Here is a 57326-nt window from a genome sequence, read left to right on the forward strand (position 1 = left end):
CGTGCCTCGGGTGGGCGGGGGGCGCGGGCCCCCCCCCCCCCCCCGCGCCGCCCCCCCCCCCCCCCCCCCCGGCGCCCCCCCCCCCCCCCCCCGGCTGCTCGGACAGTGCATGGCGATGGACCCGGGGGAGACGAGCCCCGGGTGCCGTTGTTCGAACCAGGCGGTCCGCTCTGCGATGAACTGCGCCAGTCCGGCCACGCGCGGGGGCCGGACGGCCGCAGTTCATCGGTGATCGCTGTCACGGCTGCGCGGGTCCCGCGCCATCACAACACGGAGGCGTTCTGCGCAAGGGGATGTTGGAGCCTCCGGCAATCGGCCCAGTAACTCATGTGTATGAGCTTGTACGCGGACAGTCGCGGCCGCTGTCACGCGGCGGTCCCTCAGAGGTGGCCGTCCAGGAACTCCCGTAGCTCGGCGATGGTCATAAGCCCCGTGCCGTGCGCGACCGCCTGTCCCTCCTCCAGCAGGACGTAGGACGGGGCTCCGGTGATTCCGTACCGCTCGGTTGCGGCCGGACAGCGAGTGATGTCGGTGCGGACGGCCGTCAGGCGGCCCGTGTACTCGTCGGCGATGCCACCCACGACGAGGTCCATCACCCGGCAGGGCTCGATTGCCTTGGGCCATGTCACGGTGAAGTATGCGAGGACCGGAACTCCGCTCATCCCGAGGATGAAATCGAACTCCGCGTCCTCACGGGGTTGGTGAACCCGCTTCGCCATGGAAGCTCCTGACCTCGCGTTCCGTCATTCCATCCCCATCATCCCCCGCGCGGTGCGGTCGGCCGGCCCGGTCGGTCGTCCGGCTTACGCCCTGGCAGGTGCGCCGTGGTGGCGGCGCGTGGCACAGGTCGCCGGGTTAGACTCGCGGCCCGGATGCGGGGAGGAGCGGACACGTGAGCGCAGCACCCATACGGTTCGGCATCGTGGGCAGTGGCTGGCGGGCCGAGTTCTTCGCCCGGCTGGCGAGGGCGCTGCCCGAACGGCTGGTGGTCGCCGGCGTGGTGACGCGCTCGGCCGAACGCGCCGCCCAGGTGGAGGCGGAGTGGGGGGTGCCCGCCTTCCGAAGCCTCGACGAACTGTGCCGTACCGGGCCGGAGTTCGTGATCCCGTCCGTGCCGTGGGATGTCACGCCCCAGGTCGTGCGGGAACTCGTCGAGCGCGACGTGCCGGTCCTCGCGGAAACGCCACCCGCCCCCGACGTACGCGGGCTGCGGGAGTTGTGGGCTGCCGTGGGGGGCGCCACGCGCGCCGACGGCGGCGCACTCGTCCAGGTCGCGGAGCAGTACACCCTGATGCCCGGCCACGCCGCTCGTCTCGCCCTCGTACGCGAAGGGGTGATCGGCGAGGTCACCTCCGTCCAGGTGTCCTCGACGCACATGTATCACGCGATGTCGCTGATCCGGCACACGCTGGGTGTCGGCCGCGGGCCCGTGACGGTGACGGCCCGGGCCTTCACCGCCCCGCTCGCCGACCCGCTGTCGCCCGGCGGCTGGTCGGACGACCTCACGCCCAAGGACGCCGTCACGACCCTCGCCTTCCTGGACTTCGGCGGGGCCCGCACGGGTCTGTACGACTTCACGGACAACCAGTGGTGGAATCCGCTGCGCGGCCGCCGGATCGTGGTACGCGGCTCGCTCGGCGAGATCGTGGACGACACGGTGGTGCGCATGGCCGATCCGCGTACGCCCGTGGAGTCCCCGCTGATGCGTCGCCGCACCGGCACCGACCTCAACCTCGAAGGGGCGGAGGTGCACCACATCTCGTTCGACGGACAGGTGGTGTGGCGCAACGACTATCTGGGCGCGAGCCTGTCCGAGGACGACCTCGCCGTGGTGGACCTGCTGTGCCGTACGGGCGCGTGGGTCCGGGACGCCGGCCCGGAACCGTATCCGCTGGCCGAGGGCTGCCAGGACCATCTGCTGGCATTGGCCGTCGACGAGTCGGCGCGTACGGGGGCGCCGGTGACCACCGCGGTGGAGGCGTGGGCGGCCCGCTGATCCCGCCGGCTGCCCGGATCCCCTTGTGCCTGCCCCGGGGCCATGACCGCCGCCGGGGTGCCCGGCCGCATCAGGCGTGTCAGTGCGAGGCGCTGACGCGTCGGGCGTAGGCGCGGGCGGCGCGGGCGCGGTCGCCGCAGCGGGTGGAGCACCAGTGGCGGCGGCCGTGGGTGCGCAGGAGGAACCGGTCGCAGGGCGCGGAGCCGCAGGCGGCGAGGATGCCGGCATCGGGACCGGTGACCAGGTCGGCGGCGTCGGCGGCGAGCGCCGCCAGCGCGTGGTTCACGGCGCGGTCGATGGGGTGCGCCTGGACGCGGCGCAGTCCCTGGGCCGCGTCCCACGCGAGCAGGGGTGCGGTGGGTGGTGCGGCCGTGAGGGCCTCGTTCACCGCGCGCAGGGAGTCCTCGGGCGGGGTGGTGCGCTCGACGCGGGCGGCGAACAGGATGCGTACGTGTCCACGAAGCGTGCGCATCCGCTGTGCGCACACCTCGTACAGCCGCACGTCCGGGGCGACCAGGTCGTGGGCGGCGAGCCAGTGCATGGCGGATCCGGGGGTGGCGAGCAGGTCGTAGCTCTGGCCGGCGGGCAGGGTCGCGACGGTGTCGGCGAAGGCCAGGGAGCGGTACTGGTCGGCACCTGGAGCTGGGGGCAGAGCGGTCTGCGCCGTGTCGGTGGCCTGGGTGTCGTCCATGCCTCTCATGGTAGCGATTGCATTTTCCCGTGATGCCCGCCTAGCCTGGTGTCACGGTAAACGCAGATGTTTTTCGTGAGAGGTGAGGAAGTCGTCATGTCCCAGCTCAATGCCGATCAGTTCCCGGTCCGCACATACGGCGGCCCGACCGCCTTGTTCGAGTACGGGGGTCTGCGGTTTTTGACCGACCCGACGTTCGACGGCCCCGGTGACTACGGCCGGCCCGGCCGTCCGGTCCTGACCAAGACCGCCCCCTCCACCGGTACCCCCGCCGATCTCGGCCCCATCGACGTGGTCCTGCTCTCCCACGACGAGCACCCCGACAATCTCGACAACTCCGGCCGGGCCCTGCTCGCCGACGTTCCCCTCACGCTGACCACTCCCGGCGGCGGCGGGCGCCTCGGGCAGAAGGCCAAGGGCCTGGCGGACTGGGAGACGGTCGAGTTGCAGCGCCTGGGCGGCGGCACTGTCACCGTCACCGGTGTTCCCGCGATCCACGGCCCCGGCCCGCGCGAGGAGGTTGAGCCCTTCACCGGCCAGGTCGTCGGCTTCGTCCTGGCCGGAGAGGGCCTGCCGACGGTCTACGTCAGCGGCGACAACGCCTCCCTCGACGCCGTCAGGGAGATCGCCGGGCGCTTCGCCCCGGTGGACACCGCCATCCTGTTTGCCGGCGCACCTCGTTTTCCCATGCTTTTCGACGGCGACCTGATCGTCCTGGACAGCGCGCAGGCCGCCGAGGCCGCCCGGATCCTCGACGCCCGCCGTGTCATCCCGGTCCACCACGACAGCTGGGCCCACTTCACCGAGGGCCGCGAGGACTTGGACGCCGCCTTCACCGCCGCGGGCCTGGCCGACCGCCTGGACCTGGACTGGACGCGGCGCGCCTCCGCCTGAGCCGCGCCCAGAACCGGGACGTCATGCCGGGGTGGGGGGCTCGAAACACACCGGAGCCCCATCCCGGCAGCGACCGCCCGCGCCGTCCCGGCCTATGCCGGCCTGCTTCGTACGCGGCCTTCCGTGGCCTGGTCCCCGCGGTTCGTGTCTCAATCAGCGTCCAACGCACGCCACTTGTCTGCATGCATCACCGGCGTCACCACGATCGAATGGAAGCGTCCTGGTGAGCGGAAGGTGATCGAGAGCTCACCTGGTTCGGCACCGTCCCGCACCGCGGCGATCTCGGAGAGGCCGATGCGCCAGCCCTTGGCACCGGCCTCGATGTCCGCGTTCGATGTGAAGTGAAGGCGGTCGTCGTAGACCTCCGCGACGCCGGCAATCGCCTGGCGGGCTCCGGATGCCTCAACCGCCGTCGCGTCAGCCATCAGGGACTGCCCGGAGTTCACGGCATCCAAGATCCGCTCGATCTGAGCGTTCGCCTTGCGACCGCTCCACCAAGTACGAAGTCCCACCCGGTTCCCCGATTCCCTAGCCCACTGGATCCGCCAAGTGTGCACGGACGGAACGATCAGCGACTATGCGGGTCCGCTGGCCATACTGCCGCCGCCGAGGGCGCTGGACGGCAATCCGTACCACTGATGATCCCGCAAAGGTGGGAGGGGTCTGTGCGGCCCCTTCCGCCCCCAGGCAGCAGCCGACCGTCGCCCACGACGCAGCGGGCAAGGCGCAGTTGTCCGGCCCCTGACTCAATGCCACGAAACTTAAGTTGATCAAGGAATCATGGCGGCTCGTCACCGGATGGTCTCGTGCGTCGTTGAAGTCTGTTTTTTGCGGACGGCTGCGGTTGTCGCATGGTTCAGGGGGCGGTTGGAACAGGTGGGCCGGTTGCGCGGCCGGACCAGGTGTCGCTGGGGGTCTTGGTCGCTGCGGTACCGCTGTTCAAGGTCGACGAGGCCGCTGCGGTGTGTGGGGTGGCTGAGCAACGCCGTGGCGGAAGGCTTCCTCACCATTGCCCCGAGCACGACGCCCTGACCCGCCACGTCCGGTCCTTCGCGACCATGCTCACCGACCGCCAGCGCGAGCGTTTTCCAGAGTGGCTCGACGAAGTTCGGCAGGACGACCTGCCCAGCCTCCACATCCTCGCAGCTGGAATCGACCGTGACCTCGACGCCGTCATCGCCGGCCTGACCCTTCCCTGCAGCTCGGGCGCAGTGGAGGGCCACGTCAATCCCATGAAAATGATCAAACGGCGGATGTACGGACGCGCTGGCTGCAAGCTCCTGCGCGAGCGGGTGCTGCTTGCCTCCTGACCGCATTGTCGGTGGCCAGTGCGACGATCCCCAGACGACCGCGCAAGGAGAGATATGGGCACCTGGGACATCGGCCCTTTCGACAATGACACCGCCGCCGACTTCGCCGGCGACCTGGATGAGGCATCCATGGAAGAACGCGAGTCCATGATCCGCAGAGTCCTCAAACGCGCCGCCGACCCTGCGGACCACCTGATCACCCCCGACGCCGAGCGAGCAGTTGCCGCGGCAGCCCTGGTGGTCGCACAGCACCCTGGCGGCGAGCCCGCGTGCTCGAACTACGGCCCGTCGGAGCCGCTGCCGGAGTTGCCCGCAGACCTTCGAACGCTGGCCGTCGGCGCTCTGGACCGAGTGGTCGATGAGCGGTCTGAAATCGCCGAGCTGTGGGACGAGGCCACGAACGGGCCGAGATGGCGCCAAGACATCACCCGCCTGCGCGACGTCCTCGACCCTCCGATTCCGCCACAAGAGGAAGCCCTCTTCGGGATCTGACCGGTGACCCACAGTTGTGGAGCACAGAAGTTGAGCCAGAACCCGAAATCGTTTGTCGATGGCTTTGGGCGGCAGCCGGTGACCACTGCGCCTCGCCGTGTCGATGAGTTTTCACGGCGCTGGAGCACTCCCCAGCCGTCATGTCGGCCCAGGCTGCGCCCGCGAGGTTCAGGCGACGGACGGCCGCCTTGGATCGGTCGGGACAATCGCGTGCTCGTCGAAGAGCTGTTCAAGGGCTTCGTGGCCGTGCTCGCGGCGGTATGCCATCTCGGCCGCGGTGACCGGCAGAGTCCAGAGGATGCGGGCATGGCCGTCCGGCAGCGGGCAGTGCTCCAGGCCAGGGCCGTAGAGGTAGGGAAGGCTGATCAGCAGGTGGTCGCAGTGGGACCCGGGCAGCCACGGCTCCCCGATCGGCAGGCTGTGCCGGAGATCGAGGCGGTGATCGGCGTGGTAGTAGGCGGTCATGGCCAGGAGATCGGCGAAGCGTTCATCGCGGACCGGCGCGGAGAGGACGAACTCGAGGCCGTGACCGTCCGTCTCGACCGTGGACCAGCAGCCGGCGGTGACATAGGCCCAGCTGTCGGCGCGAGGTCCCGGGCTGACGGTGAGGATCCTCAGGTCTGGAACTGCTTCCCTTCGCCCAGGCCCCAGGTCGTCATCGCCGGCCGTGATCGCATGGCCGGTGAAGAAGCGGCGAACGTGGGTCTCGAGGCCTGCTGTCGCCCGCTGCCTGCGCTCGCTCTCGAACATGATGGCGAGGATCTCACGGCCGGTCCGGGTGCCCTGTGTTGGGCCCGCCCTGGCGCAGGCGGGGCGGACGCGGATGGTTCAGCCGGCCTCGACCGCTTCCTCGTGCCGTGCTCGGGTGCTCGTGAGCCGGTCGACGATTGCCGCGCAGAGCCGGGGGTCGGGAAGGGGTCGGGAAGCCTTGGTCCAGCCGACATCGTCAGCGGCAAGGCCGACGTGTTCGCCGCCGCCGAACGCATCCGCTCCTGGCGGTCCATACCCGGCCGACGGATCACACCGCAGGGGTGTTGTCCGTGTCGTTAGACAGACCATGACCTTGAATGACACCACCACGACAGAACTCCACGATGCCGTGTCCGCCCTTCTCCAGGACTTCCGCGCGGGCAGCTGGCTGCCCACACCCGCGGAGCGCGGCCTTGCCGAAGGCCTCGCCCGCGCCCGCTGGAGCATGCAGACGGTGCGGGCTCAACTGCGGGACCAGCCCGAATCCGTGACCAGCGACCCCCTCGGCCAGGTCGTCACCACGACGGTCCGCGCTCTGGCGTCCCCTGGGACCAACGCAGCAGCACTGCTCACTCTCCGCGTGCTGGTCGATGCCCTTACTCCTCCCCAGGCAGGGGAAGGGTGATCATGCCCGGCGGGCACCCGGCCGGCCAAGGGAGCACACGCTGCCCGGCCCGGGCCGGATCGCGGCGTGGAGGCTGTCCTGGCTGAACACGCCGGCCTCAGGGAGCACGCTCACACGTGTGGGAACGGCCGGGTGGGCAGCCCAAGAGGGCTGCCCACCCGGCCGTTGCGATCGTTACCAGGGCACTTCCCCGTTTTCGTCCTGGAAGGTGCCCGTCGGGCCGTCCGGGTCGAGAGTCGCCAGCCGCACGACGACCTTGGCGCTCTCCTCCGGTGTCCTTCCGACTCCGAATGCCGCGGTGAGGTCGGTCGCGGTGGTGCCGGGCTCGACCGCGTTGAACTTGATGCCCGGCTGGGACTTGGCGTACTGGACCGTGAGCATGGTGGCCGCGGCCTTGGACGCGGAGTAGAGCGTCAACGGCAAGTTGAACTCCGGCCGTTCCGGATTGGTCACCGCCCAGAAGGACCCGGCACTGCTGGAAACGGTGACCACGGTCGGGTGAGGGGACTTGCGCAGCAACGGAAGGGCCGCTTCGGTGACGCGTACGATTCCCACCGCGTTGGTGTCGAACGCCCGGAGCGCCGTGGGGCCGTCGGTGACTCCGTGCCCCAGGACGCCCGCGTTGTTCACCAGGACGTCCAGCCGCCCCTCGGCCGAGTCGATCGTCGCCAGCGCGCTGCCCACCGACGCGTCGTCGGTCACATCGAGCTGTACGAAGCGTGCGCCAAGTGCCGCAGCGGCCTTCTCGCCTCGTTCGACGTCACGAGCGCCGATGTAGACAGTGTGACCCAACGCCAGAAGCTGCCGTGCGGTCTCGAAGCCGATGCCCTTGTTGGCCCCGGTGATCAGTGTGACGGTCATGCGTATCCTCACGAGTGATGTGGCCCGAGGGGCCGATCGATGGTGTCCGGACGGGTCTTCGACGGTGCTGATTCCTGAGGTCAGCCGGCCAGCTGCCGGCGAAGTTCGCCGGCGTCGTGCAGGGCCGTCATGTGCACGAACCGTCCGTTGCGGACCTGGTAGATGGCGTACTCGACGATCTCGAACGAGGCGCCGGTGGGAGTCACGCCGAGCCATTCCTTCACCGGGGTACCGGTGTTGACCAGACGTGCGGCCAGACGGTCACCGTCGAAGAGCAGTTCCTCGAGCTCCCAGTGGAGGTCCGGAACCGCGTCCACGTCGTGCTTCTGCACCGTGATGAGGTCGTCCCGGGTGGCCGGCTCACCGTTCAGGGTGGTCCGGTCGTCGATGAACTCGTCCATTCCGTCGAACTTGTGCGCGTTGAGCGCCTCGATGTAGCGCAGGTAGAACGCGCGCAGATCACTGTCGGACATGAGGTGATCCTCCTGTGGGCAGCCCCGGTTCGGAGCCGTGACCGGATGTCGATGGGACGCGACGCCCTCCACGGCCGCGCCATGCCGCCCATCGCTGAAGCGGATGTCCGCCGATCAAGGGCGCTGGCGGCCGATGCGCACCGGCCAGGCAGACTCCGGCGCTGCCCTCGCTCGCGAGAGCGGTCCTTCCTTCCAGCAGTGCCACGTGAGCAGCCCCTCGATATCTGTAGCGATCGCTGCGGAAGTCGAACGTTAGCACTTCCGCAGCGATCGCTACAGAAGAGGTAGGCTGGCGCGGTGGAGACGAAGAAGAGCGGCCCTGTCGGCCGACCGCGAGGATTCGACGCTGACGAAGCCCTCGAACGGGCCATGCTGGTCTTCTGGAGGCACGGCTACGAAGGGGCCAGCACGGCCGGCTTGACGAATGCGATGGGCATCTCCACCACCAGCATGTACGCGGCCTTCGGCAGCAAGGAGAAGCTCTTCCGCAAGGCCCTGGAGCGCTACACCGAAGGGCCGAGCGCCTACCTGGCCCGGGCCATGGAGGAGCCGACCGCCCTCGGCGTCGCCACCGCGATCCTGGCCGGCACCATTCGGACCACCACCCGCCCGGCCCATCCCCATGGGTGCCTGGGTGTCCAGGGCGCCCTGACCACCAGCGACTCCGGCCAGGAAGTCCGCGACCTCCTCGTCGCCTGGCGTGACAACGGCTACTCCTGCGTCCGCGAGCGGTTCCAGCGCGCGGTCGACGACGGCGACCTGCCTCCGCAGACCGATCCGCGGCTACTGGCCCGCTACCTCACCACCTTCGCCTACGGCCTCGCCGTACAGGCCGCGAGCGGTGTCGGCCGCGACGAACTCCAGGAGATGGCCGACGTCGTCCTGCGCAATTGGCCGCTCTCCTGAGACCCGCCCGGCGTGCGTCTTGAGGGCGATCCTGAAGAGCGCCCGCCACTGACCGGCCTGCCCCGGCGGCAGTCACCGCGGTGTCCCGTCCACCGCACGTCCAGGGACACGTCAGCAGTGTTCCCGCCGCCGTTTGAGCACCTATCAGACTACTTGCGCGTACAAATAGTCCAATGTTCCACTTGATTGCCGCAGCAGGCATCAGGGTGCGGCGTAGATGTGCGGGGCGGTTTGCCCCTGCGCGGTCGTTCCCTTTACTGTCCCTGACTTCGCCCGTACGCCGCTGCAAGTGCCCGCTCCGCCTCCTCTGGCGTGTCCGCCGCGAAGTACGCCCGCCATCCGTCCCAATTCGGGATGGTGCCGTCCATGCCCCAGTTCATATGCGGGATCACGTGGACATGTACCCACGGCCCACGGGCTGGAAGTACGCCTTCACCAGCGACGGAGCGAATAGCCGCCGTCACTTTCTCTATCATCACTTTGGCTTGTTCCGGCGCTGGGAGAAGTTTTTCGGGTGCGATCACGTCCACCTGCCACTGCGCGGCGGGGTCGCCGAGCGGGTTCGGATTGTACCAATTCTCTGGATCGAACTCATAGTACTGAACCCATGATGTCTGCTGGTGTCGTTCCGAATTTCTCAGATCTTCGACTTCGGCCACTGCTGCGACAAGTCGCTTGCCGAGTTCACGCTTCTGTTCGGCGCTGAGGTGATTTTTCATGACGTGTACGCGAACGAAAACCATGTCAGCCCGCTTCCCCTGATTGGAATTCGGTCTCTTTTTCACCCTACGACCCTCCCTCTGCGCCCACCACGCGAGACGCGGCCGGTGGCGGCCGCCACCGCCCCGGCCACCCTGCCGAGCAGGAGTGACTGCCCGCGTCGGCCAGTTGCCGAGTGCGCTGTCCGAGATCTCACCGGCGTGGGACCCCCTGCCCTGCCGCGGCCCGTCCCCGGGGCACAGCGAACGGCACCGTGGTTGAGGCGACGTCGGGGCTGTCGTGGATCTCGTGGCGCAGGCCGGAGTCTGCCGGGCCGGTAAATGGGATGCGGTGGGCCTCCACGAATTGTCGTGACCAGCCGGAGAATAAAATTCCTTCTACGGACGTATCCGTGTGGACGTCATCAACTTCCCGTGCGGGGAGGGCGTAGATGCGTGCCGCCGTCTTCCCGTGTGGAGTTGCCGTGGAAAGTCGGCAGCGTAGGATTATTGGAGAGCTTGTCCGTTGAACGGCGGCTGACAACTCGCCTGCGGGAGGATCCATGACTGTGACGACCATGACTTCCGACGGCACGATCGAGGCCGTGCCGCACGAAGTCGTCCGATTCACCATCCAGATCGACGACACGTACGAGAATTTCCGTAAACGCTACGAAGAGGCCGTCCCGGTGTACCAGAGCGACCGCTTCGCGGAGCTGGTCAAGGAGGGCGTGGATTGGCAGTCCGTCCTGGAGGCGACGGCGGAGAATGCGCCGCACGACTTCATCATTTACTGGAGCAGTGACTGGACCCCACTGATGCGACTCGCCGGTGACCGGGGCCGTTGCGTCGAGTACCTGATGGGAAATCACACGATCGCGCAGAAGATGTACCGCTACAACCCGGCCGTGATGCTGTACGCGCCGTTGCGCACGGCGATCTTCGAGGACGCGGACGGTGTCACCTGGTTCACCGTCGAGCAGCCGAGCACCTCGTTCGGCAGCTTCAACACACCGCAGATCACGAAGGGCGGCCTCACATTGGACCGTGCCCTTGCCGCGCTCCTCGACCATATGGGGGTCCCGGTGCCCTCTGCACTACGGCACTCCTGAGGCCGATCCGCCGAGTAGGGGTGGGCAGCCCGTCATTCCCGGCGCAAGCCGTCCGAGCCGTACTCCCCAAAGACCGCTCGGAGTTCTTGGCGACGTGGAACGACGCCACGGACCACGGCGCCATCAGCCTCACGGCTTCCCCGGACGCCGCAGGCCTAGAACTGGCGCCAGGGCCTCGGTCGCACTCGTCCCGTGGGCGCCATCGCCGGCGGCTTCCTGACCAAGTCCACCACCAGGACGGCATCGACGTGAGCACCGCGGGCCCGCCCGCGGTGCTCCTCGCGATCCTGCTCGGGTTCATGGGGTGCGCGTGTCTTCACGAGCAGCGCGGCGCCGGGACACAGGACGGACGACCCGTTCGTGCGGCACGGCAACCCGTCCGGCCTCTGCCCGACGTGAAAGCCGCCGACGGGCCCCGACGCCGGTTGTGCACAGTGATTGGTCAGCCCTTGCCGGCTCGTACGGGTTCGGCGGCGACGGGAGCCGTTCGATCGCCCGCGCTGCGCGAGGGCAGGGAGTCACCTTCGATGTCCACGTTGGGCACGGCCCGGTCCAGCCACTTGGGCAGGGCCCAGGCGTGGCGGCCGAGCAGGCTCAGTACCGCGGGGACGATGGTGAGGCGGACAACGAAGGCGTCGATGAGGACGCCGACGGTCAGCGCGAAGCCGATCGTCTTGACGGTCGGGTCGTGGTTGAAGATGAAGCCGCCGAACACGGCCGCCATGATGAGGGCCGCCGCCGTGACGACCCGGCCGCTGCGCTCCACGCCGTGCTCGACGGCGGCCCGCGCGTCCCGGTGGTGGTGGAAGTGCTCCCGCATCCGGCTGACCAGGAACACCTCGTAGTCCATCGCGAGGCCGAACAGGACGCCGATCAGCAGGACCGGCACGAAGCACGCGATCGGGGCCGCCGCCGCGACCTGGAACAGTCCGGTGAGGTGGCCGTCCTGGAAGACCCATACGACCGCACCGATGCCGGCTGCGATGGACAGCAGGAAGCCGAGAACGGCCTTGAGGGGCACCAGGATCGAGCGGAAGGCCAGCATCAGCAGGAGCAGCGCGAGCACCACGATGATCGTGACGAACAGCGGCAGCGCCGAGGACAGCTTCGCGGACACATCGATTCCGGCGGCGGTCGCACCGGCGACGTAGGCCGTGCCGCCCGCGTCGGTCACCGGGTTCACCGCGTGGTCGCGCAGCCGGTGCACCAGATCCGTGGTCCTCTGGTCGTCGGGGCCGGTCTTCGGTACGACACCGAGCACGGTGATCGCGCCGTCCTCGGTGGCCCTGGGCGGGGCGACGGTCGCGATGTCCGGATCCTTGCCGACGGTGTCGGCGATCTGCTCGACGACCGTCTCGCGCTGCGCGGCGGGTATGCGGGTGCCGTCGACGACGACCACGAGGGTCGCGTTGAAGCCGGGACCGAAGCCCTTGGTGAGGAGTTCGTAGCTCTTGTGCTGGGTGCTCGCGGTGGGCTGGGTCTCGTTGCTCGGCAGTCCGAGGCGCAGTCCGGTGGCGGGCAGGGCGAGGGCGAGCAGGCCGAGGACGCTCACGATCAGCACCGGGACGGGGAAGCGTGTCATGAGGCGGCCCCAGGCCAGACCCCAGGCCCCGGGCTTGCGTTCGCGGCCGGGTGTCCGAGCTTGCGGGGAACCCGCCCCTGGCCGTGCGCTCCTGGGGCGCAGGCGTTCGCCGAGGAAGCCCAGCAGGGCCGGTACGAGGGTGAGGGCCACCAGGACCGCGAGGAGTACGGTTCCGGCGGCGGCCAGGCCCATCACGGTGAGGAAGGGGATGCCGGTGGTGGCGAGCGCGGCGAGCGCGATGATGACCGTCACGCCCGCGAAGGTCACGGCGCTGCCCGCCGTCGCGGTGGCGCGGGCGATGGAGTCGGGCACGTCGTGCTCGGGATCGGCGAGCTGTTCGCGGTGGCGGGAGACGATGAACAGGGCGTAGTCGATGCCGACCGCCAGGCCGATCATCAGCGCGAGGACGGTCGCGGTGTTCGTCATCTCGATGAAGCGGGACAGGAACTGGACGGTCATCACGCCTACCCCGACGCCGACGAGGGCCGTCACCAGGGGCAGCCCGGCCGCCACGAGTGAGCCGAGCGCGAGCGCGAGCACCACGAAGGCCACGACCACGCCGAGGACCTCGGCGGGGCCGCCGACCTCGGCCGGCGGGGTGGACACGGTGCCGCCCAGCTCGACCTCGAGGCCGGCCCTCTTCGCCGGGTTCAAGGCCTCGTCGAGCCGGTCCTTGGCGGACTGGGGCACGGTGTTGGCCGGTTTGCCGAACAGCGCGTCGGCGTAGCCGATGGTGCCGTCCCTCGACACGGCGCCGGTCTTCGCGGGGTCGGAGACGTTGATGACGCCCGGCACCGCGGCGACCTCCTTGAGGGTCGCGGCGATGGCGCGTTGCTCGTTCTCGCCGGAGAGTTTCGCGCCCGCGGGTGCGGCGAACACGACCCGGGCCGTGCCGCCCGCGGCTTGCGGGAACTTTTCCTTCAGTAGGTCCTGGGCCTGCTGGGACTCGACGCCCGGCACCGAGAACTCCGTCGTCGCCTTTCCGCCGAGGGCGGTGCCCAGTCCGGCGGTCACCGCGAGGATCAGTACCCACATCGTGAGCACCCGGGACCGGTGGAGTGCCGCCCAACGTCCCAGCGCGTACAAGCGTTTCGCCACGGCAGATCTCTTTCGTCTCAAGGGTCGTCGGCTGTCGGTCCGGTAGGATTTTTACAGCGTAGTGCATGTTTACTGCGTGAGGTAAAAATGCAGGCCCGCCGCTATGCTGAAGGGCATGGACAGGGTGACGACGGGGGACGGTCTGCGCGAACGGGGCAAAGCCAAGCGGCGGGCCGCGATCACCCGCGCGGCTTTCGAGCTCTTCGCCGCGCAGGGCTACGACGCCACGACGATCGCGGAGATCGCCGCGGCGGCCGAGGTGTCCCCACGCACGGTGACGCTGTACTTCCGCTCCAAACAGGACATCGCCTTCGCGTCCTTCGACGCCACGGTGCTGCACCTGACGGAGGTGCTGCGCGGCCGCGCCGCCGAGGAGAGCGTCATGCACGCCCTGGAAGGCTGGTTGCGCAAGGAGTCAGCCTGCTACGACGAGTCCGACGAGCTCGAACAGCGTATGTTCGAGGCCAACCCGGAACTGCGGGCGGTGCGCACCGCGCGGATGGCGGCGGCCATCGAGGAGGGCGCCCGCATCATCGCCGAGGACACCGGCCAGGCCCCGGACGGGATCGCCCCCCGCCTTGCCGCCGCCGCGGCCGCGGCTGTGGTCACCGAGATCTTCCAGCACCCCGAGGGAAGCGACCGCGACCAGGCCATCAGCGCGGCTATGACCTTCCTCAGCGCCGGCATCGAGGCCATGGCCGCGAGCGAGTGGCGCTGACTCCTGCGTTCCGCAGGAGTGCCCCCGGAGTGGATCAAGCACATGCCGCCGCCGCGTCGTCTGCGCGGTCCGGCCCTCACGCCACGGACCCCCGGAGCGCTCGACCCCCGGGTCGGGCACCGGGGTCGGGGAGAGCAGGCCTAGGCGTACGGGTGTCCGGGGTCGGCGAAGCGGTCCTCGGCTGCGCCTGTCTCGACGATGTGGCCGGGGTTCATGACCGCGATGTGGTCGGCCGCGTGCAGCATCACCGCGCAGTCGCTGTTACCGGTTGATCCAGGTTTTGGCGAGTTCTGCGGTCCAGGCGGCCGCGGCGTCCGGAGTGGGCGGGGGCGTGCCGGTGATGACGAGCTCTGAGACGCCCGCAGCGGCGAGGGCGGGCAGGTGTTCCGGTGTGCCGTCGCTCAACGCGACGGCGATGGTCAGGTCGTGGAGAGCCCGGCCCTGGCGGGTGCATTCGTCGGCGAGGACGCCCACATGCGAGAGGACGTCGGCTGCCGGGACGTTGAAGCCGTACCAGCCGTCGCCGTGCCCGACCGCGCGGCGCAGGGCGGTGTCGCTGTTGCCGCCGACGATCACGGGGAGCCGGCCGTCGCGCAGCGGTTTCGGGTTGACGCGGATCGCGTCGAAGCGGATGAACTCTCCTGTGAAGGAGGCCGGGTCCTCGGTCCACAAGGCGCGCATCGCGGCGAGGTACTCCTCGGTGCGCTGCCCGCGTCTGGTGAAAGGGACACCGAGCGCCGCGAATTCCTCCGCGGACCAGCCGGCCCCGACCCCGAGGCTGAACCGCCCGGCTGAGAGCACGTCGAGAGTGGCGGCCTGTTTGGCGACCACGACGGGGTTGTGCTCGGGCAGCAGGAGCATGCCGGTGGCGAGCTCGATGCGGCTGGTGACGGCTGCCGCGAAGGTCAGGGCGAGCAGCGGGTCCAGCCAGTCCGCGTCCGGGGGGACGGCGATCCGGCCGTCCGCGGAGTAGGGGTAGCGGGAGGCGGGGCTGTCCACCAGTACCACGTGCTCACCGCACCAGAGCCTGGCGAAGCCGTGCGCCTCGGCGGCGGTGGCCACCGCCCTGACGACCTCCGGACGGGCACCGTCACCGATGCCGAGCGCGTGCAGACCCACTCGCATCCGTCACCTCCTCGGCGTCACCCTAGGTGGGAAGCGCGGGCGGGTCCGGGCGGCGTGGCCACGCCGCGTGTGGAGCCGGCGCCACGTGCCACCCGGACGGACGAGGGCGCGGCTCGTGTCCGGGCTGTGTCCTGTCCCAGGACGTCGAGCCGAGGCCCGACGGCCGCCAACCCCGGCCGGAACCGCCGTCCCGGACCTCTTCGGTCACGCATCGACCGAGGCAGGGCGGACGCCCAGGTCAGGGGGCCGTGCTGGTGGGCAGCAGTCCCCGGGCGGTGGCGAGGCCCCAGGCTGCCAGGGTGAATGCGTCATGGATGCCCCCTTGGGCGAGTGTGGAGCGCATGTCGTCGGGGGTGAGGGCCCGGAAGGCGTCGATTCCCTCCTCGCGTGCGTCGGGACCGGGAGTGGAGGAGAACGAGGACGAGGCCAGGCGGGCGAGATACAGCTGGTCGCGGCCGCTGTGCAGGCCCGTGTCGGTGGCGATCTCGCCGAGATGGACCATCTCGGTGACCTTTCCGCCGAGTTCCTCGAGCAGTTCACGGCGTGCGGTGGTGGCGGCCTCCTCGTCCGGGGCGCCGAATCCGCGGGGGATCTCCCAGTGCCAGTCGCGGTCGGCGTGCCGGAAGTGGTGGAGCAGGACGATCCTGCCGTCGTCCAGGACCGGTAGGACCGCGGCGCCCCCTTGCGCGCCCACGGGGACGAAGCGGATGTAGGTGTTGAGGCGCCCGGAGCGGAAGCGCACGGCGTCACGGACCATGCAGACGTAGGGGTCGCGGTACACGACGCCGATGTCGGCGCATTCCTCGGGGAAGCCGAACGCTACGGCCAGTTCGCCGACTTCCCGTGTCACGCGGTCCTGGTCGGCCCGGTCCAGGAGGATTTCGTAGGCGGCGTCCGGGGGGTTCGTGAAGAGCTCCGGCCGCTGCTCCCGCAAGGCGGTGTAGGCGCTCAGCCGTGCCTGCCTGCGCTCCCTTACCCGGTCGTTCTCGGATTCGGCCTGCGTCATGTGTCTCCTCGTCTCGTGCGGTTCTGCCGTGTCGGTTCCGGGCCGCGTCCGCGGCGTGGTGCCGCGGGGACGTCACAGGTACAGGGCCAGCGGCGTGTGCTGGATGCGGCCGGCCAGGTTCGGGTAGTCGTCCACGACGCGGAGGTAGTGCTCGTGGAGGGCTTGGACGACGTCGAAGGGTGCGGTGTCGCCATCGCCCAGGACCTGTCTGCTCCCTTTGAGGAGAGCGCGTACGGTCTCGACCATCGCGATGTCCAGGACGTACCACAGGGGCAGGCAGACGGCTCCGGCACCGCTGATGATCAGGGAGCGCATGAACCCCAGGACGTCGCCGCCGTCGGAGCGCATGCCCTGTCCCGCCACGCAGGCACCCAGGACGGTCAGTTTGTTGCGCGGCAAGGTCACGCGCAGGGCGAGGTCGAACTGGGTCAGCACGTCCTGGCTGCCGAGGTGGAGCATGGGACCGGATGCCTCCGGGCCCTCCAGGTAGGTGCCGTGGCCGGCGTACACGAAGAATTCCGGCTCCTTGGCGACGAGGGCGCTGAGGCCGTCCCAGTCGGCGGCGTGGGCCGGCATGGTGTGCTCCAGGCCCTGCGGAGGTGTTCCGGCCACGATGACGTGGTCGCGGTGCCAGCCCGTGCCGATCAGTTCACGGCCCGAGGCGTCGGCGTCGGTGGACAGCAGGGCCGCCAGGTCGTCGTCGTGTTCCATGAGCTGGCGCTTGAGCAGGTGACGCCCCTGGGTGACGAAGGCGGCCACGCTGACGGAGTGGGAGAGCGGGACCCGTGCTGCCAGCGGCCGTGTGTCGCCGGGGCCCACGGCGACGTGGAGCGGGATGGCGAAGACGTGGTCCGTGGGGATCAGGGTGAGATGGGTGATGGCGCCACCGTCGTGGACGCGGTCCCATACGGGTGCGACGAGCAGATCCCACACGCGGCGGCAGGTCGCCTCGGAGGGCCACGGTGAGGCCGGGTCGGACACGTCGGCCCAGACCTGCTCGGCCAGGCGGGTCACGTCCTCGTAGGCGATGCCCGGCACGGTCGTCAGCCGTCCGTCCCGGCAGACGGTGATGCCGAGCGAGTCGGGGACCGGTCCGGCACCGGCGGCCACGCCGTCGGGCGCGGCGTAGCGGAAGTAGCGCACCACGCAGGAGCCCGGATGGTTGAGGGTGTACTGGACGAGGCGGTGCGCGATGTCCTCGTCGTGCGGAACGGACGTCAACGGGGCGTCCAGGAACCGCTCTTCGTATTCCCGCTCGCGTTCTGCGAGCACCTCGCGCAGGGCCTGTGCCAGCTCGGGCGGAGCGGACCGGAGCGCGGGGCGCACCCCGGGAGCGGTGCCGGTGGCCTCGGGCAGGGGGGACCCGGCGATGTGGTGGGCGGGCGGCTTGAGGGCGGAGGGGTGCGAGGAGGCGAGCAGGTCCAGCAGTTCACGGCCGGCGGACTCCTCGACCAGGGAGAGGATCCTTTCCTGGTCCGCCTGCCCGTCGTGCCCGCGCGACACGGCGTCGGCGATGGCATGCAGGAACGCCGGCCGCATGTGGCGCGCGTACGTCCGCTTGTAGGCGGGCAGGGCGATGGCCGACCGCACCGAACGCGCCAGTCCCAGCCGGCGGTTGAGGACGTCCTGCGGACGGCTCGCGGGCGGGAGTGCTTCGGCGGTGCGCTGGTATCCGCGCACGGTGTAGGCGTAGAAGTCGACGTCCAGGCCGGCGTGATGCCCGTCCGCGGAGTCGTCCCGCTCGATCTCGTCCAGGAGCTGCCGCAGCTGCGCCAGCCCCGGGGCGCCGCCGGCGCGGAGCGCGAGATTCTGCCGGGCGATGGCCCTTCCGCGGCGCCACGGGAGGGTCAGCAGCTCCTCGAAGTGCTGCTGGGCGTTGTCCGGGTCGCACAGCGCCTGATTGGTGCGTGACTGCGCGATCCGGTAGGCGTCCGCGAGCCCTTGGGAGATCGCCAGGGAGCGCGACGTGGTCGCCAGTGATTGTGCGGGCCGGCCGGCTTCCCGGAGCGCCATGGCGAGGTTGTGGAGCGCGTTGGAGTATCCGCGCAGGAACTCGCGGTGGCGGCGGGGAGTGTCGGGCGTCGGGGGAGTGACGAGGCCGACGCCGTGGAGGCGGGCCAGTTCCTCGATCTGTCCGAGGACCGATTCGAGTTCCGTGACGAACCCGGCCGTGGCGGATCGCTTCCCCACGTCCCGGATCGGCTGCCCCTGCTCCTCGAACCGTGCGCGTTCGCGATTGCTGGTCAGATCCGGCACGGCCCACCACAGTCCGGCCTGCTGCGCGATGTCCACGGCGGTCCCGAAGGAGATACGGGCGGAGGTGAAGCTGCCCAGCCGGTACCGGATCCGGCCCTGCCCGTCGAACCACCGGGCGACCGCGTACTGGGCGAAGTGGTCGTCCGCCGGCAGTTCGCGGCGGAGGTGGAGGTCGTGGAGCAGCAGGGCGTCGGATCGTGAGGCCTTGATGAGCTGCAGGCCGGTGAACAGCCTGTAGGCCACGTCCGCGCGGACGATCTCGCACCAGTGGGCGCCCACCCGGCGGGCGACGGCTGTGATGTCGTCCGGCCGGCCCTGGCCGGACTCCACGGCCAGCCGCAGGAGGCGCACCGCGTCGTCCTGCCGCATGGGAACGTCGAAGTCCACGTCGAAACGGAGGATGAGGTCCTCGACATCCAGTTCGCCGATCAGACCGAGGATGGCCGTGACGGAGTCTTCCGGCTGTGGGCTCGTCGACTGGGGCATGGCCTGTTCGGCTCCCGCTTCTGTGAGGACGGGTGGGGGTCGGCAGTCGGGGTCGAGGACGCACCGGGGGAGTCAGCGGCGGCGGGCCGCCCGGTGGGCCGCCGCGGTGACGGCGAGCCCGACGGCCACGCATGCGGACGTGGTCACCGCGGGGGGCAGCGGGGCGTCACCGCTGTGCAGGCGCCACACCGTCAGCGCCAGCCAGCATGTCGAGGATCCGAGAAGGCCCGCAGCCGCCGAGTCGATCCAGTGGTAGGGGAGACGGACCGCGGAGACCGCGGCTTGCCTGAGCACGGCCAGCGGAAGGAACAGCGCCACAGCCGTGAGGACGAGGATGGTCGGCAACCGGGCGACCTTCGGGAGCGGAAGGTCGTAGTGGAGGGTCTGTACGACGGTCAGCGCGGTGAGCAGGGACCCCAGTACCGAGGTCTGCACCAGGCTCAGCCGGTTCCGGTACTCGTTCAGTGCCCGGTCGGTGACCGCGGTGGCCGCGGCCCGCGCCGCCTCGGCTCGTTCGCGGGCGGCCGACAGATACTCCAGATCGTTGTGGACCTGGGCGATGAGGGCTTCGGCCGCGGCCAGGTCGCGCTCGGGCCAGGACAGGCCGGCACCGACGCGGCGTAACCGGGGCGCGTACAGGCCCATGTTCGAGATCGCGATACTGACCGTGCGGGACAGGTCGCGATGCTGGGTGATCGTCCAGAGCATTCCGTGCGGCCCGAGTTGGGTCCGGTCCAGCATGGCGGCCGCGGCCAGGACGTCCTGCAGACTGACCGGTTCGCCGGCGGCGGTGGGCTGCAGAGCACGCAGCAGGGCCACGCTCTCCCGGTCGCTGTGGGCCCGGCGTGCGTGCAGGGGTTCCTTGGAGGCGAACGCGTGGTAACGGCGAGCCTCGTAGCCGGCCTTGGCGGCGTGCGTCAGATAGTGCGTCAGAGGCCGCAGACCGCTCTCGCCGTCGGCCGCCCAGGCCCACTCGTCCAGTGCGGCCTCGGCGCGGAGCGGGGCCAGGACGCAGAAGTCGCTCACCACCGCTCCCGGGTCGCCCAGGCCTTCACCGCCGGTCCGCCAGACCGAGAACCCGTGCTCCGTGACGTCGTGCCCGCGCCACCAGGTCTCGTCACCCCCGCCGGGCGACGGCACGTGGTGCCGGACCGATTCGGCCATGGACCGCTGTGACCGGGGCGTCCCTCCCCGGTACAGCGCCGTGAACACGCGGTACTCGCCCAGGATCGTGGCCGGTGGGAGGCCGGTGACGCCTGCGGCGGTCAGGGCGGCCGACCACTGGTCCAGCAACGTGGTCCACTGCTCAAGACCGGCATCGAGGTCGTTGGGCGCGAGCAGGGCGACCAGACCCAGTACGTCGTGCTCCGCGAACGCATAGGCGGCGTGGATGCCGGGGCCGTCCTCCCGCGTCGCCGCGGCCAGGACGGTGAACTCGGCGGCGGGGACGGCGGAACCCGAGAAGGGCCGGGCGGACAACGGCAGTCCACCGAACGCCGCCGTCATACCGAGCATGCCGCACGCGTCCCACAGGCGTGCGAGGTACTCGCGCGCGGACGTGTCTCCCGGCTCCGGTACCGCCGGCACGAAGCATGTGATGATCAGCGACGGTTTGACGAACCGGTGCACCAGGCGCCACCCGCTTCCACACGTAGGCGAAGACGCTCAGCCGGTCGGGGGCGTCGTGCCGCTTGCGTTGCGCTGTTCGGCCGAGCAGTCCAGATCGAGGGTGAGTCTGCCGACCAGGACGTTGCGCTGCTCGCGCCGGTCCGGGGGAATGAGGGTCTTCCGGGTACCGGGCAGGGACTGGGCACGCAAGGAGGACTCCAGCGCCTGCAGTCTCGTGAGCGTCTCGTCGACCGCACTGGCGGAGTCCGCGGCAACCGCCGCTTCCAGGTCCCCGAGCACCCTTCCCACGTCGAGCCAGGCCTCGGCCGACAAGAGCCAGTCGTCGAGCGACCGCAGCCGGTTGACGACCCGCCGCCGCACGTCAGCATCCATTGGTGGCCCCCGTTGCTGGCTCCCCGCCATCCGCTTCCGGAAAGCAGGCCTCAAGGATATCGCCCGACGCTCGTGCGCGGCCGGAATTCCCCAGAGACTCAGTGTCAGCGAACGGCGGAGCTCGAGGGGTGGACCCTGCTGGAGGCGGTCGGCGTCGTACGAGGCGGGGACGGGCTGTGCTGTTGGAACGAACCCTCAGTACCAGTGGTTGGCCTGCCAGAAGGACCAGGCGTCGCAAGGACTGCCGTAGGCGTGGTTCATGTAGTTCAGGCCCCATTTGATCTGGGTGCGCGGGTTGGTCTGCCAGTCGGCGCCCGCGGTGGACATTTTGGAGCCGGGCAGGGCTTGGACGAGCCCGTACGCGCCGGACGAGGAGTTCGTCGCGGTGTAGTTCCATCCGCTCTCGCGCGTGACGATGTTGGAGAAGCACTGGAACTGGGAGGGGTCGCCTATGATCTCACGCGCCATCGCCTGGACTTCGGCGGTGGATGAGGACGCCTTCAGTACCAGGGCGGCGGCTCTCCGCTTCTCTTCGGCCTGCTTCTCGGCCTCCTTGCGGGCGGTGGCGTCCTTGGCGGCCTGCCTACGGGCGGACTCCTCGGCTGTCTTGCGCGTGGTCGCGTCGGCGGCGTCCGTCTGCGCCTGCACCTGCTGTGTGAGCGAGGCCTGCTGAACCTGCTGGCCGGCGGGTATGTCCGCGAGAACGGTCGTCGCGTCGGCGGCGGCGACCGGCTGCAGGTCCGGCTGCTCGCTACCAGAGGCGACACCGACGACAGCGCCCACGGTGGTGACAGCGGTGGCCGAAGCCACCGCGAATCCCCGGGCCGAGATCCGGCTCACACGGTTTCCTTCCAGCGACGCCCGCTCGGTGACCTCACGGACGTGGACACGCCCCTTCGATCCGGCTTCATCGTGCACCGGTGCGGGCTCCCCTCGGAGGCGGGAGCCCGCTGATGCAGCGCGGGCGGCCCACGGCGCACTGTTCGATTCTGCTGTCAGCACATGTGTCGGGTACGGGTGAGCCATGGGCAGGGCCTTACAGAGCGACAGCCTGCCCTAGCCGGATACGACTGCGCAATGCAAAGTCACCTTTCTCCGTGGGGCAGTTGTGTCGCCAACGGATCACTGCTCGGGGGCCCATTCCACGGGAGGGGGCGTGCGGCTGTAGTGAGCTCCTCTGGTGCCGTAGCGGGCGAGGTGGAAGGTCTCGCCGTCGATCCGGATCTCGGCCGGCGGAGGGTTGGGAACGGAGATCCTCGTGTGGGCGTAGCGGTGGCCTTCCAAGAAGAGGGGCTCCCGGTGGCGGTTGCAGTGGTCGGCCCAGTTCTGGGCCTGCTCACGGGACCAGGGGTTCTGCAGGGTCCGCGGGGCTGCTGCCGGATCGTGGGCGTAGCCGTTGAGGCTGCGCACCAGAGCTTCGCTGTACACACCCTTGACCCGAAAGTTCTCCAGGTCGTCCGCGCGAACGATCATGTGGACGTACCGGCGGCTGTTGCCTCGGTGCCGGCCCACCGCAGGCCGGCGACCGTGGCCGGAGTCCCAGCGGACGGGCGGGAGCCACAGCAGGGTGCCCGCGCGGAAGTGCTTCGTGCCGTGCTGGATGTCGAGGCCGCTCTCGCCGTGCGCGGTCTCTCGCGGCACATTGGCCACCAGGCACCAGCCCAGCAGCCCGTCCGGGGTGTGTTCTTCGGCAGATGCGGTCTCCGTCACGCCGAGAATTCTGCGGCGAGGGACGCGGCGCTCGCCAGTTCTTATCAGGTCGCCGGGCCCGGCAGATGCGGTCTCTGTCACGCCGAGAATCAGGGCGGCTTCGATCGCTGCCGGATCAGGGTGGACCGGGAGTCGCCATGGTGGCGGCGGAGTCACGGGCGCCCTTGATCCACGATCCGGTCGGCATGATCCCTCCTGTCAGGGATGACGACGGTGCCTGGAACCGCCGACTTGGTGGCGAAGCGTCATGAGCGTGCGGCAGAGCGTCATCGCTGTCAAGACGCTATCCAACATTTCGTGCTTTCAATTCGCGGTTGACAGCGATCTTTTGACGGTTCGCCAAAAAGTTTGGGGCGACTCCGTCCGAACATCTGGACACCACTGGGGACCGCGGTTAGCGTTCCAGCCGACCGACGCAATGTTGCGTCGATGTAACGCCAGTGCGCCCTTGCTACCCACCCCGCATGCCGGGGCCATATGCGACGCGTCCCTACCGCCGACGAGAAACCGAGCTCCCGCCCGCCGTGAGCAGCGGCTTTCCGTCGTGACAGATGTCCCGCACTCCGCAGCACCCCGCCCGCCGTGGCGGGGGTTCCCGGCCGCGGCATGTCGCCGCAGCCGTAACAGCAGCAGAAGGGAAGCTCCATGAAGATTCGTTCTTGCCTCGTTGCAGCCTCGTTGGTGGCCTCAGGAGGCCTGTTCGCGATCGCGGCGCCCGCGCAGGCGGCGCTCACGACCACCTGTGTGGGAGAGGGCGGAGCCGTCACCGTCAACGGGACCCTCGTGGTGCCGGCCGGTGCGTCGTGCACGCTGACCGGAACGAAGGTCAAGGGCGCGGTGACGATCGAGGCCGGCGCCGACCTCGTCGCGAAGGACGTCACCTTCAACAGCACCGTCGCCGTCGGGAACAACGCCTACCTGGACATCACCGACAGCACCGTCAAGGGCGCGGTGACCGAGCAGGGAGCATTCGGCGTGCACGTGCAGAACACCGCTGCCGGCGGCGGGATCTCGGCCGTCGGCGGCTTCCTGTACAGCGTCGACGCGACGGTCAAGGGAGACGTCAGAGCCTCCTCGGGCGAGTTGTACATCTCGGGCACCACGGTCTCCGGCGCCGTCTCCGGCGACGCGAACCTCTACACCGACGTCTACGACAGCACGGTCGACAAGACGCTCACCGTGAGCGCCAACACGCTCGGCGGCGTCCTGTGCGCCAGCGAAGTCGAGGGCGACACGGCTTACCGGAACAACTCCGACACCCTCCAGCTCGGCGGTGACGGCCCGCTCAGTTCCTGCGCCCAGGCCACCTACCTCGGCGGCGACCTCGCGGTCACCGGTAACAACGCGAACGCGGTCCTGGACAACACCATCGTCCGCGGCAAGCTCACCGCCAGCGACAACAGCCCCGCCCTCCAGGTGGGCGAGCTGGCCCGCGTGCGCGGCGGCATCGCCGCGACCACCACCGCGCCCTCGGCGTCGCTCGCCCGGGCCGCCAAGGCGGCCCCGCAGGACCGCGGCGCCGACCTCGCCGCGAAGGTGGCGGAGCGTACCGCGCAGGCGGAGGCCGAAGCGGCCGCGGCCGGCACCGGGCTGTGATCCCAGCCCGTCCACGGGCGGGAAGCGCATCCCACCGTCAGCACCACACACCTCACACCCCACTCTTCTTCGCCCCATCCACCAAGGAGTGACCGTGGGCCACCTGGACAAATCCTTCGACCGCAGGGACTTCCTGCGGGCCACCGCCGGCACCACCGTGGCGGTCGCCGCCGCCTCGATCGTCGGCGCCGCGACGGCACCGTCCGCCGCCGCCGCGACCAGCATCCTGTCCATCCCGAAGGACCGCATCTCCCTGCAGCTCTACAGCGTGCGCGACAAGGTCACCTCGCTCGGGTTCCGGGTGGTCCTGGAAGAGATGGCACGCATCGGCTACAAGGAGATCGAGTTCGCGGGGTACACCCAGAACACCTCGATCCTCGGCAGACAGATCACGCTCCAGGAGATCCGGCAGCTGCTCGACGACAACGGCCTGAAGGCGATCGGCAGCCACGTCGGCATCGGGGACTTCCGCTCCAACCTCCAGGGCCAGCTCGACGCGGCGGAGATCCTGGGCATGCCGCACGTCGGCACCGCCAACGCACCGTCGAACACCAACACGGTCGCCGGCTACCTCGCCGCCGCGGACGAGTTCAACGCCTGGGGACAGGCGGCCGCCGCCCGCGGTCTGAAGCTCTACCAGCACAACCACTCCGGCGAGTTCGCCTTCGCCACCGACCAGCCGTCGGTCCGGCTGTACGACGTCTTCCTGCGCAACACCGACCCGCGCTACGTCTACTTGGAGATGGACGTGTACTGGGCCTACGTGGGCCAGCACCGCTGGCCGGGCTTCGACCCCGCGGCCTACGTGCGCAACCAGCCCTACCGGTACCCGCTGTTCCACATGAAGGACGGCGCCGCCAGTACGGGCGCGGACGGCTACTCCATCGTCGAGTTCGGCGCCGGCGTCCTGCCGTACCAGCAGTTCATCCGGGACATCGGAGCCCGCGGCAGCCACGTCGGCATCTGGGAGCAGGACACCGCGCCCAACACCCAGCCCAACCCGCCGGGTTCGTTCGGCGCCGCGCAGCGCAGCTTCACGGCCCTGAAGGGGCTGCTGGCCTGATCGCAGGCACTCCACCGGGCACAGCCCGCCGTTTGCGTTCCGCTGCCACGGCGCAACCGGCGGGCCGGCCCGGCTGCGCACCTCCTGACCGGCACAGACCAAGGAGACGCATCACTGTGTACCGTACCCTGAGAGGCCTCATGGCCGGGGTGCTCCTGGCATCGCTGCCCATGCTGGGCAGCCTCGCCTTAGCACCGGCTGCGCAGGCGCACCCGGACGACGCTCACACGGAGCAGGCGAGCACGGCCGCCGACCCCGCCGTGGACTGGGCGAACTACGAGAAGGTCACGCTCAGCAAGGACACCGGCGAGCCGATCGACCTCGCGGTGCTGCCCGATCTGCGCGTCCTGCACACCGCCCGCAACGGCGATCTGCGGATGACCGACCCCGGCACCGGAATCACCAAGGTCGTGAACCACCTCGACGTCTACCAGAACTCGGAAATGGGTCTGCAGACCGTCACCCTCGACCCGGACTTCGCCACCAACCACTGGGTCTACCTCTACTACTCGCCGCCGCTGAGCACTCCCGCCGGCGCGGCCCCCGAGCGGCTGCCCGCCGGGCAGACCGACGCGTACTGGAAGCAGTGGGAGGGCTACGACGCCCTCACCCGCTTCAAGTGGACGGGGGACAAGCTCGACCTGTCCACCGCCCAGGAGATCATTCGCGTCAACACCAACCGCGGCCAGTGCTGCCATGTCGCCGGCGACGTCGACTTCGACGCGCAGGGCAACCTCTACCTGTCCACCGGCGGCAACACCCCCGCGTCCGGCCCCAACGTCAACGGGTACACGCCGATCAACGACGCGGCCACCTACAACCCCGGCCTCGACGAGCGCCGCGGCTCGGGCAACACCAACGACCTGCGCGGCAAGATCCTGCGCATCCACGTCCAGGACGACGGGACGTACACCATCCCGCCCGGCAACCTGTTCCCCGTGGGCACGGACAAGACCCGTCCCGAGATCTACGTGATGGGCCTGCGCAACCCCTACCGGATGGCGGTGGACAAGGCCACGGGCGCGGTGACGTGGGGCGACTACGGCCCCGACGCCGGAAACGCCGACGCCAACCGCGGACCGATGGGCTACGTCGAGTGGAACACCACCAGCACGGCCATGAACAGCGGCTGGCCGTTCTGCACCGGTGACAACACCCGTCCCTACCGGGACTTCGACTTCGCCACCCTCACCCCCGGCCCCGCCTTCGACTGCGCGGCGCCGGTCAACGACTCCCGCTGGAACACCGGCCTCACCGAACTGCCCCCGTCAAGGGCGGCCACCTTGTGGTACGGCGACCGCGACACCGACCAGCCCTGGCCGGAACTGACCGCCTTCCGCGGTCCGGGCGGCCCCGGCGGCCAGGCCCCGATGGGCGGCCCGGTCTACCACTACGACGCGTCCAACCCCGCCCCGGGCAAGTTCCCCGCCTACTGGGACGGCAAGGCCTTCCTCGGGGAGTTCTCCCAGGACTACGTCGCCGCTCTGACCCTGGCCGGCCCGGACGGACCGGTCACCAAACTGGAGAACGTCCTCCCCAACAGCGAACGGTCCGAGAACGGCATCCCGCCGTGGGACAACCCCATGGATCTGGAGTTCGGCCCCGACGGCGCGCTCTACGTCCTCGACTACGGCGACGGCTTCTTCCGGCAGAACCCCGACGCGGGCCTGTACCGGATCGACTACGCCGAAGGCAACAAGGCCCCCACCGCGGTGATCAGCGCCAGCCCCTCCTCGGGCCAGGCACCGCTGACCGTCTCCTTCAGCGCCACGGGCTCCAGCGACCCGGAGGACGCCGCCCTCACCTACCAGTGGGACCTCGACGGCAACGGCACGTTCGAGACCGCCGGCCCCACGGCCACCCGCACCTATCCCGACAACGGTCAGCTCCAGGCCCGCCTCAAGGTCACCGACCCCGAAGGCAAGACCGGCCTGACCAGCAAGCAGATCACCGTGGGCAACACCGCTCCGACGGTCGCGTTCACCACACCGCCCAACGGCGGCTTCTTCACCTGGGGCGACGTGGTGCCGTACGCCACCCGGATCGACGATCCGGAGGACGGCGCCAACGTCGACTGCACCAAGGCCGCCTGGACGTTCGGCCTCGGACACAACCAGCACGGCCACCCGGTCACCAGCGGCACCGGCTGCTCGGGGGCGATCACCACCCCGACCGACGCGGGCCACGGTGCCACGGAGAACGTCTTCGGCGTCCTCGGCCTCACCTACACCGACCGGGGTGCCGGCTCTGTGCCGCCCGCGACCGGCGACGCCCAGGTCGTCCTCAACCCCGCCCTCATGCAGGGCGAACACTACGACTCGGCCCAGGGCGTCGTGATCACCGATGACGCCACCGCCTCCGGGCAGCGCAAGCTGACCGCTTTCGACAACGGCGACTGGATCGGCTACGACCCGGTGTCCTTCGCCGGCATCACCGGGGTGCAGACCCGTGCCACCGGCGCCGGAACCCTGTCACTGCGCTGGGGCACACCCAGGTCCGACCCGTTCGCCACGATCACGGTCCCGGCGGGTGACGGCTGGCAGACGGTCAATACGGCGCTGAGCACGGCTCCCGCCGGCACCGGGCAGCTCTACGTCACGTCCTCGGGCGGCGTCGAGGTGGACTCCTTCACCTTCCAGGGGGCCGGCGTCGCCGACAAGACCCCGCCGACGGTGACGGCCACCCTCAACCCGGCGCAGCCCACCGGCAGCAACGGCTGGTACACCGGCAATGTGTCGCTGACCGTCAGCGCCACCGACAACGGGGCCGTCAAGAGCCGCGAGTACTCGCTCAACGGCGGAACGACCTGGCTGAGCGCGAACAGCGCGGTCACCCTCTCCACGGAGGGGATGAGTTCCATCCGGTACCGGGCGACGGACACAGCCAACAACGTCTCCGAGGTGGGTACCATCGCCGTCCGTATCGACAGGACCGGACCCGCGGTGACGGTCACCGGTGTGACGGCCGATGCCGACTACGGTGACTCCCAGCGCCCGACGCCGGTGGTCTCGGTCACCGACGCCGTCTCCGGAGGGCCGACCGCGACCGCGCTGCTGGACGGTTCGGCGGTCACCCCGGGGCAGCCGCTGCTCCTGTGGCGCTTGCCGCTGGGGGGCCACGACCTGGTGGTCACGGGCCGCGACGCGGCGGGCAACACCACGGCGCGCACGGTGCACTTCACCACCCGCACCTCCTTCGACGAGCTGGACACCCTGATCACGCAGCTGCGTGCGGAAAACCGGCTGACCGAGCAGGGTCGGCAGCGGCTGACGGTCCGGCTCGACCAGGCCCGGGCGCACGCTGACGCGGGCCGCACCAACCAGGCGGCCGCGGTCCTGGACCAGGTCGCGCAACTGGCCGCGGACACCAAGCTGGTGACCGACGCGACCGCGCGGACCGCCCTGGCCCGTGATGCCCTCGCCGTGAAGGGGGGCTTGGCCGGCTGACGCGAAGGGTGCTGCCCGGCCGTCACGGCGGCGGGCAGCACCCTGTCGGCTGCTCAAGGCGCAGTCCCGGACGGGGTTTCCGGTGCCGTAACCGCTCGGCGCACCGATGCTTTCATCGTTTCGAATTTAACTTTCGACGATCTGCGTGAAAGCCGTTGACGCTTATGACGTAGGACCTCTAACGTTTTGTCACACATTCGGCCGATACCCAGGAAGTGAGCCCGTGAGCATCCAGTACCGCGTGCTGAGCCTGTTGCGCGACCTCGGGCCGCTGTCGCGCGCGCAGCTGTCCGACCAGCTGGAAGTGGCGAGGCCGAGGCTGCTGGGTGAACTCGACCGCCTGCTTGCCGCCGGAAGGGTGCTCGAGGCGGGGCGGGCGGCCTCGCGAGGTGGCCGCCCTTCCACTCTGGTCCAACTCGATCCCGAAATCCGGTTCGCGGCGGTGGATCTCGGTGCCAGTTCGATCGACATCGAGATCACCGACGGAAGTCTGGAACCGATCGCCTCCTATGCCGAGGCCGCCGACATCCGCAAAGGCCCGCGGGCAGTCCTGGAAAGGGTCAACGAACTCCTGCACAAAATGGGGGACCAGGCCGGATGCGTGCGGTTCAACTCCATAGGCATCGGGCTGCCGGGGCCCGTCAGCTTCAAGGAGGGGATCTCGGTCTCCCCGCCGATCATGCCGGGTTGGGACCGCTTCCCGGTCCGGGACACCCTCACCCGCGCGCACGGCTGCCCGGTCGTGGTGGACAACGACGTGAACGTGATGGCCCTCGGCGAGCGGTACGCAGGGGTCGCCAAGGCCGTCGACAACCTGCTGTTCGTCAAGATCGGCAGCGGCATAGGCTGCGGTGTGCAGGTCCACGGCCAGATCTACCGCGGGTCGGAGGGGTCCGCGGGCGACATCGGGCACATCCAGGTGGAGGCTGAGGGACCGGTCTGCGCGTGCGGCAAAACCGGCTGCCTGGAGGCGTTCTTCGGCGGCGTGGCCCTGGCCCGGGACGCCACCGACGCCGCCCGTTCGGGGAAGTCGACGGCGCTGGCCGAACGCCTCGTCGCCGAAGGCATCCTCACCGCCGTGGACGTGGCGGAGTGCGCCGCCGGCGGTGACGTCACGTGCGTCAACCTCATCCGCGACGGCGGCCACCGGGTGGGGCAAGTCCTCGCCACGCTCGTCAGTTTCATCAACCCGTCGATGATCGTGATCGGCGGCGGCGTCTCCGGGCTCGGCCATCTGCTGCTCGCCGAGATCCGCAGCGTCGTGTACAAGGGCTCGCTGCCGCTCGCCACCGGGAACCTGCAGATCGTGCTGTCAGAACTCGGCCCGCGCGCCGGAGTGGCCGGCGCGGCACTCCTGGCCAGCGAACTCGACTACGGGAGACCCCTGTAGCAGGACGAACTCGGCAACCGCCCCTAGCCCGATTCCCAGTCCCAGAGGCGTGGTCGTGACTCCCCGGCGTGCGGGCGCTGAACGGCGTCGAACCGACGGCCGTGCTGCTTGCTGATCGGTCCCGCCGGTGCAGACCGGCCCGGCCGCCTGAGAGGGACCGGCAGCGGGCTGGCCATGTCCTCCTCGGCCCAGACGACCTTGCCCTCAGCGCTCGTTGGACCCTTCCTCTTCATTTGACCTGCCATGCTGATGAGGGCCCGCTCAGCCCGCCATCGGCGTTCCAGCAGCGAGTGCGGGAAGTGGCGGCCACCCCCCGCCGCCTGCCGCGCCCCGGTCAGCGGCTGAAGCGTTCGCCCGCATAAGCCTCAAGAGCGGGGACGACTGCGTGTTCCCCGTCATGCAGCCGGTCGAGGCGCACCAGGGCATAGGCCTGGTGGCCGTCGATGAGGTGCGTGCGAGCTCGACCGAGGTTGGCGCCGGGGACGGGCAGGACGGTCAGCTGGATGGTCTGCTTCGGGATACCTGGGCGGGTCTCGAGAGTAACCGCGGCAATCTTGGACCAGGGGACGTAGAACTCGGCGGTGGCGTATTCACGCATCCCGATGCCGCCGGGCCCGATCCGCAGCCGCAGCGGCCGCCTCCAGCGACGGAAGGAGTGGATGGTCATCCCCCATGCAATGATCGTGGCCCAGCCCCAGAGGGCCCAGAACGTCCCAAAGCGGCCGACCGACGTGGTTGCCACTGCACCAGCAGGGACGGTGAGTACGCAGGCGACGCCGAGCCGGGTCAAAACCCGCGTTCCGTTTGGCTCTCGGCCGCCGAACACCCACTCGCCCCCGGGAACGCTCCACGCCGCGTCGGCCCGCATGAGGGGTGCGGGAGGCCGCACAGAGAGCGGGACCGTCTCGAACCGTGCGCCCCCGTAATACGCCAGTGCGTCGGCGAGCTCGGAAATGCCCTGATCGAGCTTGTCGGTGTCGAGCAGGGTGTAGCGCACCCGTCCGTCGCGGGTGTGATCGGGATTGCGTGGCAACGTGACACCCACGACGGGCCGGAGCGTGAGCAGCGGAGCGGGATAGCGCGTTCCGTCCTCGCCATACACCGGTTCCGGGTAGCGGAGGGCGACTGCGTCGATCTGCGCCCAGCTCAGTGCGCCATCGTGTGTTGTCACTCCGAACTCGTCAATGACGAGCCGGAACGGCTTCCGCAGCCGGGCGAATTGCACCACTCCCAAAAGCACGCACAGGGCGCAGGCAAGCGCGGGGAACGCAGGGTCCGTGAGGTGGCCCGGGGGCCCTTCCACCGTGAACCACGCCGCCATGACTGCCGCCCCAACGGCGGCGGCGCCCAGGAAACGCCGCCCGGTCTGCCGTATCCGTCGACCGACAGTGAACTGCATCGCCGCATCCCCCCGTTAGTTGCGCCTGGCTTCCACGATGACGCACGGCGCCGCGCTTCTGCGCTCCCCGGACCGCACTGGTGCGCGGCGGTGACGCGGTTGTTGCGTGGTGTGCCGCCGCGGTCAGCGCGGGATGCGGCCGCGGCGCAGCACTCGGGCATCGGCCCGACCGAGATGCTGCGCAAGCGGGTCCGCCAGGAAGAGATCGATGCCGGCCCCGGCCGGGGACGACAACGAAGGAGTCCGTGCAGGTCGAGGCGATGAAGAAGGAGATCGCCGAGCTGAAGCGGGCGAACGGGATCCTCAAGGCCGCGGCACATTTCTTCGCGGCCGAGTTCGACGTTGTCACGACATAGAGTCTCGATCAATCCCGGAACGGTTCAGACCGCCGACCAGGACGTTGCGCTGCTCGCGCCGGTCCGGCGGAATGAGGGCCTTGCGGGTACCGGGCAGGGACTGGGCACGCAAGGAGGACGCCAGAGCCCGCAGTCTCGTGAGCGTCTCATCGACCGCGCGGGCGGAGTCCGCGGCAACTGCCGCGTCCTCCGCCCTGAGCACCCTTCCCACGTCGAGCCACCCTCGGACGACAAGAGCCAGCCGTCGAGCGTCCGCAGCCGGTTGACGACCCGCCGCTGCACGTCAGCATCCATTCGCGGCCCCCGTTGGATAAGTGCTGTCAGGTGCGCACGGCATACAGGTATCCGTCCAAGCTGCCGACGTAGACCACGCCTGCGGACAGAGTCGGATCCGAGTACACATGGTCGGCGGTGGGGAAGGACCAGCGTTTCCTGCCGGTTGCGGCGTCCACCGCATACAGGTTCTGGTCGTCGCTGCCGACGTAGACCACGCCGCCGGCCACTACCGGAGAGGAGAAGGCTCTGCTCTCGTCGCCGCCAGTGGTGAAGGACCAGCGTTTCCTGCGGGTTGCGATATCCACCGCATACAGGTGGTGGTCGCAGCTGTGGACGTAGACCACGCCGTCGGCCACCGCCGGGGAGGCATCGACGTCGCCGCCGGTGGTGAAGGACCAGCGTTGCTTGCCGGTCGCGGCGTCCACCGCATGCAGGTGGTGGTCCCGGCTGCCGACGTAGACCATGCCGTCGGCCACAGTCGGCGACGATTGCACGGTGTCACCGGTGGTGAAGGACCAGCGCTGCTTGCCGGTTGCGGCATCCAGCGCGTACAGCTTCCCGTCCCAGCTGCCGATGTAGACCACCCCACCGGCTACCGCCGGAGTCGATTCGACGTCGCCGCCGGTGGTGAAGGACCAGCGCTGCTTGCCGGTCGCGGCGTCCACCGCATACAGGTGGTGGTCCTCGCTGCCGACGTAGACCACCCCATCGGCCACCGTCGGTGACGAGCCCACGTAGTCGCCGGTGGTGAAGGACCAGCGTTGCTTGCCGGTCGCGGCGTCCACCGCATACAGCTTCCCGTTCTCGTTGCCGACGTAGACCACCGCGTGGGCCGCCACCACTGACGAGTACGCGTTTTCGTCGCCGTCGGCAGTGAAGGACCAGCGTTGCTTGCCGGTGGTGGCGTTCACCGCGTACAGGTTCCCGTCCCAGCTGCCTGCGTAGACCACGTCGCCGACCACCACCGGCGACGTCACCGTGTCACCGGTTCGGAACTTCCACAGCTGTGAGCCAGGGCCGCTGGGGCTCGGCTCGTAGGACGCGCTGGGGCTCTTTGAAGGCTCGGTTGAAAGCTGGGGGCCGTATCCCTCGGTGAGGCCGGTAGCTATCTTCCATCCGGTGAGACCGGCCCCAGCGGTGACGGCGGTGCCTGCCAGGCCGAGCAGGACCCGGCGACGTGATGTCTGGTGCCGGGGGCTGGGTGGCTGTCCGTGCGGCGGCGGGGTGTAGCTCACCGGTCCTGCCGGGCGATCCCATCGGGTGGGTGCGGGCTGCCGAGGGGCCGGGGGGACGGGGCGGTGCTGTGGTCCGGTCCGGGCCGGTGCGTGGGGCAGCCTGGGCGTGGGCGTGGGCGTGGGCGGCGGGCCGGTTGGCGGCTCGGCTTTGCGCGTTGGGGCAGACAGCCGGGGCGTCACGGGGGATGGGGTGGGAGTCGGGGTACCGACCTCGGGCTTTGACGCGGTGGGCCGTGGGAGCGGGTTGCGGGGGAGAGCGGTGGCAGTGTGTGCCTGTACCAGCCGGGCGATCGGGTCGGGCATCCAGTCGGGTCCGGACGGCAGCGTGGCGGCGGTCTCGCCGCCCCGGTCGGAGCCGTCGGCGGGGGTGAACCAGTCGAGAAGACGGGCGACGGTGGGGCGCCGGTCGGGATCTTTGGCCAGGCAGGCGGCCACCACCTCGCGCACTTCGGATGGCAGGGGGTCGAGGTGGGGAGGCTCGTGGACGGTGCGGTAGTGCAGGACATGGGGGTTGCCTGTGCCGAACGGGCCGACTCCGGTAGCGGTGTAGGCCAGCACCGCGCCCAGGGCGAAGACGTCGCTGGCCGGTCCGACCGGCCGATCGACGAGCTGTTCGGGGGACATGAACCCGGCAGTGCCGATCGTCATGCCGGTCTGGGTCAGCGCACTGGCCCCGCTGGCCACCGAGATTCCGAAGTCGATCACTCGGGGGCCGTCGGCGGACAACAGGATGTTGGAGGGTTTCAGGTCGCGGTGCACCACCCCCGCCGCGTGGATCGCCTCCAGCGCCTCGGCCAGCCCTGCCGCCAGCGCCAGCAACGGCCGGGCCGGCCAAGGGCCGTGCCCGGCGACCGCCTCTCCCAGCGAGACCCCAGGCACGTAGACGGTGGCCAGCCAGGCCGGGGAGTCGTCCGCATCGGCGTCGACCACACCGGCGGTGAAGGCTCCGTTGACAAGGCGAGCCGCAGCCACCTCGCGAATGAAACGTCGCCGGAACTCGCCATCCCCGGCCAGCTCGGGGCGCACCACCTTCACCGCGACCGGCCGGCCGCCGGGCGAACGTGCCAGATACACCTGGCCCATTCCACCCGCGCCGAGTCGGGCCACGATGTGGTACCGCCCTACCTGCCGTGGATCTTCCGGCTCCAAGGCCTTGAACACTGCCACCCCACGCTCCCCCTGCCCGCGGCCCTCGGACTGCTACCGCATCATTCCCGATAGCCTCTTCCGCTGACGAGCGTCTGATCACACCGAAGGAACTGGACGTACACATCGCGAAGGACGCCACGGTGTCATTGCTCGACGTTGGCGCGCTGTTGCTCGCGTACCTGTCACGCAGCCTCCACCGGGTGAAAGCTGTGGTGGCCGTCCCCCGCCACCCCGACGACCGCCCCCAGCATGGCGGCCGCTCCGGATCCATGAAACGGGCCTACCCCCAGTACCCCCTGCGGTGCCCGAGGTCCGGGGTCAGACAATGTCGCGATGGGGAAGGTCCAGCTCGGGCAGAGCGAAGAATTCGACGACCACCCGCACGATCCGTTCATCGTAGTCACTGGGTGCATCAGCACCCCCCACTCGGTGCCCTTCGCGTACGCGAGCGGCAGCCGGTGCGCCGCGAGGAGTCCGCGTGTCAGTGCGTCCAGGGACGGGCCCCGGAAGAAGACGACGTTGATCTCATCGTGACCCACGAGCGGTTGGTGAATCCAGTGCCTCATACCTCGTACGGTAGAAGAGCGCACTGACAACCGAGCCGAGGGCGACACCTCGCCGAGGACGGAGCAATGCTCATCGCCTGTGGATCGGCATCGGGTCGGGGGCAAAGGGCGTACCTTCCCCAGTGATCGACTTCTGGTCATCGAGTTGGCCGACGCTGCACCGTCGGTCGGGAAGGCATGCCCGTGCTCTGCGTAGTAAATGCCGATGGAACGACCAGGACCGGCTCCCTGATCGACGCCATCGTCCTCGAGGGCGCGAGGCGGATGCTCGCCGCCGGCCTGGAAGCCGAAGTCTGAACGCGCAGGAGACGCTCCGAAATCCGGACTCGATCGAGGCGCAGCCCGAGGCGCCGAGCGATTGCCGTGAGACGCCCGCGATCCGCAAGTGCCTCTCCGTCCGGATGTGGACGCGGTCACCGACGGCTTTCGCAGCAGCGGTGACATGATCAGGTCCCTCGATACCCACGACCACAGGCCTCGCCCCGTGCACACGGATCCGCACCCGCTAACGCGAGGGAGGTCCTGGCACTGCGCACGGAGCGAGGCCCACGGGCCGTCAGCCCGAGCCGGCAGTTGCCGTCCCGAGCATCGTCATCGCTGCCACACCCAGCTCACCCGCTCGTACATCCGCTCGAACCCGGTGCTCAGCATGTTGTGGAGGGAGGAATTGTGCTCCCCGGGCCCCTCCGCGAAGGCCTCGGCCACCATCCACCGGCACCCCGCGGCCCGGGCCGCACTCACGCGGGCGGCCAACAGCGCGGACTGGGCACCCCGGCCGCGCCAGCCCTCCAAAGTCGCCCCACCGAACATGTCGGCGCACTCGCCGTTCACGTAGATGCTGCCGACGGCGATGATCCGTTCCCCCTCCCACACGGCGTACTGCTGCCAGTCCGGCCGGCCCACGCAAGCCTCGGCCATCTCGATGACGTCGGGCATGGCGTGCCCGAGGGTCGGCATCATGACGGTGGCCCACTCGTGCGCCTGCTCGGTGCCCACGCGGCCGACCCGCAGCTCCGAGGACAGGGGCTCGACCGCCTGGGCCACCGCGGACTCGATGTCCAGGCCCAACTTGACGAACCGGGTGCCCTCGGTAAGGCCGAACGTGCCGGCGATCGAGTCCCAGTCCGGCGGAAGCAGCGACGGCGCGATCATGAACATCCCGCTGGGCGCCTGCTGCCGGCGGAAGAACTCGCACATCTCGGCCACGGTGTCCCTGTCGATCGGCCGGTCCGGGCCGAATCCGCCCGCCCGGTTGAAGAAGCGGGTTTCCTCTCCGACAGCCACGATCGCCAGCGCGCTTCCCACGCTCCGCTCGTCGATGCCGAGCCGCTCCCGCACCGGATGCGGTGCGGCGGCCAGGAAGTCCGCGTACGCCTTGATCTCGGTCTGTTCGGCCAGGCCAATCGGCACGATGGTTTGCATGTGAGATGTCCTTCTTTGTCAGTTACCAGTGATTTCCGGCAGGAGTGCGTCATGGTCCACATCCGGACCGACCGCCCGGACATGTGGTGGGCAGGATCGCTCCCGCCGTGGTGGACGCCGTCACTCAGCCGCGTGCATCTGCTGCCACGAGGCCTCTTCCTCACCCGGTCCCGTGGTGTGAAAACGGGCATTGAGAGCCTCGAGCTGCTCGGGAGCCGGGTGGGGTCCGAGCTTGCCGATCTCCAGGAAGAGTTCCTCGTTGCCGGCGGGCGACGACACGAAGAGCGCCCGCCCCCCGGTGGGCGTGGTGAAGGTGTGCAGACTGCCCCTGGGGACGACGGCCAGGGTGCCCGGCCCACCGGAGAACACGGCGTCGCCGACCCGGAAGTCGTAATGACCTTCCAGCACATAGATGATCTTCATGAACGCGTGATGGGCGTGCGGCGGATTCTCGGTGATCACGTCGTGCGTGAACGCGAACACCCCCAGGGCTTCGTCCACGTCCCGGCCGCGAACGAGTACCTCCAGCCAATGTCTGCCACCCGGCTCCACCCGGCGGCCTTCGCCCGGCGCAACGGCCCAGCCGTCAGCTCCCCAGTTCCCCATGCTTCTCTCCCTTTCCCGGCGGCCGCGAGGATGGGCACGGCAGCCCCGAACGCAGCTCGGCCCGGACGAAGCCCTTCGACGTCCGTGCCGATCGCGCCCCCAGGCGCGCACCCCCACCCTGGAAGAGCGCCTAGAAATGGGACAAGATCTGTTGCGGATTCTGGGAACAGCAACCGGAAATGAGGAGATCACCCCGATATGCACTACACGGATCGGACGCTGGCCGAGGTGGGACCGCAATTGCGGCGCCATCGCGTGCGCAGCGGTGTCACCCTGACCGCTCTCGCGAAGGCGACCGGCATATCCAAGAGCACCCTCTCGCGCCTGGAGGCCGGTCTGCGGCGCCCCGGCCTGGAAGTCCTGCTGCCGATCACCCAGGCCCTCCGGATCAGCCTGGACGACGTCATCCAGGTCTCGCCGCAGGAAGGACCGTTCAACCGGCTGAAACCCCAGCCGTGGAACGGCATGGTGCGTCTGCCGCTCTCGCAGGAGATCGGCCCCATTCAGGCCTTCAAACTGGTCGTACCACCCGGCAGGACCGACCCCGATCCGCAGGTCCACGAGGGACACATGTGGATGTACGTCATGTCGGGCCGCCTGCGGCTCATCCTCGACGGCATGGACCTGCAGGTCAGGGTCGGCGAGTCCGCCGAGTTCAACACGCGCATGGCGCACTGGTTCGGCAACAGCGGACACGAGCCCGCCGAGGTGCTCTGCCTGTTCGGCCGGCAGGGCGAGCAGGTACGCCGGCGTGTGGCACCCCCCGCGGTCGGGATGGCCGACTGACCGCGGCACACTCACACCGTGCCCTTGGATCGCGGGCGACGGTGTCAGCGCGGCCGGCTTGAGGCGGAGCGCGTCGGTCCTTCCGACGAAGTGCCGCACCTGCTTCACTTCGCTCTCGCTCCGCCCCCGTATGCGTACCTGTGTCGCATCGTCGGCAGCAGCGCGAATCGGTCCAGGACCGGCTGAGACGGATCACCGTCGAGGCGAGCGACGAAGTCGTGCACACGTCACTGCCCGCGCCCTACCGTTGGCGGGGGAGGAGCTCGCCTCCTGGGCGCCGTGTGCGCTGCTGCCGCGCGAATGCCGTCCCTGGCTGACACCGGCCTCGCATCCCGTCAGTGGTCGCTCGCCGACCGAACGGTCTTCAGCCGTCCCTGCACCGCTGTCATAGAACAGTGCGCCGTCCGATCCATGTCCGCTAAAGCGTGAATCGAGCACCAGGCGTGAACTGTCCATCGTCGCGGGCGCCAAGGTCCGCACGGGGGCCACCGACACCGGTTTGGAGCCAGATCCCAGCGGCAGTGCAGACGTTTGAGCCGGTTGCGAACGAGGGTTTCTAGGCGGTCGAGGGCGCCGAGCCGGCTTATGTGCCAGGCAGCCTGGCCGATGGATGCGCGTTACCTGGAGCGCGCTACGGGCATGGCGGAGCGAAGTTCAGTTGCGGGAGGTAGCGGTGCCATTGGGCTGGAGTGATCGCGTCGGTAGCGGTGCAGACTCGGTGGATGGCCCGGGTGAGGTCCAACTGCCAGATGCGGACGGTCTTGTCGTTGCCGCCGCTGACGAGGGAGTGACCGTCCGGGCCGAACGCCACGGAGTAGACCGTGCTGGTGTGCCCGGTCAGCGGGATACCGAGCGCCGCGGGGTGCGCCGGATCGGACAGGTTCCAAAGGCGCACGGTGCCGTCTCCGCCGGCCGTCGCCACGGTCCGTCCGTCACGGCTGAACGCCACGGAGAACACCGCACCGGTGTGGCCGGTCAGTGGTGGGCCGAGCGGCCGGACAGCGGCCGGGTTCGTCACGTCCCACAGGCGCAGTGTCTGATCGCCGCCGGCACTGGCCATGAGGTGGCCCGCTGGGCTGAACGCCACCGTGTAGAGCGAACCGGCCGAATGGATCGGCGGCGTGGCGAAGGGGGTGGGACGAGAGGGATCGGCGATATTCCACAACTGCACTGTGCCGTTGCCGCCGGCAGAGGCAAGCGTGCGGCTGTCCGGACTGAAGGCAACACTGAACGCGGTGCTCGTGTGGTCGGTGGGCAGGCCGCCCAGCGCGACAGGACGCCTTGGGTCGGCGACGTTCCACAGCCGTATGGTGCCGTCGATGTTGCCGCTGGCCAGGAGGCGGCCGTCCGGGCTGAAGGCCACGGATATGGCGGTTGTCGGACGGTCGTTCGGCGCCGCGCCCAGCCGTTCGGCGTGCGCCGGGTCGGAGACGTTCCACAGTGCTACCAGGCCGCCACTGTCCCCACCGGCCAGGACGTGGCCGTCGGGGCTGAACGCCAGGGAGACGACCGCCTGACGGGGATCGGTGTGCGGCGAGCCGAACGGCGTGGGGCGGGCGAGATCGGAGAGGTTCCACAGCCGTACCGTGCCGTTGCTGTCGCTGCTGGCCAGTACCCTGCCGTTCGGGCTGACGGAGACCGCACGGATCGGAGCGGTGTGACCGCCCAGGAGGGGTCCGGGTCCGGTCGGATCGGGCCACACCCGGATCGTGTCGTCGCCACTCGCACCGATGAGCGTGCGGCCGTCCGGGCTGAACGCCACCGTCCACACAACGCCGTTCAGACCGGTGAGTGGTGAGCCGAGCGGCGTGGGGTGTGCGGGGTCCGCGAGGTTCCACAGGCGCACGGTGTCGTCCGTGCCACCGCTGGCCAGGGTATGGCCGTCCGGGCTGAACACCACCGACCACACCGCTCCGACGGGTCCGGTCAGCGGCGAACCGAGCGGCGTGGGGTGTGCGGGGTCCGCGAGGTTCCACAGGCGGATGTCGCCGTCGTCGCCGGCGCCGGCCAGTATGCGGCCGTCGGGGCTGAACGCCACTGTGTAGACGGGACTCTTGGGACCGGGGAGGGGAGAGCCGAGCGGGCGGGCGCGCGACGGATCGGCCACGTCCCACAACCGAATCGTGCCATCGAGGCCGGCACTCGCCAGGGTGCGGCCGCCAGGACTGAAGCGTACCGAGAACGCGCTGCCCGGGTGCCCGCCGGGCAGCGGGCGCAACGGTTCGGGGCGCGCCGGGTCCCGTACATCCCACAGCCGTACCGTTCCATCGCCTTCAGCGGCGGCCAGGGTGCGTCCGTCAGGGCTGAACGCCACAGAGAAGACGGCGCCGTAACTGCCGACGAGCGGTCGCCCGACGAGGCTTGGGCGGGACGCGTCGGCCACGTTCCACAACCGCACGGTGCTGTGCAGGTCGCCGACGGCCAGCAGACGGCCGCTGGGACTGAAAGCCAACGAGTAGACGGTGCCACCAGACGTACTGAAACCCGGTCCCAGCGGCTTGGACACGGCGGAGCCGGAGGATCCCCACAACTTCACCTTCCCATCGCTGCCGCCTGCGGCGAGGACGCGGCCGTCGGGTCGGTACGCCACCGACTGCACGCCCCTCGTTCCGTTCCGCACGGCGGTGGACAACTGGCCGCCGGCGTCGGTCACCAGATGCATGTAGCTCGCCGGTGTCGGCCGCATCCGGTAGGCGGTGAGGTCCAGCTGTGCCGCCAGCGGGAGTTGGGTGGAGCGCAGGGCGTCGGCCTCGGCCGTGAGCTGGTTGAAGATCGCGGTGTTGCGTTGGGACTGAGCGTCGGACCGCTGGTGGAGGGCCATCATTGCGGTTCCGGCGGCTATGAGGGTCAGCGTGGTGAGGACGACGATCACGGAGCGGCGCAGTCTGTTCGCGCGCTGTCTGAGGCGCGACGACGCTTCGAGGAAGGCGGACACCGTGGCGCTGGTGCTCTGTTCGCGCGGAGAGCGGGCCCAGGCGCGGGCCTCGTCCAGGCGGGAGCCGCGGTAGAGTTCGCCGGAGTCCCGCCCCGCGCGGTCCCAGGAGGCCGCGGCTTCTTCGAGATCCTGGCGGACCAGATTGCCGGCCCGGTCGGCGTCGAGCCACTGGCGCAGCCGCGGCCAGGCCAGCAGCAGTGCCTCATGGGTGATCTCGGCGGTGTCGGCGTCCTGTGTGACCAGCCGCGCTGTGACCAGGGCCTCCAGCGCGCCCGCGGTATCGCCGGGGTCGGCGGCGTCCCGCAGCAGGCGATCCGTTCCGACCCGGCGGCGGGTGTCCTGGCCGTCGGCGCCGACTCTGACCAAGCGCAGCATCAACCGCTGGGCGGCGCGTTGTTGCCGCGGGCTCATCTGTGCGTAGGTCTCCTCGGCGGTTGTGGTGACCGCGGCCTCGATGCCGCCGGCCTGCTGGTACGCGGCGACGGTGAGCAGCCGGCCCTCGCGGCGTTGCCAGGTGGCCTGTAGGGCGTGGGCCAGCAGCGGCAGCGCACCGGGGTCGGGCAAGGGTTCAGTCGCATCGCCGTCCGCGCCGCGGGCGCCCAGGTCGCGGGTCACCACCTCCAGCAGGCCCGGTTGCAGTGAGAGGCCCACGGCGAGGGCCGGCCGCTGGATGGCGTCCCGCAACCCGCCGGCGGTCAACGGCCCCACGACGACAGGGGTGTTCATGGCGAGTTGCAGTTCGGGGAAGGCCGCGCACTGGCCGAAGAAGTCCGCACGTACGCCGAAGACCACCAGCGCCGCCGGTTCCGCCGATCCGGCGCCGGTCGCGGCGGCGGCCAGCGTTGCCACGAACAGCCGTCGCTCCAGGGATCGCTCGCAGAGGGTGAACGCCTCCTCGAACTGGTCGACCAGTATGACCAGTCGCGCGCCCTTGGCCGCCTCACCCCCTGCACGCCGTTCCAGCAGTGACCGGACGATGCCGGTGATCCGGCTCGGGTCCGAAGCCAACTCCTTGTGCAGGGCCGCGGGATCGCCGGCGCCCATCACAGCCAGCCGGGCGGCGAGTTCACTCAGCGGATGCTCGGTTGGCGTCATCCGCAACCGCGGCCAGGTGCGCGAGCCTGACCGGGGCAGGTCGCCCTTGGACAGGGCGGCCAGCAACCCGGCGCCGAGCAGGGAGGACTTGCCGGAGCCGGAGGCGCCCACGACGGCCAGTGGGACTCCCTCCTCGACCCGCGCGGCGAGCCGCGTGACCAGCTCGCCGGTCAGCTGCTCTCGGCCGAAGAACCACTGCGCCTGGCCCGGCGAGAACGCGGCCAGGCCCGGGTACGGGCACAATGGCGCCGGTTCGTCCAGAGCAGGGCCGCCCACCGTTCCGGCAGTGTCGAGCGACGTTCCGGCGGCCGGTGATCGGTAGGCCGGGTTGGGGGCGAGGACCAGGTCGTCGATCCACTCGCTGGTGCGGTGCCGTGGCCGGGGGTAGCCGCGGGAGGGCATCACCCGGTCCAGGTACCGGGCGGCCTGCCGCAGGGTCAGCGACGGTGGTCCGTCCGGGTCGCCCTCGGACAGCAGACGGATCAACTCACCGGTGAAAGCCGTGTGGGCAGCCCCCGGGACAGCCAGCGCGAGTTCATCCCGGGCCGCGGCCGCCAGCACGAACCCACCGTGCACGCGGGCCAGTTCGATGTCCTCCTCGGCGGTCCCGACACCCAGTGCGCCGACGGCGCGACCGGAGAAGCAGCAGTCCAGCACTACCACGATCGACCGCGCCTGTGTCTGCAGGACGCAATCACGAACTGCGGAGTAGGCGAGAGCAGTCGGCGCCAGCCGCCCCGGCCGGGAGTCGGTGGCGGCCGTGGCGAGGTACAACTCTCCGGCCGGACTGACCAGCCCGTGCCCCACGAAGTGCACCCACAGCACGTCCTGCGCCCGCTCGGCCGCCTCGGCGACCGCGAGCCCCGATTCGATCGGAGAGGCCGGGTCCCGCAGGATATGCAGGTTCTCCTCCGGTAGTCCGCAACGGTCGGTGAATGCCTGCCCGAGATCGGTAAGCGTTCCGCCCACTGCGGGAACGGATGGCAGTCCGCGGCCGGGAGTGTGGGTACCTGTGCCGATCAGGAGGACTCGGCTCCCCGGCGAACCCAGTGCGGTCACGCCTCCTCACCGCCGGGTGACGCCCCGGGCCCCGCCCCGCCCGGTGGCAGGTCCACCCCGGCCAGGCTGCGGGCGAGGGAGTCGACGGTCGCGTGCCATTCCGTCAGATCGGCGTGCCGGACCCGCCGGGCCGAGACCTCGAACTTCGTCCCGTCCGATCGGGTGAGGACGCACCGCACGTCGGAGGTCCGGTGCCGCAGCCACGCCACGACGGAACCCGCCAACGCGCTCGACACCCCTGGGGCCAGCAGGGCGACGATCGTGTCGGGTAAGGAGCCCAGCGCGCCCGGCGGTGGTGGGGTGTGCTCCAGCCGCACCCGGCCGCGCAGTTCCTGCTCCGCGCTGAGCCACGCGTAGAGTGACCGCAGGTCCTCAGCGGTCTCCCCGGCGACGATGACGACCTCCATCGTCTCTCCCTCCCGACCGGTGTCCAGGCAGCAACTGTTCGTATCAAACGGCGGCGTGCAGCGGAAGATCCCTCCTCCGCCCGGCACACTTGGCGTTGCCGACGGACGCGCCGCAACCTCCGCAGAGCGAGTGAGTCCCCCAGGGCCGGCATAAGGCAAGGCTGGGCGTAGGAGGGACCGTGTGGAGTCCTTCTCGACCAACTTACTGCTGCATCCCTCTTTCGATGGGTGATCGTAGACGATGGCGCGGGACTTGCGTGCGGTGATCGTGCCGGTTCCGTTGGCGGTCGACCTCTTCGTCCCAGGGTGTGCGGGGAACGCGCCCGGCAGGTCGGGTGCGAGAGCAGTGGCAGCAGGCGACGGGGCCCTTGCCTACGCGCCGGAGGCGCATCTGGATGCGCGGAACCGGTACGCCCGCGTCGTGCTCGTCCGGCTCCTCGTGCGCACGGCGGGCCGCACTTGTCTCCCTGCGCTGGTCCCAAGCCCGCGACCTCGGGGACGACCATGACTCCCTCACCTTGAACCTGACCGTCCTTGGAGGGCCTGCGCTGGTTCTGGCTGGCCGGACACGCGGCTGGGCTGCTCTGGGACTTCGAGGCATGGGAGGCGATTGCCGAACGGTTCGTGGAGCACGGGCGGGCGTCCGGCACGCGCGCGGTCCTGCCCGTGGCCCTCAGCACCCGCGCCGGCGCGCATCTGTTCGCCGGGGATTTCTCGAAGGCCGCGGCGCTGACCGGCGAGGAGACAGCGATCTCAGAGGTGACCGGAAGCGGCATCGCTCTCTACGGGGCTTTGGGCGAGGCGGCGTTCCGCGGCCGGACGGGCGAGGCACAGGCGCTCATCGCGGCCGGCACCCGGGATGCGGCGCGACGCGGCGAGGGGGTCGGGGTCAGCTTCATCCAGTGGGCGACAGCCCTGCTCTGCAACGGGACGGGAAAATACCGGCAAGCCCTCGCGGCGGCCCGGGAGGCCGGCCGGGACGAGCCGGCACAGCGGTTCCGTAACTGGGGGCTGGCCGAACTCGTCGAGGCCGCTTCGCGCGTCGGCGAGCGAGAGGAGGCGGCGGAGGCCCTGGACCGGCTCAGCGCGGCTGGCGGCGTCCCCTCGTCTCGACACCGGTTCTCCCGTCACGCCCCGTGGTTGATCAGTCCTTGGGAGTAGCGTTGCCGAGTAGGGCGGTTGGTACCCGTATACACCGCATCCGCTCGTGTCCGCTGCGCTGCGGACATGGCGGACATGGGGAGGAGCGCCCATGGCGGAGACCTTCAGGCAGGCCTTACGTCGCCTCCGCGGTGAGCGGTCGCTACGGAGAGTCGCGTAGTTGGCCGCCTGCGGCAAGAGCTACGTGTCGGACATGGAGAACGGGCGGCGGTGGCCGACGCCGGCCATGGCGGCCGCGCTGGACCAGGTGCTCGGCGTGAACGGCCAGTTGATCGCGCTCGCCGCCCTGCGGCCGGGCTCGCGGCCGCTCGAGCAGGTCGCCGCCCTGCAACACGACCTCCGGGACACCCTCGCCGCCGGGCCGTCGTCGTCGACGTGCCTGGACGAGTATGCGTACACGGTGGCCCGACACCGCCGCGCCACCCGCTACCGGCCCGAGCGCGAGCTCCTGCCCGAGCTCCTGGCGGACACCGGCGACCTGGGCCTGCTGCTGGGGCACCGTCACCCCGAGCCCACGCGCCGGCGCCTCCTTACGGCGTCCGAGGAGACCTGTCGGGCGGGTCGGATACTGCCGGACAGGGCCCGGGTCGGAAGGACTCTGCGCTTGAGCATGAAGGTGAAGTCGCTCTGGAGCTTGCCGCTCAGGGGGACTGTCGACACGAGGTTCCCCTCGGCGGGCAGTCTCTCGACCTGGGCTCGCGATGAGCCGAAACCTCGACGCTCAGACGCACCGGTCGCACAGGTATCCCCGCCGCAAAACGGACCGAGACCAGGCCAACCCCGGCACAGGCGCCCACCGGCCGCGGTGCGCCCGGTACGGCGGCGGACCGTACGGCGACTGCCAGGCCGGCCGCTCGGTCCGACCCGCGCCGCCCACGTTGCGGCCCGTACGACCGGGTCCCGGACCAGCTCGGCCGCCAGGCCGGGGCTGTTGTCGTGCAACCGGTCCAGGAGCTCGGGTCGTACGGAACGCACGTTCATCCGCTCCAGGGCATTGAGCTTGGTGGTGTCCCCCCAGCCGGTGCACAGCGCGAGGGACCAGGCATCGAGGAGCTTGCGGTTCGCGTCGACGCGGAATGTGCCGTGCGCCCGGAGGCGCATCTGTGGCAACGGCGCTCGAAGATCATTTACGGGAAAACCCTTGGTAGGACTCCGTTACTCAGGTTGAACCCGTGATGTCGGCGGCACGTTCGGATGGAGGAGCGGCTGTGGCATGCTCGTCCGCGTGATCGAGGTCCCAAATGATGGCTGGTCGTTCGCAGCAGCACGTGAGCCGGCCCGCTTCGCTGCTTGCGAGGTGAACGGGGCCCCTGGTGTGGAGCACGCGGTCGGCGCGCGCGGGACGCTGTGTGGCATATCGGCACGGCACACCACTGTCTATCTGCATCTTTTCGTTCCCGACGCGCTGCAGTCGTGTCGACGGTGTCGTCAGCAGGCCGACGCGGCCCCGACCCAGCCCTGTGCCCAGGAGCGCCTTCACAGCCGGGTCCTGGATTCGGCTCCGGGCACGATGCGCGATGAGCTACTCGCCGCCCTTCGTGCGGGGGCGAAGTTCGCCTGTGGATCAACGGCCGCTCCGCAGATCTGGCAACGTTCTACGCGAGGCTCGACGAGCTGACCGAGGGTGTCGGGCCCGCTGCCGAGGCTTTCGCGTCAGCGGCGACAATCGAACTGGCGAACGTTGAGCACGACCTCTGGCGGTTCCTGGTCGTCCTGCCGGCGGGCAACGGCCTTCCAATCGTCGATCGCGGACCACGCGACCTTCGCTGAGGCGTCCAGGACCTGCCGATGTCGAACACGATCACGGCAACGCAGTGGTCAGCCCGGTCGCGGCGAGGCAGCCGTCGATGAGCTGGGGCCGGTACTGGATCTTCCGTAAGCCGCGTCTGACCGTCCGCACGAGGCGGTCCGGGTCGGCGACGGCGACGTTGGTCAGGAATCCGCGTCGCAGCAGCGACCAGATGCCCTCGACTGGATTGAGATCGGGCGCGTAAGGGGGCAGTTGGTAGACGGTGAGCCGGCCCTGGGCGGCGATGAACTTCTTCATGCCAGCGGCCAGGTGGGTGTTCAGGTTGTCCCAGATCAGGACGATCGGTCCGCCGAGCTGGTGTGTGCTGCGATGATCAAGTCGCGGTAGTCGGTCCAGGCGAAGCTCTTGCGGCCCTTGCTCGTGCCCTGGCCGTCGTCCAGCCTGGGCTGGTAGATCAGCCGGGACCGCTCGCCGGGCTTGTAGCAGGTCAGGGCGGCGATCGAGACCCGCCGACGGGAGCGGCCACGCACCCGAACGATGGGTGTTCGGCGGGCACGCGAGCAAGCGACGAGCGACATGACTGTGCCGCACTGGACCATCGGCATCGACGTCGTCGATGACCTGGCGCTGAGCTCCGCACTCGTCGGATGCGGCACGGGCGGCACGTGGCGCTTCGCGGCCACACTGCTGCGGCAGACGCCGACTGCCCCGCCGCTGTGGAGCAGTGGCTCGCGGCGCACAGCCATGACGCGAGGCGACGTGTACCGCACCGGGTGAAACCGGTACGGTCAGCGGGCATGCGCCGGGATCGTGCCCCGCGGGTCGAATGCGGTAGCCGACGGCCCCGGAATGCTTGCGGGGCGTGCTCTGCTGCCGCGAGCGGGCCCAGTGTATAGCGGCCTGCTATACACTGGGGGGTATGGCGAAGCAGATCAATATCCGGCTCGATGACGCGGTTCATGCCAGGCTGGTCGCGCGTGCCGAGGCCGAGGGCACCACGGTGACCGCTTTGATCACGCAGGCTGCCGAGCGCGACCCCCGTCTCGACGACGGGGCTGCGACGGCTGCTGCGTTCCTGGCCAAGCATGCCGCGGAGTTTGCCGAGGCGTTCCCTGAAGAGGAACCGGACAGCGCCAACGGACGGGCCGCCTGAGGTGGAGTTGCAGGTCGACATTCGCTGGCTGCTGGAACGCCAGGCCGAGGTCCTGCCGAAGGAGCCGTCGGTCCACGACTTCTCCGGCCTGGTCGCAGCGGTCGCCCGGCACCGGGTCAACGCTCCGAGGCTGGACTACACCGTGGACGCGGCCTGGCGTGCGGCAGCCCTTTTTCACGAGATCGTCTCGGTGCGTCCGCTGCCGGCCCGGAACGCTTTGTACGGGGCGCTGGTCGCGGTGGCCTACATGGCGGCGTCGGGCGAAGCCGTCGACGCTCCGTACGGGGCACTCAGCGACCTGGCGCAACAGGTCCGCTCGGGGCACACGGACGTCTACGCGTGCGCGGACCAGATCCGCCGCTGGCGGCTGTGAACTGCCGACAGCGGCGCGCGGAAAGCGCGGGAGCGAGGAGGGGTCGCTGACCGGCCATCCTGTGGCCGGCTTCCCCGGTGCCGGGTCGACGTCTGAGGCAGCCGTGATCACGGCGCTGCTTCCGTTGCACGGTCCAAGACCGGCCGTGGTCGGCCGCCACAATCAGGACGGACCACCTCCGCTCGCGCGGAGGGACCCGGACCCCGCACGTGCGCTTCGGTCGGCGCCTTGACCTACGGACCCCTTCGCCTGCGCGGGAGGACTTGTCGGTTCGGAGCCGGTCCTCGGTGTGCCACGGGACCGTTTCCGTGGGCGCAGGAAGAACGGGGCGTTGTCGTAGTGGTGTCAGCGGACTGCCTTGCCGAGGGCCTCTTCGAACTGTGCGGCTTGCGCCGCGCTGAGATGCGATGACGCTCGAATTACTGTGCGTCCGGACCGGTAGATGTAGTGACGCGGATGCCCGCCTCGCCTACGTCGCCGTCACCCGCGCCGCTGGAAGTCGTGTTCCCGTGGTGGTCGCGGAACCTGTTCCGCGCTGACATCGCCCGCCGCGACGGCGTCGGCATCAACGAGGTGTCCAACGCCGACGTGCAGGACGTGTTCAGCCCGCTCGGCGTCCGCATCCGGTGGGCCCGCAACCTCGCCCCCCGTGGTGCCGACCGACATCGGCGCCGCCACCCCCGCCACGGTGTGGCCGGACGAGATCAACTTCCTGGTCTACCCGGCCGGTCAGCTCCAGCTCGGCCGCGGCGAAGAGGTCAACCTCGGGGTCATCCATGATTCGGCCAAGCAGAGCCGTCGCTGTCCGAGCCGTGGGTGGCGCGGCCTTGCAGCTGTCCTCGGCTGCCGCATCAACCGTCACCCTGCTCGATGACCAGATGGATCGGACCCCGAAGAACGGGGCTGGGCCGGTACGGCGGCGGGTCGGCGACCAGCCTGGGTCGGTCGAGCCGGCGTACCAGCTCGGTCAGCGCGATCTGGGTTTCCCGGCGGGCCAGCGGGCCGCCGAAACACAGGTGGATGCCGCTGCCGAACCCCAGGTGCTGGTTGTCTCGCCGATCCGGGTCGAAGCGGTCGGGATCGTGGAAGCGCTTCGGATCGCGGCTGCCTGAGGCCAACATGAGCATGATCTGCGAGCCCCGGGGGATGATGGTGTCCGCGACGGTGATGTCGCTGTACGCCGCCCGCCAGGGAATGATGTGCACGGAGGGCTCGTAGCGCAGCAGTTCCTCTACCAGCGGCACGACGAGGTCCGGTTCGTCGCGCAGCCTCTGCAGCACCTGCGGGTGGCGCAGCAGCGTCAACATGCCGTTGGTGATGAGGTTGACGATGGTCTCATTGCCGGCGATCAGGAGCAGTTTGGCAGTGGCGACGATTTCGGCGTCGGCCATCCGGCCGTCGGGCCCGTCGTCGATGGCCAGCCGTGACAGCAGGTCGTCCCCCGGCCGGCCGTGGCGCTGTTCCACCAGCTCGCCGAGGCGCTGGAGCAAGTCCGTGCGGGCTTGTACGCCCCTGTCCAGTTTCTCCTTCGGGTCGGTCTCGGGGTTGTAGTCGATCGAGTTCATGATGTCGTTCACCCAGAGGTGGAACCTGGGCTCGTCCTCGCGTGACACGCCGAGCAAGTGACAGATCACGGTCACAGGGAACGGGAAGGCGAAATCGTCGACGACGTCGATCTGCTCCTTGTCCGCCAGTTCGTCGATCAGGCTGCCGACGGTGGCGGTCAGGAAGCTTTCAAGTCCGGTCACCAGCCCAGGGGTGTGCGGGGGGCCGAAGTGACGCATCGCCATACGCCGTAGTCGATCGTGCCCGGGCGAGTCCATGTGGATGAACGACGACGTGGCCCCTCCTTTGCCTGAGGGCATCGGACGCGACAGGTTGCGCACGTCGGAACTCAGATGCGGGTCATTCAATATGTCCGTGATCTCGTGATAGGTGCTGATGACGTAGCTGCCGTCCTCCTGCCGAGCGACCGGCGTCTTGCGCAACTCGGCATACAGCGGATACGGGTCGGCCCGGGTGGAGTAGTCGAAGATCCGTTGCAGCGTGGTGGGCGTCTCGGTCGTGATCGTCTGGCCTTCGTCCTCCTGCCGATGCTGGTGCACGGCCGTGACGCTGCGCTCACCCGGGTCGTGGCCTGTGACCACCGCCGTGGCGCCCTGCGCGAGCAGGGCGGGGCCGGGGAAGTCGACGGGCACTGGTTTCATGTCGGCCGGCTGGTCCGGCGTAGGGCAGGGGGGAGGGAAAGGTGCGGCCGTCTCGATCAACCGTCGGTAGTGGTCCAGCCACTTGCCGTTGTTGAAGCTCACGGCAGCCGTGACGCGGCCCCGATAGCCGTATGCGGTGACGAAACGGTGGTCGTCCAGCGATCCCTGGGTGAGGAGCACCTCGTCGGCGAAGGTCGGCACGCCGACGGACTTGATGTTGACGCCGAACTGGATCGACCAGAACAGCGGGATGGACAGGTGGGGCCGGCGGTCTGCCTGGGCGCTGACCATGTTGTGTGCCGCGACCTCTGCCTGCTCCACGGCATTGGCCCAGCGCTCCATTGCGATGAGTCGGTATTCGTAGATGGGATTCGGGCAACGTGCCACGTCTCCCGCGGCGAACACGTCGTCGGTGACGCGGCCGTTGATGTCGAGGGCGCGGCAACCCGTGTCACAGGTGATTCCCCACACGCCCGCCGCCAGTCCCGACTTCCGCAGCCACTCGGTGTTGCGGATACTCCCGAGTGCCACCACCGCCACATCGGCGTCGATCGTACTGCCGTCGTCGAAGTGAGCACGGCGAAACCGTCCCTGTGCGTCGCCCTCCAGCCGGGCAACCTTGACACCGCACCGCAGGTCGACACCATGAGCGCGCTGCATGTCGGCCGCAACCTCGCCGATCATGGCGCCGAGCGCCCCGACCAGCGGGGCCGGCGCGAGTTCGGCGACGGTCACCGGGATGTCCCGCTCGCGACAGATGGAGGCGATCTCGGAGCCGGTGAATCCCGCACCGATGACCAGCACACGGGAGGGCCCGGTGGCGAGGGCCCGCTGCAGGCTCTCGGCATGCTCGCGTGTACGTACGACGAACACTCCGTCCAGGGCGGCCTCGGACTCGACGAACCAAGGCCGGGCCCGTACCCCGGTAGAGATCAGCACCCGGTCGAAGGGAACCTCGCGTCCGTCGGCGAGACGCACATGGTTCGTGGCGCGGTCCAGCCCGCTGGCGGGCACGCCCAGCAGCCACTCCGCGTCGATGCCACGACGGCGGGGCAAAGTTGTGCCCCCGGCCGGCACCCACCCGGTCAGTACTTGTTTGGACAGGGGAGGCCGGTCGTAGGGCTCGCCCAATTCGTCACCGATCATGGTCAACGATCCGGTGAAACCCTCGTCTCGCAGAGCCTCCGCGGCCCGCAGCCCCGCCAGCGAAGCCCCGACGACCACGATGCGGCCATCGCGCTTGAACGCACGCAGGTTGTCGGCACCGGTCATGACGGCGACGCCTCCGCGGGTGCGTGACGCGCCTCCAACCGGTCGACCAGGATCGCCTGGACCGGGCAGGCCGCCGCGGCGCGTAGCACCTGGTCGCGCTGGGCGTCGTCGGGGTTCGGGTCGTACATCAGCGCTTCCTCACCGTGCATCCGGAACGCTTCCGGAGCCAGGAACGCGCACTGCGCATACCCCGCACATCGGGAAAGATCAACGACAATTTTCACCCCGGCCTCCACAGGGAGTGGGAGCTGTGGACCTTCAAGCCGGCCCCACTCCGGCGCGCGCGAGAGAGGATTCGGCCGCTGCCCACCCCCGCGAAGTACGAGGGCCGCGCTCGGCGGGTGTCCATGGAAGGAATTGATCATCGCGGCTAAGGCGATCGGCGCCTGCCTGGGGACGTATCCCTGGTTGCGGCATTTCGACGAAAAACCGTGTGGCACGGTGCGCTGGAATACTGTCAAAGAATCAGCCTAACAGCGGCACCGTACCGGCGAGTCCAGCGTTGAGCGATGAGATGGCCGCAGGTCAGAGACCCGGCCCTTCATTTCTTCGGTTGTCGGGGGCACTCGCCTGAAATCAGTAGGAATCAAGCGCTGGCCAGGGCGGATGCCGACAGAAGAGGGCGCGAGCCGGTCTCGCCGACTCCCGCCCTCACTCATTGTCTCGGCGTTGGCGACACACCTCCGACACCGTCGGACTCGCGCCCGCTGCGGGACCAAGCCGCTCCCGGCGAGGACGACGATCAGCGGTGGGACAGAGCACGACGGGCAACACCTGCCTCGGTGTGCCTTTCCACTTCGCGCGCACAGCAGCGTGATCAAATAGGGCATGGCATCGTCCTGGACTGGTCATCGGGTACGCCTGCGCGCTATCGAGCCCGACGACTGGACAGCGTTCATGCGCTTCGCCGCCGATGACGGGCGGCGAGGGAGCCGGCTGGATCTGCCGCGGTCCGCCGAGAGCTACCGTGCCTGGGCGAAGGAGCAAGCCGTTGCCAAGTGCGAGGACGACCGCTTCCGGTTGGCAGTCGAAGCGACGGCCACGGGAGAGCTGGTCGGCACAGTCGGCTCGCATCGCACCGGCCCTCGTTCAGGCTGGTTCGAGTTCGATGTCACGATCGGCGCTGACCACCGGCGCAAGGGCTACGCGGCAGAAGCCGTAGTGCTGCTGCTGCGCTTCATGTTTGCCGAGCGGCGCTATCACAAATGCCTAGCAGCGATCTTCGCTGACAACGGGGCATCGCTGGCACTTTTTCGTCGGCTCGGCTTCACCGAGGAGGGGCGCTTGCGGGAACACGTCTTCTTCGACGGCCGGCACCACGACCTCGTCATGATGGGCATGCTCGCCGACGAGTTCGGCCAGCGACACACGATGAGCGAACCATGAGCTGGTCATCCAGGCGGGTGCGGAACGGCACTCGAACTTTGCAGACGTTCGCTGTTCGCCGGCGGAGGCGGCCGGCCACCGAAAGCAGGACTGTCCTCAGCCGCGCAAGGTGGCGCGCAGGCGCAAGCCGACAGTTGCGAGACCTTCGAGGGTGGTGACCTGGTAGCCGAGTTCCGGTCCGGGCGGCTCGCTCAAGTGGTAGCAGCGGGCGGTCTGTGCAGTCAGGAGCGTCAGCATCGCCATGGCCAGAGCGGCTCCTTCGCAGCCATGCGGCCCGGTACCGAAGGAGAGGAAGACCCCGGGTTTCGCCGACGAGCCCGAATCATCGAGCCATCGCTCGGGCTGGAACTGGTCCGGCTCGGAAAATTCCCGTGCGTCGCGGTGGGCGGTGTACGGGCAGACGAGAACGGTGGACCCGGCGTCGATGGTGTAGTCGGCGAGCTGAGTCTGTCGCGGGGCGCGCCGGGTCAGCAGCCAGCTCGGGGGATACAGCCGGAGCACCTCACTTACCAGTGCCTGGGTGTATTGCAGGCTGCCGAGGTGGGTGCTGGTCGTCGCGGCCGGGTCCGCGGGCAGCGAGGCGGCTTCGGCCGCGACGCGGCCCGCCGCCTGGGGGTGCCGGGCCAGGTGGAGCAGGATCCATCCGGCTGCCCGGGAAGGGGTCTCGAAGGTGGCGACGGTGATTCCGGGGAGAGTGTCAAGGACGGCCTCTTCCGGCAGGAGGCCGTAGTGGGGGGAGGGCCGGAGCATCTGCCCCAGCATGTCGTCACCGAGCCGGCCCGATGAACGACGCCGGCGGACTATGGGCCGCAAAGCATCGGTGAAGGCGACTTGCTGTCGGGTGCGGAAACGCTGTGCCGGTGTGGGGATCCAGCGCGGCCATATCCAACGCGAGGGGCGTACGAGCACCTCCCGGGCCAAGAAGAGCTGTGAGGCATAGGGCAGCAGGGTGGGAGCGTCTTCGGAGAAGAGGTAGCTCACGCCGATCTCTGCCAGGGCGTGCCGGACCGGGGGCAGAATCTCGACGTCCTGGCCGGTGGGCCACTGGTCGGCAAGTCGAGCGGTCCCGAGCGCAATCTCACCGATCCGGGCTGCAACCGCCTGCGCACGCAGTCCGCGCATGCGGGCGGCGTGAGCGTGCGCACGCTCCTCGGGTGTTGGTGCTCCGCTCGACCGCTTCAACGGCGGGAAGAGAGGCGAGGGTGCCTTGGGGAAGTCCTGCGCGCGGCGCAGGACTTCTTCACAGGGCCCGGCCGCAGCGGCTACGTAGACACCCGGCTCCAGCTGCCAGACGTCCCCACACTCTTCAGCGCCGCGGCGCGCCATCACCAGCCGGTCGCGGCTCCAGGCCGCGAAGCTGCCGCCGGGCAACCGCGGCGGCTCATTGCTTCGGCCCATGAGATCGTCCCTGGCTCTCGCACCTGTCCAGGCCGATGTCGTCGGCAGCGTGACTGGGAACTGGCGGGCGCCCAGAGGGCCCGCCAGCAGAGCGGTCAGTCCTGGTCGTCGCCGGCGTACGCATCCCATTCGTAGGCCCCGTACGCACCGTAGCGGCGGGTGAAGGACAGCTTGCCAAGCAGCTTGGCGATCATGATGCACTCCTCTCGCCTGTCTTCAGCGTCAAAAGCCACACATGACATATTGCCACACATGGCATATTTGTGGTACGGGGGATATTTCAGTCATTGATCGCATGCGTTCACCACTGATCACCGCATTCATCGATGCCGTTCCGTGGTCACCCCGGCCGAGATCCCTCGGTAGCGTCCTTGTACGGCCCGGCGGCCCGGCAGTGGCCGGTCTGCCCCTCAACGGCCGCTACGGATCAGAAGTTCCCCGCGTCGCGCCCGTCAGCCCTCTCCGCAGCAGGGACGCAGCGGCCTCGCTCAGGATCAGGCGCTCCTGACCAGCGCCCCGGCCCGCATCGCCGGCCGGGTCCGCGGTGCCAAGGGCCCGGCCACGATTTCGCTGACCCGGTCGTTCCGTTTCGGTCCGCTTCTGGCGTTGGAGGCGAACCGGTGGCTGGCGATCGTCGGCGCCCCGATCCGCTTGGAGGGCACCGGCACCATCCCCACCGAGATCGACAGCTCGTGCACGGCGATGGGCTGGGTGAACCCGATTGCAAGGAGGTCGGGAACGCTGGACGACACCAGGATGGAGGTACCGGTGCACTTCGGACCGGTCCAGATCTTGATAGGACCGTCGGCGAGCTGACTGGACTATCGTGCGCTTCACTCCAATGGACGCCTTCAACACGTGGCGCGGAATCCCTGGCCGGTAGGTTGGGACGGCCATCACGCTGGCCGGCTCATCCCGCTGCGTCGAAGGAGACCGTTCATGAGGATTCTTCGCAAAGCCTCCGCCGCCCTTGCCGTCACAGCATTGCTCGCGATGCCGACCACATCGGCATTCGCGGACGACGGCTCCCCCACGGTGAAGGTGGAGGGACAGTTCGTGCCGTCCTCGCCGTTCCATCCGTCGAAACCGCTGACATACGACCCGAAGACGGTGCCCGTGGGCGCTCGCATCTCCGTCGTCGAGCAGGTGGACGGGCGCGTCGGCGACGCAACCACCAGCGTTCGGATCACGGTGAGCGGTCTGCTCCCGAACCGCACGTACGGAGCGCATGTGCACACCAAGCCGTGTGGCCGCACACCCGATGCCTCGGGTCCGCATTACCAGAACGTGAAGGACCCGAACCAGCCTTCCACCGACCCTGCCTACGCGAACCCCGAGAACGAGGTGTGGTTGGACTTCAGGACCGATGCCCAGGGCCGTGCGACCGCCGAATCCAGGCATGGCTGGGGCTTCCGGCCGGGCGAGGCCGAGTCCGTGGTCATCCACGAGCACGGGACGGCGACGCATCACGGCGAGGCAGGAATGGCTGGGGCGCGGCTCGCCTGTCTCACTGTGCCCTTCGCGTACACGACCGACGAGGCGGGCACCGGCAAATAGGGCGGAGGCCGCTGTGCCGGTCGTCGACGAGACCGGCCGGCGACCTGAAGAAGGGCACCACACCGTCGGGGTCGCTGGAACCGACTGCCCGCCGGACAGCCGGCCTTCCACATCTCCCTCGCGAGGATCCGTGCTCTTGGCGAGCAGGCCATGGCCGTGCTGAAGCGGTGGCGCCTTCTGCGGAAACTCCACTGCAGTACGACTCGCGTCACCGACATCGTGAGGGGGGTGCTCGTCCTCCGCGTGGCTATGTCGGCCTGGGGTGGGAGAAGGCTCAGTCATGGCGGCGGTGCCCGGGAGCCGTTCGGCTTCGGGGCACCGCCGCTGTCGTGATCAGCTGCTGTGTGACGGCCGGAGCGTCACGAGCTGGAAGGGCCGTAGTGCGAGTTCCACCGCGCCGTCAAGCAGCTTCGGACCGGCCGCACCGACCAACGGCCGTTCGAGCAGATCGGTGGCGGTGACGTCGGTCGCCGTGATGTGCGGCCGCAGCGGTGCGGTCGCCCGCCCAGCGACTCGTACACCCGGACGATCACATGCTGCTGATCCTGCGGTTAACCGGCCTGGTGGACCGGGACCTGGTGGTGGACGACCCGCGCTGGGTGCAGTGGCAGGGGGCCGCTGCGCACCGGTGGGGGAGTGGCTGACCGCGTGGGGTTCTTACGGTCGTGGGTTGTCAAGGGGCTTTGACGGCCCGGGTTTGTGGTGTGTCTGCGGTTGGTGTGGGCCTTCCATCATGTCGGGGTCCGACTGGAGGGCGGGATCCTGGATCGTCGTTCCTGTGGGCCGGGTCGTTGGGTTGGCATTGTCCGCGAGAGCGGGTTCTGGCTCGCTTTCCGTGACGCGTGCACGGTGGGTGATCTTCGCTGGGAGACCAGTGGATCGAAGGTGGGCCTCAGGTGCAGACAATGGGGCAGCCGCGTCGGATCGAGTGCTGTGCAGCGCGCAGGAACAGTGCGACGCAGAAGGTTGTGTCCAGGTCCTTGGTCCACGGTCCTGTACGAGTAATGGCCAGTTCTTTTGCTTCGTGCCTGAACCACGTGCTCAGGTCGAGGTTGTCGCATGTCGCCGGGGTTTCGGCTGGCAGATCGATGGCTGCCGCCAGCTTCTCGGCGAGCGGTAGTACCTGAGGAGCGCCGGCCACCGTGGAATCGTGGTCGGCAGAATCGATGGGCAACCGGATCTCCTCATCGAGCAAGAAGGGCACGTGCACGGTCCAGCCGCAGAGGATCTCCGATTCCTCCCGTGACAGGTGCGTCTGACACAAGGCGAGGAACCCGGTCATGTCGGGGGTCAGCTTTTCCTCGAAGGCGTGCCCTGAGCCAGGTGCGAAGTCCGTTTCTGCGGGGACGTCTTCGTAGGGCGGCAGGGCCCGCAGCCTGAGTTCAGAATTGAGCGCCGAAGCAACTTCACCCTATCCGTCCTCCTCGTCACCGAATCATTCCTCCGCGCCGACGCTCACCGGATAGACATCCATGTCGGGAAGCTATCGCGCG

The 57326-nt window shown here is 69.4% G+C and carries 45 protein-coding genes and 7 pseudogenes; 23 read left to right on the forward strand and 29 right to left on the reverse strand.

Annotated elements, in window-relative coordinates:
- Positions 1 to 380: 380 nt before the first annotated feature.
- Positions 381 to 719: a thioredoxin family protein gene (locus ACFYXS_RS06625; protein WP_389244588.1), complete on the reverse strand. Its 339-nt coding sequence runs from the start codon at positions 717 to 719 to the stop codon at positions 381 to 383.
- 173 nt (positions 720 to 892) lie between these two features.
- Here ACFYXS_RS06625 and ACFYXS_RS06630 point away from each other — a divergent pair, with 173 nt between their 5' ends.
- Entirely contained in the window at positions 893 to 1996 is a 1104-nt protein-coding gene (locus tag ACFYXS_RS06630; RefSeq protein WP_389244590.1) for a Gfo/Idh/MocA family protein, read from the forward strand.
- A gap of 79 nt (positions 1997 to 2075) precedes the next feature.
- On the opposite strand, the gene ACFYXS_RS06635 is transcribed toward ACFYXS_RS06630, so the two are convergent.
- On the reverse strand, positions 2076 to 2687 hold the full coding sequence (locus ACFYXS_RS06635) for an ABATE domain-containing protein (protein WP_389244593.1): 612 nt from the start codon (positions 2685 to 2687) through the stop codon (positions 2076 to 2078).
- A gap of 96 nt (positions 2688 to 2783) precedes the next feature.
- Between ACFYXS_RS06635 and ACFYXS_RS06640 the strand changes: the two genes are divergently transcribed.
- Complete coding sequence (locus ACFYXS_RS06640) at positions 2784 to 3581, forward strand: MBL fold metallo-hydrolase (protein ID WP_389244595.1); 798 nt, start codon at positions 2784 to 2786, stop codon at positions 3579 to 3581.
- A 149-nt stretch (positions 3582 to 3730) separates the two neighbouring features.
- On the opposite strand, the gene ACFYXS_RS06645 is transcribed toward ACFYXS_RS06640, so the two are convergent.
- The gene (locus ACFYXS_RS06645) at positions 3731 to 4093 is read right to left on the reverse strand and encodes a hypothetical protein (protein WP_389244597.1); all 363 of its coding nucleotides are present in this window, start codon (positions 4091 to 4093) and stop codon (positions 3731 to 3733) included.
- Between the two features lie 495 nt (positions 4094 to 4588).
- On the opposite strand from ACFYXS_RS06645, the pseudogene ACFYXS_RS06650 reads away from it, so the two are divergent.
- Both ACFYXS_RS06650 and ACFYXS_RS06655 read left to right on the forward strand, forming a co-directional pair.
- Positions 4589 to 4891, forward strand: a pseudogene (locus ACFYXS_RS06650) (transposase); the annotation flags it as partial.
- A gap of 54 nt (positions 4892 to 4945) precedes the next feature.
- Positions 4946 to 5383, forward strand: a complete 438-nt coding sequence (locus tag ACFYXS_RS06655) for a DUF4259 domain-containing protein (protein ID WP_389244599.1) — start codon at positions 4946 to 4948, stop codon at positions 5381 to 5383.
- 168 nt (positions 5384 to 5551) lie between these two features.
- On the opposite strand, the gene ACFYXS_RS06660 is transcribed toward ACFYXS_RS06655, so the two are convergent.
- Positions 5552 to 6133 carry a suppressor of fused domain protein gene (locus ACFYXS_RS06660; RefSeq protein WP_389244601.1) on the reverse strand — a complete coding sequence of 194 codons (582 nt, stop codon included), beginning with the start codon at positions 6131 to 6133 and terminating at the stop codon, positions 5552 to 5554.
- A 307-nt stretch (positions 6134 to 6440) separates the two neighbouring features.
- Here ACFYXS_RS06660 and ACFYXS_RS06665 point away from each other — a divergent pair, with 307 nt between their 5' ends.
- Positions 6441 to 6758, forward strand: coding sequence for a hypothetical protein (locus ACFYXS_RS06665; protein WP_389244603.1), 318 nt, complete (start codon positions 6441 to 6443; stop codon positions 6756 to 6758).
- 174 nt (positions 6759 to 6932) lie between these two features.
- Here ACFYXS_RS06665 and ACFYXS_RS06670 read toward each other — a convergent pair whose 3' ends face one another.
- Positions 6933 to 7619, reverse strand: a complete 687-nt coding sequence (locus tag ACFYXS_RS06670) for an SDR family NAD(P)-dependent oxidoreductase (protein WP_389244605.1) — start codon at positions 7617 to 7619, stop codon at positions 6933 to 6935.
- Between the two features lie 80 nt (positions 7620 to 7699).
- Entirely contained in the window at positions 7700 to 8092 is a 393-nt protein-coding gene (locus ACFYXS_RS06675) for an ester cyclase (RefSeq protein WP_389244607.1), read from the reverse strand.
- 297 nt (positions 8093 to 8389) lie between these two features.
- On the opposite strand from ACFYXS_RS06675, the gene ACFYXS_RS06680 reads away from it, so the two are divergent.
- Positions 8390 to 8998 carry a TetR/AcrR family transcriptional regulator gene (locus ACFYXS_RS06680; protein WP_389244609.1) on the forward strand — a complete coding sequence of 203 codons (609 nt, stop codon included), beginning with the start codon at positions 8390 to 8392 and terminating at the stop codon, positions 8996 to 8998.
- A gap of 254 nt (positions 8999 to 9252) precedes the next feature.
- On the opposite strand, the gene ACFYXS_RS06685 is transcribed toward ACFYXS_RS06680, so the two are convergent.
- Positions 9253 to 9717 (reverse strand): 4-oxalocrotonate tautomerase family protein, encoded by a 465-nt coding sequence (locus ACFYXS_RS06685; protein WP_389244611.1) that lies wholly within the window; start codon positions 9715 to 9717, stop codon positions 9253 to 9255.
- 542 nt (positions 9718 to 10259) lie between these two features.
- On the opposite strand from ACFYXS_RS06685, the gene ACFYXS_RS06690 reads away from it, so the two are divergent.
- Entirely contained in the window at positions 10260 to 10808 is a 549-nt protein-coding gene (locus ACFYXS_RS06690; protein ID WP_389244613.1) for a DUF302 domain-containing protein, read from the forward strand.
- 442 nt (positions 10809 to 11250) lie between these two features.
- On the opposite strand, the gene ACFYXS_RS06695 is transcribed toward ACFYXS_RS06690, so the two are convergent.
- Positions 11251 to 13488: an MMPL family transporter gene (locus ACFYXS_RS06695; protein ID WP_389244615.1), complete on the reverse strand. Its 2238-nt coding sequence runs from the start codon at positions 13486 to 13488 to the stop codon at positions 11251 to 11253.
- 115 nt (positions 13489 to 13603) lie between these two features.
- Between ACFYXS_RS06695 and ACFYXS_RS06700 the strand changes: the two genes are divergently transcribed.
- On the forward strand, positions 13604 to 14206 hold the full coding sequence (locus ACFYXS_RS06700) for a TetR/AcrR family transcriptional regulator (RefSeq protein WP_389244617.1): 603 nt from the start codon (positions 13604 to 13606) through the stop codon (positions 14204 to 14206).
- A 261-nt stretch (positions 14207 to 14467) separates the two neighbouring features.
- On the opposite strand, the gene ACFYXS_RS06705 is transcribed toward ACFYXS_RS06700, so the two are convergent.
- The 7 genes from ACFYXS_RS06705 to ACFYXS_RS06735 form a co-directional block, all read right to left on the reverse strand.
- Entirely contained in the window at positions 14468 to 15331 is an 864-nt protein-coding gene (locus tag ACFYXS_RS06705; RefSeq protein ID WP_389244619.1) for an LLM class F420-dependent oxidoreductase, read from the reverse strand.
- 238 nt (positions 15332 to 15569) lie between these two features.
- Positions 15570 to 16337 (reverse strand): NUDIX hydrolase, encoded by a 768-nt coding sequence (locus ACFYXS_RS06710; RefSeq protein ID WP_389244621.1) that lies wholly within the window; start codon positions 16335 to 16337, stop codon positions 15570 to 15572.
- A gap of 72 nt (positions 16338 to 16409) precedes the next feature.
- On the reverse strand, positions 16410 to 19079 hold the full coding sequence (locus tag ACFYXS_RS06715; RefSeq protein WP_389244622.1) for a CHAT domain-containing protein: 2670 nt from the start codon (positions 19077 to 19079) through the stop codon (positions 16410 to 16412).
- Between the two features lie 72 nt (positions 19080 to 19151).
- Complete coding sequence (locus tag ACFYXS_RS06720) at positions 19152 to 20708, reverse strand: CATRA conflict system CASPASE/TPR repeat-associated protein (RefSeq protein ID WP_389244625.1); 1557 nt, start codon at positions 20706 to 20708, stop codon at positions 19152 to 19154.
- Between the two features lie 36 nt (positions 20709 to 20744).
- On the reverse strand, positions 20745 to 21080 hold the full coding sequence (locus tag ACFYXS_RS06725; protein WP_389244627.1) for a CATRA system-associated protein: 336 nt from the start codon (positions 21078 to 21080) through the stop codon (positions 20745 to 20747).
- A 195-nt stretch (positions 21081 to 21275) separates the two neighbouring features.
- Positions 21276 to 21920, reverse strand: coding sequence for a transglycosylase SLT domain-containing protein (locus tag ACFYXS_RS06730; RefSeq protein ID WP_389244629.1), 645 nt, complete (start codon positions 21918 to 21920; stop codon positions 21276 to 21278).
- Positions 21921 to 22202: 282 nt separating this feature from the next.
- Positions 22203 to 22790, reverse strand: a complete 588-nt coding sequence (locus ACFYXS_RS06735) for a hypothetical protein (RefSeq protein ID WP_389244632.1) — start codon at positions 22788 to 22790, stop codon at positions 22203 to 22205.
- 645 nt (positions 22791 to 23435) lie between these two features.
- Here ACFYXS_RS06735 and ACFYXS_RS06740 point away from each other — a divergent pair.
- The 4 genes from ACFYXS_RS06740 (at position 23436) to ACFYXS_RS06755 (ending at position 30285) form a co-directional block, all read left to right on the forward strand.
- Positions 23436 to 24386 carry a hypothetical protein gene (locus ACFYXS_RS06740; RefSeq protein WP_389244634.1) on the forward strand — a complete coding sequence of 317 codons (951 nt, stop codon included), beginning with the start codon at positions 23436 to 23438 and terminating at the stop codon, positions 24384 to 24386.
- Between the two features lie 94 nt (positions 24387 to 24480).
- Entirely contained in the window at positions 24481 to 25449 is a 969-nt protein-coding gene (locus ACFYXS_RS06745) for a sugar phosphate isomerase/epimerase family protein (RefSeq protein ID WP_389244636.1), read from the forward strand.
- Between the two features lie 140 nt (positions 25450 to 25589).
- Positions 25590 to 28895 carry a PQQ-dependent sugar dehydrogenase gene (locus tag ACFYXS_RS06750; RefSeq protein ID WP_389244638.1) on the forward strand — a complete coding sequence of 1102 codons (3306 nt, stop codon included), beginning with the start codon at positions 25590 to 25592 and terminating at the stop codon, positions 28893 to 28895.
- Positions 28896 to 29118: 223 nt separating this feature from the next.
- The gene (locus ACFYXS_RS06755) at positions 29119 to 30285 is read left to right on the forward strand and encodes an ROK family protein (protein ID WP_389244640.1); all 1167 of its coding nucleotides are present in this window, start codon (positions 29119 to 29121) and stop codon (positions 30283 to 30285) included.
- A gap of 334 nt (positions 30286 to 30619) precedes the next feature.
- Here ACFYXS_RS06755 and ACFYXS_RS06760 read toward each other — a convergent pair whose 3' ends face one another.
- The 5 genes and pseudogenes from ACFYXS_RS06760 to ACFYXS_RS06780 all read right to left on the reverse strand — a co-directional run bounded on the left by ACFYXS_RS06760 (position 30620) and on the right by ACFYXS_RS06780 (position 37294).
- Positions 30620 to 31684, reverse strand: coding sequence for a hypothetical protein (locus tag ACFYXS_RS06760; protein WP_389244642.1), 1065 nt, complete (start codon positions 31682 to 31684; stop codon positions 30620 to 30622).
- Between the two features lie 345 nt (positions 31685 to 32029).
- Positions 32030 to 32284 (reverse strand): annotated as a pseudogene (locus ACFYXS_RS06765) (CATRA system-associated protein); the annotation flags it as partial.
- A 76-nt stretch (positions 32285 to 32360) separates the two neighbouring features.
- The gene (locus ACFYXS_RS06770) at positions 32361 to 34718 is read right to left on the reverse strand and encodes a PQQ-binding-like beta-propeller repeat protein (protein ID WP_389244644.1); all 2358 of its coding nucleotides are present in this window, start codon (positions 34716 to 34718) and stop codon (positions 32361 to 32363) included.
- Positions 34719 to 35857: 1139 nt separating this feature from the next.
- Complete coding sequence (locus ACFYXS_RS06775; protein ID WP_389244646.1) at positions 35858 to 36688, reverse strand: N-acetyltransferase; 831 nt, start codon at positions 36686 to 36688, stop codon at positions 35858 to 35860.
- A gap of 120 nt (positions 36689 to 36808) precedes the next feature.
- Positions 36809 to 37294, reverse strand: a complete 486-nt coding sequence (locus tag ACFYXS_RS06780) for a cupin domain-containing protein (protein WP_389244648.1) — start codon at positions 37292 to 37294, stop codon at positions 36809 to 36811.
- A 198-nt stretch (positions 37295 to 37492) separates the two neighbouring features.
- Between ACFYXS_RS06780 and ACFYXS_RS06785 the strand changes: the two genes are divergently transcribed.
- Positions 37493 to 38080 (forward strand): helix-turn-helix domain-containing protein, encoded by a 588-nt coding sequence (locus ACFYXS_RS06785; protein ID WP_389244650.1) that lies wholly within the window; start codon positions 37493 to 37495, stop codon positions 38078 to 38080.
- A 631-nt stretch (positions 38081 to 38711) separates the two neighbouring features.
- Here the strand turns inward: ACFYXS_RS06785 and ACFYXS_RS06790 are convergent.
- Together ACFYXS_RS06790 and ACFYXS_RS06795 are read right to left on the reverse strand one after the other, a co-directional pair.
- Entirely contained in the window at positions 38712 to 43079 is a 4368-nt protein-coding gene (locus ACFYXS_RS06790) for an AAA family ATPase (RefSeq protein ID WP_389244652.1), read from the reverse strand.
- An 86-nt stretch (positions 43080 to 43165) separates the two neighbouring features.
- Positions 43166 to 43576 carry a hypothetical protein gene (locus ACFYXS_RS06795; protein ID WP_389244654.1) on the reverse strand — a complete coding sequence of 137 codons (411 nt, stop codon included), beginning with the start codon at positions 43574 to 43576 and terminating at the stop codon, positions 43166 to 43168.
- 534 nt (positions 43577 to 44110) lie between these two features.
- Here ACFYXS_RS06795 and ACFYXS_RS06800 point away from each other — a divergent pair.
- Positions 44111 to 44737 carry a hypothetical protein gene (locus ACFYXS_RS06800; RefSeq protein WP_389244656.1) on the forward strand — a complete coding sequence of 209 codons (627 nt, stop codon included), beginning with the start codon at positions 44111 to 44113 and terminating at the stop codon, positions 44735 to 44737.
- 184 nt (positions 44738 to 44921) lie between these two features.
- A pseudogene (locus ACFYXS_RS06805) lies at positions 44922 to 44987 on the forward strand (hypothetical protein); the annotation flags it as partial.
- A 350-nt stretch (positions 44988 to 45337) separates the two neighbouring features.
- Here the strand turns inward: ACFYXS_RS06805 and ACFYXS_RS06810 are convergent.
- Positions 45338 to 45838: pseudogene (locus ACFYXS_RS06810) on the reverse strand (DUF1062 domain-containing protein); the annotation flags it as partial.
- A gap of 700 nt (positions 45839 to 46538) precedes the next feature.
- Positions 46539 to 47065, reverse strand: a pseudogene (locus tag ACFYXS_RS06815) (transposase).
- Between ACFYXS_RS06815 and ACFYXS_RS06820 the strand changes: the two are divergent.
- From ACFYXS_RS06820 to ACFYXS_RS06835, 4 genes are all read left to right on the forward strand, one after another.
- Positions 47064 to 47264 carry a hypothetical protein gene (locus ACFYXS_RS06820; RefSeq protein ID WP_389244658.1) on the forward strand — a complete coding sequence of 67 codons (201 nt, stop codon included), beginning with the start codon at positions 47064 to 47066 and terminating at the stop codon, positions 47262 to 47264. The pseudogene ACFYXS_RS06815 and the gene ACFYXS_RS06820 sit on opposite strands and share 2 nt — an antisense overlap.
- 142 nt (positions 47265 to 47406) lie before the next feature.
- Complete coding sequence (locus tag ACFYXS_RS06825) at positions 47407 to 47640, forward strand: hypothetical protein (RefSeq protein WP_375817523.1); 234 nt, start codon at positions 47407 to 47409, stop codon at positions 47638 to 47640.
- Position 47641: 1 nt separating this feature from the next.
- Positions 47642 to 48013 (forward strand): toxin Doc, encoded by a 372-nt coding sequence (locus tag ACFYXS_RS06830; protein WP_389244660.1) that lies wholly within the window; start codon positions 47642 to 47644, stop codon positions 48011 to 48013.
- 649 nt (positions 48014 to 48662) lie between these two features.
- On the forward strand, positions 48663 to 48887 hold the full coding sequence (locus ACFYXS_RS06835; protein WP_389244662.1) for a hypothetical protein: 225 nt from the start codon (positions 48663 to 48665) through the stop codon (positions 48885 to 48887).
- Here the strand turns inward: ACFYXS_RS06835 and ACFYXS_RS06840 are convergent.
- The 3 genes and pseudogenes from ACFYXS_RS06840 to ACFYXS_RS06850 all read right to left on the reverse strand — a co-directional run bounded on the left by ACFYXS_RS06840 (position 48865) and on the right by ACFYXS_RS06850 (position 51716).
- Positions 48865 to 49878 carry a cytochrome P450 gene (locus tag ACFYXS_RS06840; protein WP_389244719.1) on the reverse strand — a complete coding sequence of 338 codons (1014 nt, stop codon included), beginning with the start codon at positions 49876 to 49878 and terminating at the stop codon, positions 48865 to 48867. The genes ACFYXS_RS06835 and ACFYXS_RS06840 overlap by 23 nt on opposite strands.
- Before the next feature lie 246 nt (positions 49879 to 50124).
- A pseudogene (locus tag ACFYXS_RS06845) lies at positions 50125 to 51492 on the reverse strand (NAD(P)/FAD-dependent oxidoreductase); the annotation flags it as partial.
- The gene (locus ACFYXS_RS06850; protein WP_389244721.1) at positions 51489 to 51716 is read right to left on the reverse strand and encodes a ferredoxin; all 228 of its coding nucleotides are present in this window, start codon (positions 51714 to 51716) and stop codon (positions 51489 to 51491) included. The gene ACFYXS_RS06850 and the pseudogene ACFYXS_RS06845, both read right to left, overlap by 4 nt.
- 604 nt (positions 51717 to 52320) lie before the next feature.
- Here ACFYXS_RS06850 and ACFYXS_RS06855 point away from each other — a divergent pair.
- Positions 52321 to 52878 carry a GNAT family N-acetyltransferase gene (locus ACFYXS_RS06855; protein ID WP_389244664.1) on the forward strand — a complete coding sequence of 186 codons (558 nt, stop codon included), beginning with the start codon at positions 52321 to 52323 and terminating at the stop codon, positions 52876 to 52878.
- 96 nt (positions 52879 to 52974) lie between these two features.
- Here the strand turns inward: ACFYXS_RS06855 and ACFYXS_RS06860 are convergent, their stop codons facing one another.
- Positions 52975 to 54276, reverse strand: coding sequence for a cytochrome P450 (locus ACFYXS_RS06860; protein WP_389244666.1), 1302 nt, complete (start codon positions 54274 to 54276; stop codon positions 52975 to 52977).
- A 606-nt stretch (positions 54277 to 54882) separates the two neighbouring features.
- Here ACFYXS_RS06860 and ACFYXS_RS06865 point away from each other — a divergent pair.
- The 3 genes and pseudogenes from ACFYXS_RS06865 to ACFYXS_RS06875 form a co-directional block, all read left to right on the forward strand.
- Positions 54883 to 55092 (forward strand): hypothetical protein, encoded by a 210-nt coding sequence (locus ACFYXS_RS06865; RefSeq protein ID WP_389244668.1) that lies wholly within the window; start codon positions 54883 to 54885, stop codon positions 55090 to 55092.
- A 123-nt stretch (positions 55093 to 55215) separates the two neighbouring features.
- The gene (locus ACFYXS_RS06870) at positions 55216 to 55833 is read left to right on the forward strand and encodes a superoxide dismutase family protein (RefSeq protein WP_389244670.1); all 618 of its coding nucleotides are present in this window, start codon (positions 55216 to 55218) and stop codon (positions 55831 to 55833) included.
- A 51-nt stretch (positions 55834 to 55884) separates the two neighbouring features.
- Positions 55885 to 56091, forward strand: a pseudogene (locus tag ACFYXS_RS06875) (IS5/IS1182 family transposase); the annotation flags it as partial.
- Between the two features lie 634 nt (positions 56092 to 56725).
- Here ACFYXS_RS06875 and ACFYXS_RS06880 read toward each other — a convergent pair.
- Positions 56726 to 57115 carry a hypothetical protein gene (locus ACFYXS_RS06880; protein WP_389244672.1) on the reverse strand — a complete coding sequence of 130 codons (390 nt, stop codon included), beginning with the start codon at positions 57113 to 57115 and terminating at the stop codon, positions 56726 to 56728.
- Positions 57116 to 57326: the final 211 nt, after the last annotated feature.

This window comes from Streptomyces sp. NPDC002574, from assembly GCF_042889545.1.
Classification (GTDB): Bacteria; Actinomycetota; Actinomycetes; order Streptomycetales; family Streptomycetaceae; genus Actinacidiphila.

Excerpts from the sequence above, each read along its gene's own strand:
- ACFYXS_RS06625 (WP_389244588.1), bottom strand. The coding sequence starts at position 719 with ATGGCGAAGCGGGTTCACCAACCCCGTGAGGACGCGGAGTTCGATTTC.
- ACFYXS_RS06635 (WP_389244593.1), bottom strand. The coding sequence starts at position 2,687 with ATGGACGACACCCAGGCCACCGACACGGCGCAGACCGCTCTGCCCCCA.
- ACFYXS_RS06640 (WP_389244595.1), top strand. The coding sequence starts at position 2,784 with ATGTCCCAGCTCAATGCCGATCAGTTCCCGGTCCGCACATACGGCGGC.
- ACFYXS_RS06655 (WP_389244599.1), top strand. The coding sequence starts at position 4,946 with ATGGGCACCTGGGACATCGGCCCTTTCGACAATGACACCGCCGCCGAC.
- ACFYXS_RS06660 (WP_389244601.1), bottom strand. The coding sequence starts at position 6,133 with ATGTTCGAGAGCGAGCGCAGGCAGCGGGCGACAGCAGGCCTCGAGACC.
- ACFYXS_RS06665 (WP_389244603.1), top strand. The coding sequence starts at position 6,441 with ATGACCTTGAATGACACCACCACGACAGAACTCCACGATGCCGTGTCC.
- ACFYXS_RS06670 (WP_389244605.1), bottom strand. The coding sequence starts at position 7,619 with ATGACCGTCACACTGATCACCGGGGCCAACAAGGGCATCGGCTTCGAG.
- ACFYXS_RS06675 (WP_389244607.1), bottom strand. The coding sequence starts at position 8,092 with ATGTCCGACAGTGATCTGCGCGCGTTCTACCTGCGCTACATCGAGGCG.
- ACFYXS_RS06685 (WP_389244611.1), bottom strand. The coding sequence starts at position 9,717 with ATGAAAAATCACCTCAGCGCCGAACAGAAGCGTGAACTCGGCAAGCGA.
- ACFYXS_RS06690 (WP_389244613.1), top strand. The coding sequence starts at position 10,260 with ATGACTGTGACGACCATGACTTCCGACGGCACGATCGAGGCCGTGCCG.
- ACFYXS_RS06700 (WP_389244617.1), top strand. The coding sequence starts at position 13,604 with ATGGACAGGGTGACGACGGGGGACGGTCTGCGCGAACGGGGCAAAGCC.
- ACFYXS_RS06705 (WP_389244619.1), bottom strand. The coding sequence starts at position 15,331 with ATGCGAGTGGGTCTGCACGCGCTCGGCATCGGTGACGGTGCCCGTCCG.
- ACFYXS_RS06710 (WP_389244621.1), bottom strand. The coding sequence starts at position 16,337 with ATGACGCAGGCCGAATCCGAGAACGACCGGGTAAGGGAGCGCAGGCAG.
- ACFYXS_RS06715 (WP_389244622.1), bottom strand. The coding sequence starts at position 19,079 with ATGCCCCAGTCGACGAGCCCACAGCCGGAAGACTCCGTCACGGCCATC.
- ACFYXS_RS06725 (WP_389244627.1), bottom strand. The coding sequence starts at position 21,080 with ATGGATGCTGACGTGCGGCGGCGGGTCGTCAACCGGCTGCGGTCGCTC.
- ACFYXS_RS06740 (WP_389244634.1), top strand. The coding sequence starts at position 23,436 with ATGAAGATTCGTTCTTGCCTCGTTGCAGCCTCGTTGGTGGCCTCAGGA.
- ACFYXS_RS06750 (WP_389244638.1), top strand. The coding sequence starts at position 25,590 with ATGGCCGGGGTGCTCCTGGCATCGCTGCCCATGCTGGGCAGCCTCGCC.
- ACFYXS_RS06760 (WP_389244642.1), bottom strand. The coding sequence starts at position 31,684 with ATGCAGTTCACTGTCGGTCGACGGATACGGCAGACCGGGCGGCGTTTC.
- ACFYXS_RS06775 (WP_389244646.1), bottom strand. The coding sequence starts at position 36,688 with ATGCAAACCATCGTGCCGATTGGCCTGGCCGAACAGACCGAGATCAAG.
- ACFYXS_RS06780 (WP_389244648.1), bottom strand. The coding sequence starts at position 37,294 with ATGGGGAACTGGGGAGCTGACGGCTGGGCCGTTGCGCCGGGCGAAGGC.
- ACFYXS_RS06785 (WP_389244650.1), top strand. The coding sequence starts at position 37,493 with ATGCACTACACGGATCGGACGCTGGCCGAGGTGGGACCGCAATTGCGG.
- ACFYXS_RS06795 (WP_389244654.1), bottom strand. The coding sequence starts at position 43,576 with ATGGAGGTCGTCATCGTCGCCGGGGAGACCGCTGAGGACCTGCGGTCA.
- ACFYXS_RS06820 (WP_389244658.1), top strand. The coding sequence starts at position 47,064 with ATGACTGTGCCGCACTGGACCATCGGCATCGACGTCGTCGATGACCTG.
- ACFYXS_RS06825 (WP_375817523.1), top strand. The coding sequence starts at position 47,407 with ATGGCGAAGCAGATCAATATCCGGCTCGATGACGCGGTTCATGCCAGG.
- ACFYXS_RS06840 (WP_389244719.1), bottom strand. The coding sequence starts at position 49,878 with ATGCCCTCAGGCAAAGGAGGGGCCACGTCGTCGTTCATCCACATGGAC.
- ACFYXS_RS06855 (WP_389244664.1), top strand. The coding sequence starts at position 52,321 with ATGGCATCGTCCTGGACTGGTCATCGGGTACGCCTGCGCGCTATCGAG.
- ACFYXS_RS06860 (WP_389244666.1), bottom strand. The coding sequence starts at position 54,276 with ATGGGCCGAAGCAATGAGCCGCCGCGGTTGCCCGGCGGCAGCTTCGCG.
- ACFYXS_RS06870 (WP_389244670.1), top strand. The coding sequence starts at position 55,216 with ATGAGGATTCTTCGCAAAGCCTCCGCCGCCCTTGCCGTCACAGCATTG.
- ACFYXS_RS06880 (WP_389244672.1), bottom strand. The coding sequence starts at position 57,115 with ATGACCGGGTTCCTCGCCTTGTGTCAGACGCACCTGTCACGGGAGGAA.